Annotated in this window: 59 protein-coding genes (2 of these 59 cut by a window edge); 29 read left to right on the forward strand and 30 right to left on the reverse strand. The window is 64.5% G+C overall.

Annotation, left to right across the window (positions count from 1 at the left end; translation table 11 throughout):
• A protein-coding gene (locus CK230_RS03940) for a glycosyltransferase (protein ID WP_095815908.1) crosses the window boundary here: on the forward strand, window positions 1–281 show its final stretch. The gene continues 751 nt to the left of window position 1, outside the view; only the last 281 of its 1032 coding nucleotides appear in the window; its start codon lies beyond the left edge, outside the window; its stop codon occupies window positions 279–281.
• 20 nt (window positions 282–301) lie between these two features.
• A complete protein-coding gene (locus CK230_RS03945) occupies window positions 302–2050 on the forward strand; it encodes an ABC transporter ATP-binding protein (protein WP_095816404.1) in 1749 nt (582 codons plus the stop codon).
• 556 nt (window positions 2051–2606) lie between these two features.
• On the opposite strand, the gene minE is transcribed toward CK230_RS03945, so the two are convergent.
• The 3 genes from minE to minC form a co-directional block, all read right to left on the reverse strand.
• Window positions 2607–2879, reverse strand: coding sequence for a cell division topological specificity factor MinE (minE, locus tag CK230_RS03955; RefSeq protein WP_042638296.1), 273 nt, complete (start codon window positions 2877–2879; stop codon window positions 2607–2609).
• On the reverse strand, window positions 2876–3691 hold the full coding sequence (gene minD / locus CK230_RS03960) for a septum site-determining protein MinD (protein ID WP_042638294.1): 816 nt from the start codon (window positions 3689–3691) through the stop codon (window positions 2876–2878). The genes minE and minD overlap by 4 nt, the downstream gene beginning before the upstream one ends.
• Window positions 3692–3787: 96 nt before the next feature.
• The gene (gene minC / locus CK230_RS03965; protein WP_095815910.1) at window positions 3788–4678 is read right to left on the reverse strand and encodes a septum site-determining protein MinC; all 891 of its coding nucleotides are present in this window, start codon (window positions 4676–4678) and stop codon (window positions 3788–3790) included.
• A gap of 185 nt (window positions 4679–4863) precedes the next feature.
• Between minC and CK230_RS03970 the strand changes: the two genes are divergently transcribed.
• The gene (locus CK230_RS03970) at window positions 4864–5295 is read left to right on the forward strand and encodes an SgcJ/EcaC family oxidoreductase (protein ID WP_095815911.1); all 432 of its coding nucleotides are present in this window, start codon (window positions 4864–4866) and stop codon (window positions 5293–5295) included.
• 112 nt (window positions 5296–5407) lie between these two features.
• Window positions 5408–5842: a hypothetical protein gene (locus tag CK230_RS03975; protein ID WP_095815912.1), complete on the forward strand. Its 435-nt coding sequence runs from the start codon at window positions 5408–5410 to the stop codon at window positions 5840–5842.
• A 48-nt stretch (window positions 5843–5890) separates the two neighbouring features.
• On the opposite strand, the gene CK230_RS03980 is transcribed toward CK230_RS03975, so the two are convergent.
• Window positions 5891–7816, reverse strand: coding sequence for an FAD-dependent oxidoreductase (locus CK230_RS03980; RefSeq protein ID WP_348629133.1), 1926 nt, complete (start codon window positions 7814–7816; stop codon window positions 5891–5893).
• Here CK230_RS03980 and CK230_RS03985 point away from each other — a divergent pair.
• Window positions 7779–8273, forward strand: a complete 495-nt coding sequence (locus CK230_RS03985; RefSeq protein ID WP_245429815.1) for a group 1 truncated hemoglobin — start codon at window positions 7779–7781, stop codon at window positions 8271–8273. The genes CK230_RS03980 and CK230_RS03985 overlap by 38 nt on opposite strands.
• 219 nt (window positions 8274–8492) lie before the next feature.
• Window positions 8493–9884: an FAD-binding oxidoreductase gene (locus tag CK230_RS03990; RefSeq protein ID WP_095815915.1), complete on the forward strand. Its 1392-nt coding sequence runs from the start codon at window positions 8493–8495 to the stop codon at window positions 9882–9884.
• 53 nt (window positions 9885–9937) lie between these two features.
• Here CK230_RS03990 and CK230_RS03995 read toward each other — a convergent pair whose 3' ends face one another.
• A complete protein-coding gene (locus tag CK230_RS03995; protein ID WP_176480005.1) occupies window positions 9938–10531 on the reverse strand; it encodes a TetR/AcrR family transcriptional regulator in 594 nt (197 codons plus the stop codon).
• A gap of 200 nt (window positions 10532–10731) precedes the next feature.
• On the opposite strand from CK230_RS03995, the gene CK230_RS04000 reads away from it, so the two are divergent.
• The gene (locus tag CK230_RS04000) at window positions 10732–11865 is read left to right on the forward strand and encodes an alpha-hydroxy acid oxidase (protein WP_095816405.1); all 1134 of its coding nucleotides are present in this window, start codon (window positions 10732–10734) and stop codon (window positions 11863–11865) included.
• Between the two features lie 34 nt (window positions 11866–11899).
• Here CK230_RS04000 and CK230_RS04005 read toward each other — a convergent pair whose 3' ends face one another.
• Window positions 11900–12703, reverse strand: coding sequence for a BA14K family protein (locus tag CK230_RS04005; RefSeq protein ID WP_095815917.1), 804 nt, complete (start codon window positions 12701–12703; stop codon window positions 11900–11902).
• Between the two features lie 430 nt (window positions 12704–13133).
• Entirely contained in the window at window positions 13134–14243 is a 1110-nt protein-coding gene (locus CK230_RS04010; protein ID WP_095815918.1) for a KamA family radical SAM protein, read from the reverse strand.
• A 174-nt stretch (window positions 14244–14417) separates the two neighbouring features.
• On the opposite strand from CK230_RS04010, the gene CK230_RS04015 reads away from it, so the two are divergent.
• Window positions 14418–15353: a hypothetical protein gene (locus CK230_RS04015; protein WP_095815919.1), complete on the forward strand. Its 936-nt coding sequence runs from the start codon at window positions 14418–14420 to the stop codon at window positions 15351–15353.
• Between the two features lie 34 nt (window positions 15354–15387).
• On the opposite strand, the gene CK230_RS04020 is transcribed toward CK230_RS04015, so the two are convergent.
• Window positions 15388–16941 carry a serine hydrolase gene (locus CK230_RS04020; protein WP_095815920.1) on the reverse strand — a complete coding sequence of 518 codons (1554 nt, stop codon included), beginning with the start codon at window positions 16939–16941 and terminating at the stop codon, window positions 15388–15390.
• Between the two features lie 67 nt (window positions 16942–17008).
• Window positions 17009–17413 carry a VOC family protein gene (locus CK230_RS04025; protein WP_095815921.1) on the reverse strand — a complete coding sequence of 135 codons (405 nt, stop codon included), beginning with the start codon at window positions 17411–17413 and terminating at the stop codon, window positions 17009–17011.
• A 147-nt stretch (window positions 17414–17560) separates the two neighbouring features.
• Here CK230_RS04025 and CK230_RS04030 point away from each other — a divergent pair, with 147 nt between their 5' ends.
• The 3 genes from CK230_RS04030 to CK230_RS04040 all read left to right on the forward strand — a co-directional run bounded on the left by CK230_RS04030 (window position 17561) and on the right by CK230_RS04040 (window position 20979).
• Window positions 17561–18259, forward strand: a complete 699-nt coding sequence (locus CK230_RS04030) for a YafY family protein (protein ID WP_095815922.1) — start codon at window positions 17561–17563, stop codon at window positions 18257–18259.
• Window positions 18260–18332: 73 nt separating this feature from the next.
• A complete protein-coding gene (locus CK230_RS04035; protein WP_095815923.1) occupies window positions 18333–19991 on the forward strand; it encodes an acyl-CoA synthetase in 1659 nt (552 codons plus the stop codon).
• Window positions 19992–20085: 94 nt separating this feature from the next.
• On the forward strand, window positions 20086–20979 hold the full coding sequence (locus tag CK230_RS04040) for a hypothetical protein (protein ID WP_095815924.1): 894 nt from the start codon (window positions 20086–20088) through the stop codon (window positions 20977–20979).
• 33 nt (window positions 20980–21012) lie between these two features.
• Here CK230_RS04040 and CK230_RS04045 read toward each other — a convergent pair whose 3' ends face one another.
• The 5 genes from CK230_RS04045 to CK230_RS04065 form a co-directional block, all read right to left on the reverse strand.
• The gene (locus CK230_RS04045; RefSeq protein WP_095816406.1) at window positions 21013–22437 is read right to left on the reverse strand and encodes a hypothetical protein; all 1425 of its coding nucleotides are present in this window, start codon (window positions 22435–22437) and stop codon (window positions 21013–21015) included.
• A 417-nt stretch (window positions 22438–22854) separates the two neighbouring features.
• The gene (locus tag CK230_RS04050; protein ID WP_095816407.1) at window positions 22855–23364 is read right to left on the reverse strand and encodes an Hsp20/alpha crystallin family protein; all 510 of its coding nucleotides are present in this window, start codon (window positions 23362–23364) and stop codon (window positions 22855–22857) included.
• Between the two features lie 95 nt (window positions 23365–23459).
• On the reverse strand, window positions 23460–23936 hold the full coding sequence (locus CK230_RS04055) for an Hsp20 family protein (protein ID WP_095815925.1): 477 nt from the start codon (window positions 23934–23936) through the stop codon (window positions 23460–23462).
• 234 nt (window positions 23937–24170) lie between these two features.
• Window positions 24171–24449, reverse strand: coding sequence for an usg protein (locus CK230_RS04060; protein WP_095815926.1), 279 nt, complete (start codon window positions 24447–24449; stop codon window positions 24171–24173).
• Between the two features lie 12 nt (window positions 24450–24461).
• Window positions 24462–24806 (reverse strand): hypothetical protein, encoded by a 345-nt coding sequence (locus tag CK230_RS04065; protein WP_095815927.1) that lies wholly within the window; start codon window positions 24804–24806, stop codon window positions 24462–24464.
• A gap of 327 nt (window positions 24807–25133) precedes the next feature.
• Here CK230_RS04065 and groES point away from each other — a divergent pair, with 327 nt between their 5' ends.
• The 8 genes from groES to CK230_RS04105 all read left to right on the forward strand — a co-directional run bounded on the left by groES (window position 25134) and on the right by CK230_RS04105 (window position 32314).
• Window positions 25134–25448: a co-chaperone GroES gene (gene groES, locus CK230_RS04070; protein ID WP_095815928.1), complete on the forward strand. Its 315-nt coding sequence runs from the start codon at window positions 25134–25136 to the stop codon at window positions 25446–25448.
• A gap of 61 nt (window positions 25449–25509) precedes the next feature.
• Window positions 25510–27138, forward strand: coding sequence for a chaperonin GroEL (groL, locus tag CK230_RS04075; protein WP_095815929.1), 1629 nt, complete (start codon window positions 25510–25512; stop codon window positions 27136–27138).
• A 63-nt stretch (window positions 27139–27201) separates the two neighbouring features.
• Window positions 27202–27423 carry a hypothetical protein gene (locus tag CK230_RS04080; protein ID WP_095815930.1) on the forward strand — a complete coding sequence of 74 codons (222 nt, stop codon included), beginning with the start codon at window positions 27202–27204 and terminating at the stop codon, window positions 27421–27423.
• A gap of 75 nt (window positions 27424–27498) precedes the next feature.
• Window positions 27499–27900 (forward strand): hypothetical protein, encoded by a 402-nt coding sequence (locus CK230_RS33005; protein WP_176480006.1) that lies wholly within the window; start codon window positions 27499–27501, stop codon window positions 27898–27900.
• Window positions 27881–28183: a DUF982 domain-containing protein gene (locus CK230_RS04090; protein WP_095815931.1), complete on the forward strand. Its 303-nt coding sequence runs from the start codon at window positions 27881–27883 to the stop codon at window positions 28181–28183. Before CK230_RS33005 ends, CK230_RS04090 begins: the two co-directional genes overlap by 20 nt.
• A gap of 59 nt (window positions 28184–28242) precedes the next feature.
• On the forward strand, window positions 28243–30135 hold the full coding sequence (htpG, locus tag CK230_RS04095; RefSeq protein WP_095815932.1) for a molecular chaperone HtpG: 1893 nt from the start codon (window positions 28243–28245) through the stop codon (window positions 30133–30135).
• A 294-nt stretch (window positions 30136–30429) separates the two neighbouring features.
• On the forward strand, window positions 30430–31110 hold the full coding sequence (locus CK230_RS04100; protein ID WP_095815933.1) for a gamma-glutamyl-gamma-aminobutyrate hydrolase family protein: 681 nt from the start codon (window positions 30430–30432) through the stop codon (window positions 31108–31110).
• Window positions 31111–31186: 76 nt separating this feature from the next.
• A complete protein-coding gene (locus CK230_RS04105; RefSeq protein ID WP_095815934.1) occupies window positions 31187–32314 on the forward strand; it encodes a serine hydrolase domain-containing protein in 1128 nt (375 codons plus the stop codon).
• A 9-nt stretch (window positions 32315–32323) separates the two neighbouring features.
• Here the strand turns inward: CK230_RS04105 and CK230_RS04110 are convergent, their stop codons facing one another.
• The 6 genes from CK230_RS04110 to CK230_RS04135 all read right to left on the reverse strand — a co-directional run bounded on the left by CK230_RS04110 (window position 32324) and on the right by CK230_RS04135 (window position 38814).
• Window positions 32324–33946: an ABC-F family ATP-binding cassette domain-containing protein gene (locus tag CK230_RS04110; RefSeq protein WP_095815935.1), complete on the reverse strand. Its 1623-nt coding sequence runs from the start codon at window positions 33944–33946 to the stop codon at window positions 32324–32326.
• A 325-nt stretch (window positions 33947–34271) separates the two neighbouring features.
• Complete coding sequence (locus tag CK230_RS04115) at window positions 34272–35015, reverse strand: 2OG-Fe(II) oxygenase (protein ID WP_095815936.1); 744 nt, start codon at window positions 35013–35015, stop codon at window positions 34272–34274.
• A gap of 292 nt (window positions 35016–35307) precedes the next feature.
• A complete protein-coding gene (locus CK230_RS04120) occupies window positions 35308–35835 on the reverse strand; it encodes a hypothetical protein (protein ID WP_095815937.1) in 528 nt (175 codons plus the stop codon).
• Window positions 35836–35840: 5 nt separating this feature from the next.
• Window positions 35841–36263, reverse strand: coding sequence for an OsmC family protein (locus CK230_RS04125; protein WP_095815938.1), 423 nt, complete (start codon window positions 36261–36263; stop codon window positions 35841–35843).
• Window positions 36264–36410: 147 nt separating this feature from the next.
• Entirely contained in the window at window positions 36411–37901 is a 1491-nt protein-coding gene (locus CK230_RS04130; protein ID WP_095815939.1) for an AMP-binding protein, read from the reverse strand.
• Between the two features lie 79 nt (window positions 37902–37980).
• Window positions 37981–38814 (reverse strand): p-hydroxycinnamoyl CoA hydratase/lyase, encoded by an 834-nt coding sequence (locus CK230_RS04135; protein ID WP_095815940.1) that lies wholly within the window; start codon window positions 38812–38814, stop codon window positions 37981–37983.
• Between the two features lie 103 nt (window positions 38815–38917).
• On the opposite strand from CK230_RS04135, the gene CK230_RS04140 reads away from it, so the two are divergent.
• The 3 genes from CK230_RS04140 to CK230_RS04150 all read left to right on the forward strand — a co-directional run bounded on the left by CK230_RS04140 (window position 38918) and on the right by CK230_RS04150 (window position 43548).
• A complete protein-coding gene (locus tag CK230_RS04140; RefSeq protein WP_095815941.1) occupies window positions 38918–39376 on the forward strand; it encodes a MarR family transcriptional regulator in 459 nt (152 codons plus the stop codon).
• 390 nt (window positions 39377–39766) lie between these two features.
• On the forward strand, window positions 39767–41032 hold the full coding sequence (locus tag CK230_RS04145) for a cytochrome-c peroxidase (RefSeq protein ID WP_095815942.1): 1266 nt from the start codon (window positions 39767–39769) through the stop codon (window positions 41030–41032).
• Between the two features lie 176 nt (window positions 41033–41208).
• Window positions 41209–43548 (forward strand): tetratricopeptide repeat protein, encoded by a 2340-nt coding sequence (locus CK230_RS04150; RefSeq protein WP_176480007.1) that lies wholly within the window; start codon window positions 41209–41211, stop codon window positions 43546–43548.
• Here CK230_RS04150 and CK230_RS33510 read toward each other — a convergent pair.
• A complete protein-coding gene (locus tag CK230_RS33510; protein WP_245429816.1) occupies window positions 43500–44285 on the reverse strand; it encodes a hypothetical protein in 786 nt (261 codons plus the stop codon). The two genes, CK230_RS04150 and CK230_RS33510, sit on opposite strands and share 49 nt — an antisense overlap.
• On the opposite strand from CK230_RS33510, the gene CK230_RS04155 reads away from it, so the two are divergent.
• Entirely contained in the window at window positions 44229–46583 is a 2355-nt protein-coding gene (locus tag CK230_RS04155; RefSeq protein WP_245429817.1) for a tetratricopeptide repeat protein, read from the forward strand. The two genes, CK230_RS33510 and CK230_RS04155, sit on opposite strands and share 57 nt — an antisense overlap.
• A gap of 108 nt (window positions 46584–46691) precedes the next feature.
• Window positions 46692–46949, forward strand: coding sequence for a hypothetical protein (locus CK230_RS04160; protein WP_095815945.1), 258 nt, complete (start codon window positions 46692–46694; stop codon window positions 46947–46949).
• A 160-nt stretch (window positions 46950–47109) separates the two neighbouring features.
• On the opposite strand, the gene CK230_RS04165 is transcribed toward CK230_RS04160, so the two are convergent.
• The gene (locus CK230_RS04165; RefSeq protein WP_095815946.1) at window positions 47110–47697 is read right to left on the reverse strand and encodes a dihydrofolate reductase family protein; all 588 of its coding nucleotides are present in this window, start codon (window positions 47695–47697) and stop codon (window positions 47110–47112) included.
• A 95-nt stretch (window positions 47698–47792) separates the two neighbouring features.
• Between CK230_RS04165 and CK230_RS04170 the strand changes: the two genes are divergently transcribed.
• The 3 genes from CK230_RS04170 to CK230_RS04185 are packed head-to-tail and all read left to right on the forward strand — an operon-like array spanning window position 47793 to window position 49117.
• Entirely contained in the window at window positions 47793–48209 is a 417-nt protein-coding gene (locus CK230_RS04170; RefSeq protein ID WP_095815947.1) for a helix-turn-helix domain-containing protein, read from the forward strand.
• Window positions 48210–48256: 47 nt separating this feature from the next.
• Complete coding sequence (locus CK230_RS33010; protein WP_176480008.1) at window positions 48257–48853, forward strand: hypothetical protein; 597 nt, start codon at window positions 48257–48259, stop codon at window positions 48851–48853.
• 3 nt (window positions 48854–48856) lie between these two features.
• Window positions 48857–49117, forward strand: coding sequence for a hypothetical protein (locus CK230_RS04185; protein ID WP_141245986.1), 261 nt, complete (start codon window positions 48857–48859; stop codon window positions 49115–49117).
• A gap of 14 nt (window positions 49118–49131) precedes the next feature.
• Here the strand turns inward: CK230_RS04185 and CK230_RS04190 are convergent, their stop codons facing one another.
• From CK230_RS04190 to CK230_RS04210, 5 genes are all read right to left on the reverse strand, one after another.
• Window positions 49132–49791 carry a hypothetical protein gene (locus tag CK230_RS04190; protein ID WP_141245987.1) on the reverse strand — a complete coding sequence of 220 codons (660 nt, stop codon included), beginning with the start codon at window positions 49789–49791 and terminating at the stop codon, window positions 49132–49134.
• 86 nt (window positions 49792–49877) lie between these two features.
• Window positions 49878–50582, reverse strand: a complete 705-nt coding sequence (locus tag CK230_RS04195) for an SOS response-associated peptidase (protein ID WP_095815952.1) — start codon at window positions 50580–50582, stop codon at window positions 49878–49880.
• 102 nt (window positions 50583–50684) lie between these two features.
• Window positions 50685–50900, reverse strand: a complete 216-nt coding sequence (locus CK230_RS04200; protein WP_095815953.1) for a hypothetical protein — start codon at window positions 50898–50900, stop codon at window positions 50685–50687.
• 412 nt (window positions 50901–51312) lie between these two features.
• Window positions 51313–51459, reverse strand: coding sequence for a hypothetical protein (locus CK230_RS33015; protein ID WP_095815954.1), 147 nt, complete (start codon window positions 51457–51459; stop codon window positions 51313–51315).
• 97 nt (window positions 51460–51556) lie between these two features.
• Window positions 51557–51790 carry a hypothetical protein gene (locus tag CK230_RS04210; protein ID WP_095815955.1) on the reverse strand — a complete coding sequence of 78 codons (234 nt, stop codon included), beginning with the start codon at window positions 51788–51790 and terminating at the stop codon, window positions 51557–51559.
• Between the two features lie 163 nt (window positions 51791–51953).
• On the opposite strand from CK230_RS04210, the gene CK230_RS04215 reads away from it, so the two are divergent.
• Window positions 51954–52391 (forward strand): YqaA family protein, encoded by a 438-nt coding sequence (locus tag CK230_RS04215; protein ID WP_095815956.1) that lies wholly within the window; start codon window positions 51954–51956, stop codon window positions 52389–52391.
• 159 nt (window positions 52392–52550) lie between these two features.
• Here CK230_RS04215 and CK230_RS04220 read toward each other — a convergent pair whose 3' ends face one another.
• The 3 genes from CK230_RS04220 to CK230_RS04230 form a co-directional block, all read right to left on the reverse strand.
• A complete protein-coding gene (locus CK230_RS04220; RefSeq protein ID WP_095815957.1) occupies window positions 52551–52973 on the reverse strand; it encodes a hypothetical protein in 423 nt (140 codons plus the stop codon).
• Between the two features lie 99 nt (window positions 52974–53072).
• Complete coding sequence (locus tag CK230_RS04225) at window positions 53073–53630, reverse strand: cytochrome c (RefSeq protein WP_095815958.1); 558 nt, start codon at window positions 53628–53630, stop codon at window positions 53073–53075.
• Complete coding sequence (locus tag CK230_RS04230; protein ID WP_095815959.1) at window positions 53627–55153, reverse strand: multicopper oxidase family protein; 1527 nt, start codon at window positions 55151–55153, stop codon at window positions 53627–53629. Before CK230_RS04230 ends, CK230_RS04225 begins: the two co-directional genes overlap by 4 nt.
• Before the next feature lie 183 nt (window positions 55154–55336).
• Here CK230_RS04230 and CK230_RS04235 point away from each other — a divergent pair, with 183 nt between their 5' ends.
• Window positions 55337–55543, forward strand: the 5' portion of a protein-coding gene (locus CK230_RS04235; RefSeq protein ID WP_095815960.1) for a DUF4396 domain-containing protein. Its footprint extends 1707 nt past the window's final position; the window shows 207 of its 1914 coding nt (coding positions 1–207); it begins with the start codon at window positions 55337–55339; its stop codon lies beyond the right edge, outside the window.

Genomic DNA, 55543 nt, shown 5'->3' on the forward strand with positions numbered 1-55543 from the left:
GCGACTATCATTTCGGCAACGGCGCGCTCTGCCTGAAGCATTTTCGCCGCGCACCCTGGCTGCTTCGCCATTTCTACTGGGCGGCGCGGGCCGCCATGCGCGAGCTCGCCGGCGGGCCGCGCTTCGACCACGATCTCAAACTGTCGCATTGGCCGATCGTCCTGATGAACCTTGCGGGCGCGGCGAAGTTCATGGCTCTCGTGCTTGTCAGGCGGCCGGGTCGGCAGCCGCAGTCGGGCAGCGAGACCATCGAGGCCAGGGCGGAGGCCGGCGCGCCGTGAGCGGGCGCCCGACCCTGCCGATGCTGCGCCAGGCGCTCGGCCGCCGGCAGCTCGGCCTGTTGCCGATCGTCGTCGCGCTCGGGCTTGCGAGTGCAGCGCTCGAAGGTTTCGGCATCGGACTGATCATCCCCCTGCTCGGCATCATCATGGGGCATGGCGAGGCGACCGGCATGGCCGGCCTGTCGGCCCTCCTGCAGAAGGTCGGTGCCGGGCTCGGCGAGCGCGAGCGGCTGATCGCCCTTGCAGTCGCGATCCTCGGCTCGATCCTCTTGAAGAACCTGCTCGGCTTCGCCAATTCGGTGCTCACCGCCCATATCTACGGCAAGGCCAGCCAGGCGATCCGCGGCGCGCTCGCCGAGCGGCTGCTCAATATCGGCTATCCGTTCTTCCTGAAGGAGAGCCCCGGGCGGCTGCTCAACATCATCTCGAGCGAATCCTGGCGGGCGTCGGATGCCATCCAGGCGATGCTTGGCTCGATCGTCAGCGCCTCGGCGTCGCTCATCCTGCTCGGTTTCCTGCTGCTGCTCTCCTGGCAGATGACGCTGCTGGTGATGCTCGGGCTGGCGCTTGTCCAGGTTGCGCATATGGCGCTGTCGGCGCATCTGAGAAACCCGAGCCGAAGCGTTGCCTCGCGCAACAGTGCGCTCGCCTCGCGGATGCTGCATCTTGTGCATGCCGGCCGGCTGATCCGCATCTTCGGCCAGGAAGCGCGCGAGAAGGCGGCGTTCGGGGCGGCATCGGACGGCGTGCGCCGGGCGGCCTTCCAGCTTTCCAACCGCCAGGGCGCGCTGGGCCCGGTGACCGAAGTGCTGCACGCCATGTTGTTCCTGGCGGTGGTGATCGGCGCATGGCTGGCGGGCCTGAGCTTCCCGCTGGTCGCCGCCTTCCTCATCCTGCTCTACCGGCTGCAGCCGCATGTCAGAGCGCTGCAGATGACATGGAGCCAGTTGCAGGGGCTTTCAGGTTCGCTGGAAGAGGTGACCTGGCTGCTCGACCCCAAGGGCAAGCCGGCACCGCCGCAAGGCAGCCGGCCATTCGCGACTTTGAGCGAAAAAATCGCCTTTGAGGGCGTGAGCTTCAGCTACGCCAATGAGGAGCAGCGCGCGGCGGTGCTGCATGCCGTGAGCTTCGACATAAGAAGCGGTCGCTCGACGGCGCTGATTGGCCGCTCCGGCGCCGGCAAGACGACCATCGTCAACCTGCTCTGCCGCTTCGTCGAGCCGGACGGCGGCCGCATCCTCGTCGACGGCGCGCCGCTCGGCGAGATCGATCCGGTCGCATGGCGGGCGCATATCGCCCTGGCCAGCCAGGAACTGGAGCTGGTGGACGGCACCATCCTCGACAACATCACCTACGGCAAGGACACGGCGAGCATGGAAGAGGCGCGCCGCGCGGCCGCGCTCGCCGAGGCGCATGAATTCATCGAACGCCTGCCGCAGGGCTACCAGACGGTCGTCGGCTATCGCGGCGTCAATTTGTCGGCCGGCCAGAGGCAGCGCATCGCGCTCGCCCGCGCGCTTGTGCGCGATCCGGATATCCTGATCCTCGACGAGGCCACCAACGCGGTGGACGGGCTTTCGGAAGCGGCGATCGTGGAAACGCTGAAGTCGCGCGCCGGCCGCCGCACAACGATCGTCATCAGCCACCACCACTCGACGATCTCGTTCTGCGACGATCTGGTGATTTTGGAGCATGGACGGGTGAGGAAGCAGGCGCCGTTCGCGGAACTGGCGGCGCGCAGCATGGATGAATTGTATCAGCCGGAGTGAGGTCTGGGATCCCCCTCGAGGGGGAGATGTCGCCGAAGGCGACAGAGGGGGTCGCCGCGCATGAAGCGCCGTGGCGAGCGATGAAGTCGGCGATCTACGTGAGACGACCCCTTCTGGCCTGCCGGCCATCTCCCCCTCGAGGGGGGAGATCAGATGTCGCGCAGGCATTCGCCAATTGTCAGCCTTGCAGAAGTGACGCGGCGCCGGAGCTGCCAATCTCCCCCCTCGAGGGGGAGATGTCGCCGAAGGCGACAGAGGGGGTCGCCGCGCGTGGAGCGCCAACGCCCTGGGTGGCGAGCTATGAGGTCGGCGATCTACGTGAGACGACCCCTTCTGGCCTGCCGGCCATCTCCCCCTCGAGGGGGGAGATTCCGCGCTCGGCGGCTTTGCCCAATTGTCTGCGCTACTCGCGTCGGCGCCCTACCTCCCCCTTGTGGGGAGGTCGGACCGAAGGTCCGGGTGGGGGTCGGCGCCGACCCCGAGAGGCTGGCGGGACAGCACCCCCTCCCCGATCCGCTTTGCGGATCGACCCTCCCCACAAGGGGGAGGGTAAAGATCACCCCGCCATGGCCAGCGGGGCGGCGCTTTTGTTGGGGATCTGGATGTCGATCTCCAGCGTCGACATGGTGGCGCCGCGGTCCATCGAGACCTGGAGGTAGTCCTGGTCGATCTGCACATGCTTGGCAATGACCGCCATGATCTCCTCGCGCAGGATGGAAACGAGGTCCGGCTGGCCGCGGCTCTGGCGCTCATAGGCGAGCAGCAGCTGCAGCCGCTCGCGCGCCACCGGCGCGCTGGTGCGCCGCTTGAAGAGGTCGAGGATGCTCATGCCGCCCTCCTTCCGAGAAGCCGGTCGAGGAAGCCCTTGCGTTCGAAGGGGACGACCACCGGCAGGTCTTCGCCTTCCAGGCGTCTTGCCGCTTCGAGGTAAGCCTTTGCGGCACCATTGAGCGGTTCCGAGAGCGTGACGGGCGAGCCGAGGTTGGAGGCGCGCAGCACGTCCTGGCTTTCCGGGATGATGCCGAGCAGCGGCGTGGAGAGTATCTCCAGCACATCGTCGATCGACAGCATCTCGCCGCGCGAGGCGCGGGCCGCGTCGTAGCGGGTAACCAGCACGTGTTTTTGCACCAGCTCGCCCTGCTCGGCCTTCATGGTGCGGGCGTCGAGCAGGCCGATGATACGGTCGGAGTCGCGCACCGACGACACTTCCGGATTGGTGACGATGACCGCCTCGTCGGCGAAGCGCATGGCGAGCTGGGCGCCGCGCTCGATGCCGGCCGGGCTGTCGCAGAAGACATAGTCGAACACCGAGCGCAGCCTGGCGATGACTTCGGCCACGCCCTCTTCGGTCAGCGCGTCCTTGTCCCGGGTCTGCGAAGCGGGCAGCAGATAGAGCGTCTCCAGCCGCTTGTCGCGGATCAGCGCCTGCGACAGCTTCGCCGTGCCCTGGATGACGTTGACGAGGTCGAACACCACGCGGCGCTCGGCGCCCATGATGAGGTCGAGATTGCGCAGGCCGACGTCGAAATCGACCAGCGCCACCTTCTTGCCGGTCTTGGCCACGGCGGCGCCGAGCGCGGCCGTCGAGGTCGTCTTGCCGACGCCCCCCTTGCCCGATGTGACCACGACTACCTTGCCCATAAATTCAGCCTCCGTTGGCGATTCTTATTCATGACCGTGCCGGGCACGGCGGACTCGTTAACAACCTTGGCACGCGAAACCGGTCCGAAGCTTGCCTCAGCCGAGCGGCACCACGCACAGTGCATCATTGTCGAGGAAGGCCTGCACGGCCTTGCCGCGCGAGGTGCCTTCCATCTCCTCGGCCGTGGTGTACCAGCCGTCGACGGCGAGCAGCTCGGCCTCGTTCTTGCGGCAGAAGATGCGCGCCGAAACATTGCCTTCCGAGCCGGCGATCGCGCGGCCGCGCAGCGTGCCGTAGACATGGATCGAGCCGCCGGCGACGATCTCCGAGCCGGACGCGACCGAGCCCAGCACGATGACATCGCCATGCGGATGGAACACCGACTGCCCGGAGCGGATCGGCGCCTTGATCATCAGCGTGCCGGCCGAAGGCTGCGCCGGCTCGGCGCCCGCGCTTGCGGCCTGCGCCGGTTCGATCCTGACCGCTTCGAGCCTTGCCAGCTCGGGGTCCACCGGCTCGTCGGCGGAGGTCGCGATCTGCGGAGCCTCGGCCGGGGCCGCCTCCGCGACCAGCTGGATCTCTCCAGCGGCCTGGGCCTGCTCCCCGGCGGCGGCTTCGAGCTCCTCGGCCCGCGCCTTGCGCGCGGCGCGGCCCAGCAGCCCCTCAGCGGTCGCCTCCTTGGCGCCGGCAAGCAGCGGCGGCAGTTCAGGCCCCAGCTCGGCGCCTTCCAGTTCGATGGCATAGACGCGGATGCCGCGCGAGCCGAGCACGCCGACCAGCGCCCCGATCTCCTCCGGCCCCGGCTGCAGGACGTTCAGGTCCAGCACCACCGGGCGCCCGTTGAAATAGCCCGGCGAGTTGGCGATCCAGCGGTCCAGCCCCTCCAGCCAGTCGGCGATCGGCGCCTCCGGCGTCAGCGTGAAAGCGACGAAGGAACGGGCGCGGAAGCGGATGGATTTGTTCTGCAAAGGGGCGGCGAAGGTCACGACCAGGCGAATCCTTACTCAATGATTAAAGGGTGCCGGGGCAATGGTTAACAAAAGGTTAATTTTGGGGGTTGAGGCCGTTAAGGAAGTGGCGCGGCTAAGTTCTGTGGCAGCGCGGTGACAGGGTCCGCCGATGCCGCTATCGTCTCACCCCCAGCCTGGCGCAAAGCAAGGGAGATCATGTCATGGGACAGGAGATCAGCAAGCCCGAGGACGCCGCGACCGCCTTCGCCGATGCCTGGAACAGGCATGACATGGACGACTTCGCGGCGCTGTTTAGCGAGGACGCGAATTTCGTCAATGTCGTGGGCATGTGGTGGAAAAACCGGGCCGAGATCGAAGCGGCGCACCGCGCGACTCACAAGACCATGTTTCGCGACAGCCGGCTGGAGGGAGTTGCCGCGTCAGTCGTCGAGCTGTCTCCCGGCCTCGCATCGGTGCACTACAGATGGACCCTGACAGGCGCATCCGCCCCGGACGGCTCGCCCGCCGGAACGCGGGAAGGCATCCTGCTTCTGGTGCTGAAGAAGGAACAGTCCGGCTGGCGCATCAAGGTGGCCCAGAACACCGACATCGTCCCAGGCGCGATCGCTCCCCCTGCCCGCGCAAGCAGATAGAACGGCCAAGCCAGTTCGAGTCGCGCATGTGAAGCGGCTAATATACAGGCGATGTCCAGCCGAGCACCATCCCGCCCGGGACTTTCCATTCTTCAGGGACAAGGAGACGGGCATGGGCATCGATCGGGAAGACTGCAAGCGAGCAGGCAGGGCAACCACAATCCTGGCAGCGCTGACGCTGCTGGGAGGATGCATGACGCACCGGCCGACCGGCATAGACGCCTACCAGACGAGCGGCATCGACCAATGGCTGGCGACGGCCGATGCCGACAAGGTCGTCAACGCGATGGCCACGAAGGGCCTGATGCCCGCGACCATCGACTGCCGCTTCGCCGACACGACGCCCGGACAGGTGGCTTATCTGTCGAAATTCACCTGGATGCGGGCGCCCGCCAACACACGCTACCACTGGGAAGTGGGCGACCCAGCCTATCTCGCGAGCAAGGAACTGAAGGCCAACCGGGTGGGGTTGCGGCGGGTGGATGCGAAACTGGTGCGGGACAGCGCTACAGGGCAGAAGGTTGGGTGCTCGGTGTGGGTGGGTTGAGGGGTCCTACGAAACAAATCGAAATCGGTTGAGTGCTCTCCGGCCGAGCTAGGCCAAGGGGCGGATCGCTGGGCCGTTGAGGACAGCTCCGTCCGGCGAGAACTGCGAGCCGTGGCAGGGGCAATCCCAGCATTGCTCGGTCGAATTCCAGTGCACGATGCAGCCGAGATGGGTGCAACTGGCCGAATGCCGGTGGAGCCTGCCGTCGCGGTCGCGGCACACGGCGAACTTGCTCAAGCCGTCCTGAAGGATGCCGCCTTCACCAGGCTTGAGATCGTCGGCCGATTTGATCTCGCCGGGCAGCAAATAGCCGGCAAGGTTCTTCACTGTCGTGAGGTTCTCATTGACGTATTGTGCAAAGGCTGCGGGCGGCGTCCGGTCCGGGGCGTACACGGCTTCCCAGGGGTTCGATCCTTCCACGATCAAATCGCGGATCAGCAGTCCGGCCAGTGCGCCGTGCGTCATGCCCTGGCCGGAGTCGCCGGTGGCGATGAAGACGTTGCCGTTGCCGGGGCTGCGGCCTATGAAGCCGCAATAGTCGATCGTATCGAGAACCTGACCCGACCATCTCGCTCTTTCTCTTCCGAGATCGGGCACCAATGCCCTGATCCAGGCTTCGAGCGCAGTAAACCGAGCCTCGCCGTCATCGGCTTCGCCCGATTTGTGATCGCGTCCGCCGGCAATGATACGGTCGGTCCCGCCGGGGCCGGGATTGAGTCGGACATAATAATAGGGATCGTCCATGTCCCAATAGAGCGCGTCCGGAAGAATTCCCCTTTCGATGTCGAAAGCCATCGCATAGGTGCGGTAAGGCGCCATCTTGCTATGGATCTTTACCCAGGTGTTGATCGGCGAATTAGTGGCAAACACCGCGTTGGATGCAATGATGGTGGAGCCGCCATCGCATTTCAGGCGAACCTGCTTCCCCTCCTCGATTTCGACGACGGCGCTGTCGGCGAATACCTTGCCGCCTCGCTTCTGGAAATCGGCCAGCAGCGCGCGAAGATATTTCAGCGGATGGAAAGTGGCCTGGTTCGGATATCGCAGTATGGGCGCCGATTCGTGGCCCTTGAGCGGTACACCCTTACCGTGCTCAACCTCGACGCCGATCTTTGCTGCGGCGGCATATTCCTTGTTGCATTCTCTGGCGGCCTCTCTCTCATCCATCCAAGCGGCGGGGAAAAGGAAGCCGTCCAGACGCCGAAAGTCGCAGTCGATCTCCAGCCTGCCGACATGCTGTTCGATACAGTCGACAGCGGCTTGCTGGCTTTCCTGAAATCCGCGCGCGAGGGCCTCGCCACGCATCTTGACCAGAGCGCTCAAACCGTCATCGCAGATCGGCGCCAGATGGGCGGTCGTGCGGGATGTCATGCCGCCGAGCAAGGGGCCGCGATCCACAAGCACCACCTTGCGTCCTGCCAAGGCCAGCTCATAGGCGATGGAAACACCGGCGATGCCGGCTCCGATGACGGCCACATCGCAATGCTCGTCCTGCTCGAGGCGGGGAGCGCTGGGGAAGCTGGTGTCGAGCATCCAAAAAGATCTGGTCGCTTCGCCGCTGACGTTCATCGCATTCTCACCGAGACGACATAAGCTCGCCGGATCGACCGATTTTGGCCGCTGCGAGCGGGGGCCGTGCGTTTCAAACTCCGCTCGACGCGGAATGTTCCTGAACCTGGACGACGCTCGCGCTAGCGCGGTCGTCCAACTGGCGTAGCCACGAAACAGGCCGCTCGAACGGAATATTTGGGGCTGGGGACTCGTTCGTTTCTCAGACGATGCCAAGGTAAGGCAAAGTGGACATATCCGACGATCAAAATCATTGAAGCCGCCAGACAGGCCGCGGCTTGCTCTGGCGTAACCTCGAAGGGAACCGGAGATGACAACGGCTGTTTCGACCTCTTTCACAAGACGATGTGTCGTCGCAGGGCTGGCGGTGGCCGCCGCATCGACGGCTGCATTGCCCGCCGACATGGCGCGCGCGCAGACCAAGCAAACCACGCCTGACAAAAGCCTGTACGAGCGGTTGGGGGGCGTGTTCGCCATCGCTGCGGTGGTGGATTACTTCAGCGACGCCGTCGTGAAGAATCCCATCGTCGGCAAGAAGTCCAAGAACCCGCAGCTACGGAAATGGCACACCCAGAACCTTGAACGGCTCCCCGGCCTCAAATTCATGCGCACGCTGTGGGTCTGCGACGTTTCCGGCGGCCCCTACAAGTTCGTGGCCACAAGGCCCGGCGCGACACCGCTCGGCCTCGAGGAGGCGCATCGCGACTTGCGGATCTCTCCGGCGGAATTCGACGAGGTCGCGGCGGAACTGGGGCGGACCTTGGACCACTTCAAGGTGCCGAAGGCCGAAAAGTCGGAGGTCCTGGAGGCCTTCGCCGCGCACAAGGACGAGGTTACCGCCGGCTTCGCCAAAAAGGGCTGACGCCAGACCGTCGGGCGGCTCTTTTTTGCCGATCTTGTGCCCCAGCCCGGCGACGGGCTTGGATGGCGCTGTCTTCGCGCGTTTGACATCGAGCGCGCCCGCAGCAGCGGGCTTCGCGTCCTGATATCCGCGAGTCCAGAACGGCCTCTTCGGTAAGCTCCGTGACTCGGAGGCTCCGGTTCCTCTATAGAACATCGCTTCCCTCCCCGGAGCCTTCGCATGTCCGCCTCCCTCATCTCCGGTTTGCATGCCGCCCTCCCCACCGCCACCATCTGGGACGCCGCCGAACTCGCGCAGCGCGATCCGGGCTTCGATGCCCTCAATTTCGGCGCTTCGGCGCTGGTGCGGCCGCGTGATGTCGAGGGCGTCGCGACGCTGGTGAAGTTCTGCGCGGAGCGTGGCGTCAGCCTTGTCGCCCAGGGCGGGCGCACGGGGTTGGCGGGCGGGGCGGCGACCTCCGCCGGGCAGATCATCTGCGATCTTGGCGGGCTTACCCAAATCGAGGAGATCGATCCGTTCGCGCGGGTGGCGATCGTGCAGGCGGGGGTGACGCTGGGGGCGCTGCGGGAGGCTGCGGCGGCGCATGGGCTCGATCCGGGCATCGACCTTGCGGCGCGCGGCAGCGCCACCATCGGCGGCATGGTTTCCACCAATGCCGGCGGCATCATGGCCTTTCGCAACGGCACGATGCGCCACCGCGTGCTCGGCCTCGAGGCCGTGCTGCCGGATGGGCGGGTGTTTTCCGATCTCACTCGGGTGCTCAAGACCAGCGCCGGCTATGACCTGAAGCATCTTTTCATCGGCGCGGAGGGCACGCTGGGCATCGTCACCCGCGTGGCGGTGCGGCTCGACCCGGTCGCAGGCGCCAGCGCCACGGCGCTGGTCGGCGTGCCGGATGCGGCAAGTGCCCAGCGCATCGTGCGGCATTTTTTGGGCTCGACCAGCGCGCGGCTCAGCGCCGCCGAGATCCTGTGGCGCAATTTTGCCTCGCTGATGCAGCGGGGGCTGGGCTATGCGCCCGGGCAGTTGCCGCTCGATGCGCCCTGCCTTCTGGTGCTGGGGCTCGGCGCCGACTCGATCGAGGCGGCCAGAGGCGTGCTGGAGGACGGGTTGGCGGCTATCTGGGAAGAGGCCGGCATTCTCGACGGGCTGTTCGCGAGTTCCGAGGCGCAAGCCGCCCAGATGTGGCGGCTGCGCGAGGAGACGGTTGAGATCGAGCGCGCGCACGCCATGGCGCCCTCCTTCGACGTGTCCGTGCCGGGCGGCGCGCTGGACGCCTATGTGGCGCGCATCGAGGCCGGGCTGAAGCGGATCGACGCCGCCTACGCGCCCTATGTCTACGGCCATCTCGCCGACGGCAATCTGCACATCTCCATCAATTGCGACGGACCGCTTCCGCATGAGCGGCACGCGGCGATCGAGGACGTGCTTTATGAGGGCCTGCGCGAAGCCGGCGGCTCGTTCTCGGCCGAGCATGGCGTGGGGCTGGAGAAGCGCGAGGCCTATGAGCGGCATGCGGATCCGGTGAAGCGGGATTTGGCGAAGGCGATCAAGGCGCTGATCGATCCCCACAACATTCTCAATCCGGGGAAGATTATTTCCAGAGAGTGAGGGCTACGCCTGAGAGGCAGGCAGGACAGAGGGGAGCGCGACGGGTCGCGGCGTCAGCCAAGCTTGGGTTCGATGGACAGGCCGCCTCCCATCAACCTTTTCGCCGCCTCCGCCGCCGCCGTGCAGTAGCTCGCGTCGCCGTGGATCAGCAGCATCACCATGGCGCCTTCGATCAGCAAAGCGAGCTCGCGCGCACGCGCCTTCGGCGACGGGATGTCCGCCCTGGCGAGCAACGTTTCCAGATGCGCTTCCATCAGCGCCTTGTGCTGGCTGGCGATCGAGCGCGCCGGGTGGCCGGAGAGGTCGGCGAGCTCGATCGCCAGCCGCGTGAAGCCGGAGCCGGCCCAGCGTGGCTTGGACGACCATCTGACCAGGCCCTCGAACAGCTTGTCGATCAGCGCGTCCGGGCCACCCGACAGGTCGATGCCGTAGTTCTGGAAGTCGGCGAAGGTGCGCTCGTGCTGCGAGGCAAGCACGGCGGTCAAGAGCGCGTCCTTGCTGTCGAAGTGATAGTAGAGCGTGCGCTTGGTGACGCCGGCGGCGTCGGCGATCTCGTCCATGCCGACGCGGAAAAAACCCCGGCGGCGAAACAGCTTGTATGCCGCCTGCAGGATCACGGGCCTGGTTGCATCGGATGATCTGGGCATGGGCGGCGCTGCCATCGCGGTGAAAGTATACTCGCTAGTGAATTTACATCGGCAGGCTTGCGGCCTTCAATGATCAGCGCAAGCTAATATTCGGTAGGAGGACGGCGATGGAAAGAGTAGTCCCCACGGTGCTTGATGTTCCGACAGGAATCGTGGCGCTGCCCAGCGAATCCAGGGCGGCGTCGACGGCGCCGAAGCTGATGACGGAAATGACCTGCATCGAGGACCTGCGCGAGGCGGCGCGGCGGCGCGTGCCGCGCGTTTTCAACGACTATCTCGAGGCCGGCTCCTATGCCGAGCAGACCTTGCGCGCCAACCGCGCTGATCTCGAGCGCATCACGCTGAAGCAGCGCGTGCTGGTCAATGTCGAGCAGCGCGACACGGCGACCACGATCCTCGGCGAGAAGGTCTCGGTGCCGGTGGCGCTGGCGCCGATCGGTCTTGGCGGCATGCAATGGGCCGATGGCGAGATCCTCGCCTGCCGCGCCGCCAAGACCGCAGGCGTTCCCTACACGATGAGCACGATGTCGATCTGCTCGATCGAGGACGTGGCTGAGGCCGTCGATTATCCGTTCTGGTTCCAGCTCTATGTGATGAAGGATCGCGGTTTCGCACGCTCGCTGGTCGAGCGGGCGATCGCCGGCCGCTGCGGCGCGCTGGTGCTCACCGTCGACCTGCAGGTGCTAGGCCAGCGCCATGCCGATGTCAGGAACGGGCTTTCGGTGCCGCCGGCGTTGAAACTTCGCACGATCCTCGACATAGCCGGCCATCCGGCCTGGGCGGCCCGCATGCTCACCGCCAAACGCTGGACCTTCGGCAACCTCACCGGCCATCTCAAGGGCGAGGACGATGTCCGGGCGGTGGCGGACTGGGTAGCGCATCAGTTCGACGCGACGCTGAATTGGAGCGACGTCGAGTGGATCCGGAGCATCTGGCCGGGCAAGCTGATCGTCAAAGGCATCCTCAACACCGACGACGCGCGAAGCGCCTGCGCGGCCGGTGCCGACGCCATTGTGGTTTCCAACCATGGCGGCCGGCAGCTTGACGGCGCGCCCTCGACGATCTCGATGCTGCCCAGGATCGCGGAAGCCGTCGGATCGGAGGCGGAGGTGCTGTTCGATGGCGGCGTGCGCTCGGGCCAGGATGTGATGCGAGCGCTGGCCCTGGGTGCCCGTGCCTGCCTTGTCGGGCGCGCCTATGTCTACGGCCTCGGCGCCGGAGGCGAAGCCGGTGTGGCCACGGCCATAGATATCCTGCGCAAGGAGCTGTCGGTCACCATGGCGCTGACAGGGACGCGCAGCGTCAATGAGATCAATGGCAGGGTGCTGAACTAGGGAGCGTCAATCGCAGATTGAAGGCTCGCCGCTCCTACTCGCACTGGCGGCGCGGGCCGCCGTCGTAGGGCTGATAGCTGTTGTCGCGCGGAACGTAGGAGCGGTAGCGGCTGAAGCAGTAGTCGACATGGTCGGCCGAGACCTGTCGGCTGGAGGCCTGGGCGGCCTCGGGCGAGATCTCTTCCGGCGGGGCGCCATAGGCGGTGGCGTAGCCGTCGCCGGACGGGGCGTAGCCCTCCATCTCGGCCTGATCGTCGCTCGTCTGATCGTCGCTGATCCGGGTGCCGGTCGAGGCGGTGCGGTCGCCGCCGTAATAGGGCGAGATGCAGGGGCGCAGCTCGCCGCTGTAGGAACGGTAGCTGTTTTCTGCCGGGCGATAGCTGCGATAGCGCGACGCGCACCATTGCAGATGGGCGACGGGCAATTGCCGCTCAGCCTGCTCATCGGCCGGCGCCGGCTGCTGGGTTGCATTGGCGTCCGGCGCGGGCTGGGTGGGAGCGGAAACGTCCGGCAATGGCTGCAGCCGCGGCTGTGCCGGCGCCACCGGCGCCGCGAGCGCCGTGGCCTGGGCGGCGCCACCCGCCTTGACGGGTTCGCCCGGGGCCGGCTCGCCGCCCGCCTTGGCGGGCGCGGCCTGCTGGGCGGGAATGCGCTCAAGGTTCTGCTTCTCTCGATCAACCGGCTGGGCGTCCTTCGTCCACAGCTCGGAAACGCCGATCGTGGGCGTTGCCTGGCGTACCGGCTTGGCCGCCAACATCCAGGTGGCGAAAGCAAGCCCGCTGGCGAACACGGCCAGGGTCAGCACGAACCCACCGGCAATTCCCAACAAAGCCTTCACGCTGCGCTCCTTCAGTCCCCGCTCATAGAATGCGGAGCGCGGAATCCGGTTCCCACAGGAAGAGGGCAATGTTGCGACCGGGGCTCTGCCGAACGGGAAGGCCCCGCGTGCTCCGGGGAGAGGCAGGCGGGGCCCAAGGATCGCCAGGAGGGGACCTAGCTGGGGACTTTGTCAGTTGCAGGCTTTGATGGATCCAAAAGGATCGATGATCCAAAAGGATCGACCACAGCGTCGCGCCATTTCCGGCCCGCTGCATCGTGCAAACGAAGGAATAAAAGCACGCAATCCTTCATTTGCAGGGTGCGGTTTTGACGACCCCGGCCCACGCTCGTCTCAGCCGGCGGGTGGCCACCCGCCCGCCGGTTAGGCCCGGCAGCCGGCAAATTTGCCCCCAACAGGGCCGCCGGGCCGCCTTGAGCGGCGGAAAACCTCAGACACCCGCCAGCACCTCGCGATATTCCCGTACCTTGCCGTCCTGGCCTCTGATCAGCCAGGTGCCGCCCTCGCATCCCTCGATGTGGCTCGCCGCCAGCGGCACCTTGCCGCCGCCGTCCGGCAGGTCGATGACATAGCTCGGGTTGCAGATGCCGGAGAGGCGCCGGCGCAGTTCCGCCACCAGCGCCTGGCCCTCGGCGATCGTTGTGCGGCGGTGCGCCATGCCGCGCGCGAGGTCGCCGTGATGCAGGTAATAGGGTTTTACCCCGAGACGGTACATCAGCTCGCGGCAGAGTTCTTCCAGCACCTCGACATGATCGTTGACGCCTTTCAGCAGAACGCTCTGGTTGAGGAGCACGAAACCCGCCTGCCGCATCGCGCGGCAAGCTTCCTCCGTGGCCTGCGTGATTTCCCGCGCGTGGTTGAAATGGGTGACCACGCTCACCATCAGCCGGCCCTGCAGCGCCTCGACCAGGCCGGGCGTGATGCGCGACGGCAGCGCCACCGGCACGCGGGTGTGAATGCGCAGCAGCCTGAGATGCGGGATCGCCTCCAGGCGGGCGCGGATCTCGGCCAGTGCCTTGTCGGGCAGCGACAGCGGATCACCGCCGGTCAGGATCACCTCGCGGATCTCCGGGTGGCCGGCGATATAGGCCAGCGCCGGCTCCAGCGCCTCGCGCGTGTAGCCGCGGCCGATCGAGGCCAGCGACTCTTTCCGGAAGCAGAAACGGCAATAGACGGCGCATTGATAGGTCGGGAACAGAAGCACGCGGTCGGCATGGCGGTGCGTCAGCCTCGGAACGGGGCTGAAGGCGTGGTCGCCGATCGGATCGTCGAGCTCGCCCTCGGCGGCGACCAACTCGTCCGGCGACGGGATCACCTGGGCGCGGATCGGGTCGTTGGGGTCGTTCCAGTCGATCAGGTCGAGATAGGGTTTTGGCACGCGCACCTTGTGGGCGGCCGCAGCCTCCTGCGCGGCGGCGCGCTCGGCGGGCGAAAGCGGCAGGGATGCAAGGTCGCGGACATGGCGCACGCCGGCGCGGACATCGTCCTGCCAGCCGGCATCGGGAGCGGCAGCTTGCTTGAGGTTGGCGTCTGAGGTCATCAGGGTCTCGGGGCGGTTTTCGGCGGGATATCGGCCGAACAGGCGTCGCGGTCAATCGCCGCGGTTGCCGCAGACAGCCAACGCCGCGATTTCAATGCTCCCCCGCCGCTTCGGATAGTTGTTTCAGCGGAATGGTATTAATCTGCATCATCCGTGGCTTCGGGGGCGATACCAATGGATTTCAACGCAGGGCATGGCTACCTCCTCATCGGCGGGCTCATCCTTGTCGGCGCCGGCTTGCTGATCATTTCGCTGATCGTCAACCTGCGCGTGGCGCACAGCGTGCGCGACGACATGCGCCACCGCGAGAAACTGCTGGAGTACTACCGCAATATCTTCTCGCAGCTCGGCGTGATCCTGATCGGCATCGGCGTGTCGCTGTTCATCTTCTTCTTCCAGCAAAACTATCAGGACCAGCGCAGGCGCGAGACCGAGCTGCAGCAGGTGCTCGCCAAACTCGCCGCGCGCGTCGCCCGCGGCGCGCCGGTCGTCGAAACGCTCGGCGAATTCGACGAGGTCCTGGATGCGGGCGGGGCCTATGTCGACCCCGAACACGGCGGAAACAACGCCGCGATCAGCGCTGAGGGAGCCGAGCTCGGCAGGCAGGTCGAAAAGATCCTGCTGGTCGAACGTGATGTCGATGTTCGAGATTTTGACATTCTGAACCTGTCGCGCGATCTCGAAGCCACCTTTGTCGTCAACGAGCTCGATCCGACGCTCTGGTTCGACATCGTGCGCGACGAGAACGACATCAAATATGCCACGACGCAACTCGGCCTCGACTACAAGGACCTGCATGACGCGATCGGAGACGAGCCGGTCGAAGCGGCGATCGCCAAGTCTGACAAGGGACAGAAGATCAAGCGTGAGGTGCTCGACATCCTCTATGACGCCGATCTCCTGCGCCAGCGCAGCAGGCGGTTTCTCGGCCGCGCGTGCTGGCTCTTCAGCAAGGGGCGAGGCTTCGTCGCCCTGCCGCCGGCCGACGCGATCGAGGCCGACGCCAAGTCGCAGCAGGAATGGATCGACCGCTCGAAACCGGTGCTGACGCAATCGAAGTCGGGCAGCAGCGACTGCTTCAAGCTGCTACGCTACGGCCAGCCATCCTGACCCCTGCGCGTTGCCGGCCTTTCCGGCGGCGGTTTCAATCGCCCACGCGCCGCAGCGTGCCGAGGTGATTGTCGTCGAGGAACTCGATGGTGACAGTCGACGCCTTGCCATCCGGACCGACGACGAAGCTGACGCCCGTCGGCCTCTCCGGCGTCTCGGCATCAGGATTGGTCAGGAACAGGTCGCCGTCATAGTGCCTCAGCGGATAGGACCTTACTCCGGCAGGCCCGAGCTTGAGCACGACGCCCCCGCCCTCGCCCGATACGGTCGCGTCGCCGATGAAGTCGTTGGCATAGCGGCCGGCATAGGCGCTGGCGGGCGCTGCCGGCCTCGCCGACGACTGCGGCGCGGCATATCTGGCCTTGGCCGCTTCGACCACCGGACCGAACATGCCGGCATAGATCGCGTCCCATGCCTTGATCCAGTCCTTCTCGACCGAACCGTCGAAGACCAGATCGGCAAAGCTGTCGGATAGCCCTTCCGGCACGCCGGTCGGGAAGGCATTGGCAAGGATGACGATGCCGAGCTTGTCCTTTGGGAAGATCGTCACCAGGGTGCGCGCGCCGACGCTAAAAGCGCCGGCGTGGCCCCAGCTCAGGCCGTGCCGGCCGAACTCGACATTCCAGCCGAGGCCGTAGAAGGATTCGCTGCCGGACACCGGGTTCCTGCCGCGCGTCATCAAGGGCACATGCGTCTGGTCGAGCGCATCGGCGGCGATCAGGGTCTTGCCGGCATAGACGCCGTCGCCCAGCAGCAGGCGCACCCATTGCGCAAGATCGCGGGCGGTGGAGCTGACGCCGCCGGCCGGAGCCTGCGCATCCGGATCGCGCTTGATCTTGGCGGCCCAGGCGCCGTCGACCCTGACGTGAAGCGCGGCGCGATCGTCGTGCCGGATGAAGTCCGCGTGACGGGAGCTGGTCGAGGCCATGCCGAGCGGACGGTAGAGCTTCTCCTCGGCGATCTGTTCCCAAGCCTTTCCGGTCGGCATCGCGGCGGCGACGGCGCCCTCGGTCAGACCGAAATTGCTGTAGGAATAGCCGGCGCGAAAGCTCGACGACGGCGGCACGAAGCGCAGGCGATGCAGGATCGTGGCGCGGTCGTAGCCGAGGTCCTCCAGGTCGTCGCCGGCAGTGCCTGGAAGGCCACTGCGATGCGAGAACAGGTCACGTATCGTGAGCTGGCTCGTCGGATAGGGGTCGGCCAGTTGGAAGGCCGGGTCGAGGTCGGCGATCCTCGAATCCCAGGACACCACGTGGTCGCTGACCAGGGCCGCGACGACGGTGGCGGAGACCGGCTTGGACAGCGAGGCGATCTGGAACACCGTATCGGCATCGGCAGGTTCCGGCTTGCCGGCCTCGCGATGTCCGAAACCCTTGAGGAAGATCACTTGGTCGTCATGCACGACGGCAATGGCCAGACCTGGGACCGAACCGGCCTCGACAGCGCCTTGCGCCAGCGCTTCGAGCTTCGACAGGGCGGTGGCCATCCGCTCCGGCGAGATCGGGTCCGCCCACACGGCAGGCGGCCAAAGGGCCATCAGGACGAATGCCCAGATCCTCAGATGACAGAGATTCCGATCAAGCCGCATGCTTGCGCCCCCCTCTCCGCATTCATCTTGCGATGTTACAGGCTGGCGCCAGCGGGGCCAATCCCTGTCACCTGTCGAACTTCGCAATCGCCTCCGCCGTCACCGGCGTGAAGAAATTCACCAAATTGCCGTCGGGGTCGCGAAACAGCAGCGAGCGGTTGCCCCAGGGCATCGTCGTTGGCGCCTGCACCAGTGCGCCGTCGAGGATCTCGCCCAACCGCCGGTACTCGGCATCGACATCGGCGACGCGGAATTCGATGATGGCAGTGCGATTTGCCGCCGGGCTTGCCACGTGGTCGCCGCCGAAGAGCTGAAGCGTGCGCGTGCTGCCGATCGCCAGCGTGCCGGCTTCCGTGACGAGCTCGGCGAAATCCTCCGTGTAGAGCGTGAGCTTGATGCCCGTCGCCGCCTCGTAGAAGGCGACGAGCCGCTTGACGTCGGCGGTGATGATGCGGGTCGAAACGAAATTCATTGATCTTCTCCGTGGATCGGCCGCAAGGAGTTTCTTGGTCGGCTGGCCGACAAAGAGGTCTTCGCGGCTGGACGCGCCCGTTCAGGCGCCCTGCCCCGGCTTGTGGACCAGGCCTGCTGCCAGCATAGTGGCAACAGGAGATTTGCCTTGCGCCGCGCCGACAGACTGTTCCAGATCATCCAGATCCTGCGGCGCTCGAGCCGGCCGATCACAGCCGGCCGGATCGCCGAGGAACTCGAAACCTCGCGCCGCTCGGTCTATCGCGACATTGCCGACCTGATCGGACAGCGCGTGCCGATCCGGGGCGAGGCCGGCCTCGGCTATGTGCTCGACCGCGATTACGACATGCCGCCGCTGATGCTGACGCCGGACGAGCTGGAGGCGGCGGTGCTCGGCGCGCAATGGGTGGCCGACAAGGGCGATCCGGTGCTGGCGGGCGCGGCGCGCGACCTGATCGTCAAGATCGCCACTGTGGTGCCCGAGCGGCTGCGTCCCTTCGTCAGCAATCCGACCGTCGGCGCGCCGCTCAGCCGCGCGAGCCTGCCGGACGGGCTGGATGTCGCGAAGGCGCGGGCGTCGATCCGCAAGGGCCACAAGATCCGGATCCGCTACCGCAACGGACATGGCAACGAGAGCGAGCGCGTCATCTGGCCGACCATGATCGGCTATGCCGAAACGGTGCGGCTCATCGCCGCCTGGTGCGAGCTGCGCCAGGATTTCCGCCATTTCCGCACCGACCGGATCAGCGAGGCGGAGTTTCTCGACGAGCGCATCGGTTGCCGGCCTGCTGAACTGCGCAGCCGCTGGAAACGCCATATGCAGGCACAGGGGCTACGTTTGCCTTGAGCCGGGGCTCAACTTTCGCCGCAATCGACCCGCGTCCTCTTTTCGGGCAATCTCCCTCCAAGGGAGGACCGCCATGACCAAGACGCCAGCGCTGCCGCGCTATGAGGATGCCGTTGCGCGCTTCCGTATCGAGGACGAGATCGCGCGCCTTCATGGCGACCCGGCCATCGGCATCAACGCCTATGTCGAATGCTGCGGCCGCTATACCGGCGAGAACCGGCTGGCGCTGCGCGCGATCTCGGCCGGCGGCGAATTGCGCGAATATTCCTTCGACGACCTCGCCGACCTGTCGGGCCGCGTCGGCACCCTGCTCAAAAGTCTCGGCGTCGATCCCGGCGATGTCGTGGCCGGCATGCTGCCGCGCATCCCCGAGCTGGTGGCGCTGATCCTCGGCACATGGCGGATCGGCGCCGTCTACCAGCCTTTGTTCACGGCTTTCGGGCCGAAGGCGGTCGAGCATCGCCTGAGCTACAGCAAGGCGAAGCTGGTGGTGACCAACCCCGCCAACCGCGGCAAGCTCGACGAGGTGGAAAACCATCCGTGCATTGCCACCATTCTCGCCCCCGGCGAGACGCTGCCCGAAGGCGACGTCGATTTCCGCGCGGCGCTCGCCGCCGCCTCCCCCGACTGCGCGCCGGTGATACGCAAGGGCTCGGATCTGTTCATGATGATGTCGACCTCCGGCACCACCGGGCACCCGAAAGGCGTGCCGGTGCCGCTCAGCGCGCTCACCGCCTTCGGCGCCTATATGCGCGACGCGATCGGGCTTCGCTCCGACGACGTCTTCTGGAATATCGCCGACCCCGGCTGGGCTTACGGGCTCTACTACGCCATCACAGGGCCGCTTCAGCTCGGCATCGCCACCACCTTCTACGAAGGCGCCTTCAACGCCAGATCGACATACGACATCATCGAGCGGCTGGGCGTCACCAGCCTTGCCGGCTCGCCGACGGCCTATCGCCTGCTGATGGCGGAAGGGCCCGAGGCCGCGGCTCGCGTCAAAGGAAAACTGCGCGTGGTGAGCAGCGCCGGCGAGCCGCTCAACCCGGAAGTGATCCGCTGGTTCGACGCGCATCTCGCCGCGCCGATCCACGATCATTACGGGCAGACCGAGAACGGCATGATGGTCAACAACCATCACGGGCTCAAGCATCTTGTACGCGCGGGTTCGGCCGGCTTCGCCATGCCGGGCTACCGCATGGTGGTGCTGGATGACGAAGGCAACGAGCTCGGCCCCAACCAGCCCGGCGTGCTCGCCGTTGATATCGCCAACTCGCCGCTGCGCTGGTTCGACGGCTACCACCAGGCGGAAACGCCGGCGATCGCCGGCGGCTATTATCGCACCGGCGATACTGTGGAGTACGAGCCGGACGGCTCGGTCTCCTTCATCGGCCGGGCCGACGACGTCATCACCTCGTCCGGCTACCGCATCGGGCCTTTCGATGTCGAAAGCGCGCTGATCGAGCACCCTGCGGTCAACGAGGCGGCGGTGGTCGGCGTGCCAGATCCGCAGCGCACCGAGATCGTCAAGGCCTTCGTGGTGCTGGCGCCCGCTTACCAAGGCAGCGAGGCGCTCGCCGAGGAGCTCGCCCAACATGTGAAGAAGCGGCTGTCGGCGCATTCCTATCCGCGCGAGGTCGAGTTCGTGAGCGAGCTGCCGAAGACGCCGAGCGGCAAGATCCAAAGGTTCCTGTTGCGCAAGGCGGAGGTCGAGAAGCGCAAGGCGGAATAAAGATTTGCGCCTGCCTTGATTTCCGCCACGCAAAAGCCGCCAAGTCGGGCGATGGCTCGCATGGGCTCTTGATCGCTAATTTGGGGTTTGCAGCATGCGGCTGGTCTTGACACTTCTCCTGGCGCTGGCAGGCAGCACGGCGCTCGCCGCCTCGCCGGAAGACGATTATATCGCGGCGCGCGACAAGGCGATCGCCGACATCACCGCGCAGGAGAGCGCCAACACGGCCATCGAAACCATCGACGCCCAGAACGAGAAGGCGCTGGCCGACCTGCAGCAGCGTCTCGCCGCCATTCTCGGTCCGCTTTCGGTCAAGGGTTTCCCGGCGACCGGCACCAACAACATCGAAAGCCTCAACGCCTCCGATATCGGCTACGGCATGCTCGACGGGCTGCGGTATGCCCAGAGCGACGACGGCCCGAGCATCGTCGTCTCGACGCGGGGAATGACCGAGCGCTGGCTCAAGTCCAAATCGACTGAGGCAGAAGCGGATTTCAAGCTGCCCACCGATATCGCCGCGGCGTTGAAGCTCGATAGCTTCTATACCCAGGCCATCGGCAGCGACGCCGCCTTCTCCGGCACGCTCGACTTTCCGCTGAAGAAGCCCGACGGCGCCGACATGGTGGTGGCTCGGCTCGGCGGCTGGACGCAGGATGTCGGGCCGATCTACGAGCAGCATGTCGTGGTGGGGGTCGTCAAAGGCGACCGCGTGATGATCGCCGAGGCGCCCGCCTCGCCCGCCGTGCCGAAGATCGCCGCCTGCGATTCAATCTGGGCAGCCGCCGACGCGGCCGCGCAGAAAGCCCAGCAGGCGGACGAGGGCTCCGACCAGGACAACCCGCAGGCCTCCGACCCTGCCAATGCCGCCTGGGAAAAGGGCGATGCCGACTACCGCGCCTGCATGGCGGAGCGTCTGCCCGGCGATCCGGCCTTCCCGGCGCTGCTCAAGCAGGCGCAGGACCTTGCCGACGGCATGGCGGGCAAGTAGCCCGCCAAAGCAGTTCCAGGCGCGGCGGTTTTCTCAGCCAGCGTTCAGTCGCAAGTTCCGCCGCGGAACACGCCGCGCGGCGGGGCGCGCCGTTTCGGCGATGATCCCATTGGCCTGAGGCGCGGCATCCTTGCGTGACCTTGCGTCGGTCACCCGATGCAGCCGCTCGTAAGGCAGCAATTCCCGGATGCGGGCGTTGAGCGCTTCGACCTCGGCGCGCAAATCCTCGCATTCCTGCTTCTGGATATCGAGCTGGATCTGCTCGGACGCCTGCTGCAGGGAGAGCTGGGAGAGATTGGTGTTGACCACCGACAGGCTCTTCTTGTCGGCTTCGCTCTCCTCCTTGAGGACGGCCAGTCTTTCCTGGGCGATCTGGCGTTCGGTCACGGCATCGTTGAGCTCAGCCTTCAGCCTGACGATCTCGGCCGAGCTTTCGCCATTGGTTGTCGTGGCCTGATCCAGGCGCGACTGCAATTCCTGGATTTCCGAGCGCAGCCCGCGCATCTCGGCCTGGGCGCGGGCCAATTCGGCCGCGTTGTCGCTTTCGGCAATACGGGCCGCCTCCGCGGTTTCGGCAAGCCTGGCCTGCGTTGCCTCCAGCGTCTTCTGCAGCCGGCTTTCTTCCTTTTCGTGGTTGCCGATCTGCGCCATCAGCTCGGCAATGTGGGCGGTTTCGCTGGCATGAGTCGCCGCGAACTCATCGAACTTGTGCCGGGCCTCAGCCTCGCGTTTTTGCGCCTGCTCCAGGTCGACCGTGAGGCCGACTTGCTTCTCGCGCAGCAGCTTGTTCTCGGCGCCGCGCCTGTCGACTTCGACAGTCTTGGCGGTCAGAGCCTTGACGATCTCGCCGAACTCCGTTTCGCGCCTGGCGCTCTCATTGCTCATCTCCACCAGCTCCAGTCGCACGGCCGCAAGCGCCGAGCGCAGCTGCTCACGGTCCTGGACGAGGCTCGCCTCGCGCTGTTGCCAAGCTTCGGCCGCGCCGTCGCGCTCGCGCAGCTTGCGGGCGGCGTCGAGCAATTGTTCGGAAAGCATCTTGTGTTCGGTGGTGAGAGCGAGATTTGCCAGTTCCAGCTCGTTGGAGCGCAACACGTCGCGATGGAAGACGTTGAGGACTTCGCGCGTCATATGATGCGCGGTGGCGATCTCCGCCAGCTTCGCCTCGATCTCCTGGAGATGGCCCTGCCCGTCCCGGAAAAGCCCTGCGACCGCCTCCAGCGCCGCGAGCCGCGTCTGGGTATGGGGCGTCAACCGCGATGAAGCTGGCTCGGGCTGCTCTTCTGGCGGCGCATTCTCGTCGCTTGCTACTAGTTCCTGGCCTGCAACGGCATCGTCTCCCGACGGCGGCTGTTCATCATCTTTCAGAACGTCCTCGAATGCTTCCGCCAGATCCGATTGAAGGTCCTGAAATTCCTTATCGACGTCCTCGGCCCGCTTGATCAGAGACTTGAAATTCATCACGGCACATCCCTTACTCGCGCCCCGCGCGTACTTAACGAATTGCTAACCTATCCCTTTACCTTCCGTTCGGGAAGCCTGTGCAAAGGAAACCAAAATTAAGGTTATCGCCGCTCACAATCTTATGCGGATACGCTGCCAGGTGATCGCCCCACGGCTCTTAACTTATGTTAATTTCCTCTCCGCGCTCGCGCTGAAAGCCCGCGCCGCAACAGGGAAAGACTGCGTGCTGCTTGTCATCATTCACATGACCGATGCGAAGACTTTTGCACTAAAAAATCTAGCTTCCGTCGCATGAATTTCCTCTATCCTCGGCCGCCCTCGAGCGGCTGCGAAGAGTTGCGCTGCGCCGGCATCTGTTCAAGGTGGGTTCGAGGATTGCGACGCGGGAGGCGCATCGCCTCCCGCGTCGATGCATCAACTCTTGATGTCGATGCGCTTGACTTGCGACTGCGCCTTCTCGCTCTTCGGTAAGGTGACGGTCAGCACGCCATTCCTGAAGCGCGCCTCCACCTCGTCTTCCTTGACCTCGTAGCCGAGCGGGATGCGGCGTTCGAAGCGGCCATAGTAACGCTCCGAGAATTGCCTATCCTTGTCATCCGTCTCGGAGCGCTTCTCGCCTCGCAGCGTCAGCACGCCGTCGTCGAACAGGACTTCGATGTCTTTCTGTTCAAGGCCGGGCACCTCGGCCGTCACCTTGATCTCCTTCTCGCCGTTGGAGATCTCGACGCTCGGCCAACTGGCGCCCAGGGCGGAGGCACCGCCAACAGACGGCCACCGGCTGTCGAAGCCGCGGAAAACATCGTCGAACAGACGATTCACCTCACGATGAAGCGACAGGAACGGATCGCGTTCGCCGTCGTGGAACACGCTTGGAACCTGGTTGCCGTTGCTCCGGCCCCAGGGAATCAGATCACGGACACTCATGGTTTCCTCCTTTCTGCTCATTGGTCTGGAATGGCTTCCTGTTGCGCCGGGCCATGTGCCCGGCGCGTTGCGCGGATGCGCCGACAGGGAGGCCCTTAGGCCGCGTGCTTCTCGGCTTCGATCTTCTTCGTCGCGTTTTTGGGCGTCGCCTTGTCGGCTCCGATCTCGATCCGACGCGGTTTCATCTCTTCCGGAATTTCACGCTTCAGATCGATCGTCAGCAGGCCATTGACCAGGCTGGCGCCGACGACCTTGACGTGGTCGGCAAGCTCGAAACGGCGCTGGAACGCGCGGCCGGCGATGCCTCGATGCAGGTACTCACCCTTATCTTCGCCGGCTTTCTGGCCCGAGACCATGAGCATGTTCTGCTCCTGGGTAATGTCCAGTTCGTCCTGCGCGAAGCCTGCCACCGCCATGCTGATGCGGTAGTCGTCTTCCGAGGTCTTGGCGATGTCGTAGGGTGGCCAATTGTCGACGGTCTCGATCCGGCTCGCCGTTTCGAGCGCGTTCAACATTCGATCGAAGCCGATGCTCGACCGGAACAGAGGACTGAAGTCAAAGGTGGTTCTCATAGCTATATCCTCCATTGAGCAACATAGATACGAGGAGCGCCAAGGAAGCGGCGCTCCTTGACCTTGCCGGTCTCTCAAGACCCGGCAAAATCCATCTGGGAATTCAACGCCGGCACGTCAAGACCCCCGGATCGAATCGCCTTCAGATCATGAAAAGTCACACTTTTCGTGTGAATCCAGGCGGACAGATGATGAAGGCGGCCGCATAACACGACCGCCTTGCGGAGCTGATCCTCACTGGATCGCGATGATCCCGTCGACGGCCCGCCATTCGGATGGCCTGATGAGCCGATGGTGGGCGACCCGGACGGAATGCAAGGCGCCGGCCAGCTCGCGTTGCCAAAAGCCCAGAAAGCCCTTCAGCGCGGGGAAACCCGGGGCCAGATCATAGTCCTGCCAGACATAGAGCTGGAGCAGGCTGGGATGGTCGGGCAGATGATAATGGATCTCGGCAGTGGTCAGGCCATAGCCATTCATCTGCAAGCGGAATTCCGTGCTGACCGCGTTCACCATCGTCTGCCGCCCTTACGCGCTCAGCCGCTCGACCAACTGCCGGTGGTCGTCATCCGCAGGGTCGCTGGGTGGGCCAAGCGCATCGAGCCGGCGCAGCGCATCCATGATGTCGTCGAAGGAGACCGGCCGGTCGGCGCCCGGCGGCTGGCGCAGCGCCGGCATCGATTCAACGGCGCAGGCGTCGGACGCCCAGGACGAGAGGATCGCCCGCTTTTCCCATATGTTGAGCGAGCCGTCCTCCAGCACATCCCGCGGGTGCTGAAAATGGCTGGCCGGCGACAGCAGCCGGTCGAGCGAAAGGTCTGATATGTCGGGAGCAAGGGAAGGAATGATCGGCGATAGCGTCTGTCGGTCCATTTCTGTCCTCCGTCTCCAAAACTCCTTGGTTCGGGTTCCAAATTTCTCAGTGGTCCCGGCGCTGCCGGGCGCCGATAATTTTGTTCAGCTGAATCGCGAATTCAAGCCTTTCCTTTGTCGCGCGATTGGATTTATCGCATGTTTTCAGCACGCTAGCACTCGGCGGTCGAGAGTGCCAAAAAATTTTCGACACCCCCTTGAAAGTACAAGAAGGCAAAATTAGCTCGACATGCGCGCGACGCCGAAAGGGTCGCGAGCCCCGCTCCGGTCCTGCCGGTCCGGAGCGGAGGGACCTCTCGCAATCTGTTTGTCCTGAAGGAGAACGATATGACGTTCCGTCCATTGCATGACCGCGTGCTCGTCCGCCGCATCGAGGCCGAAGAGAAGACGGCCGGCGGCATCATCATCCCTGACACCGCCAAGGAAAAGCCGCAGGAAGGCGAAGTCATCGCCGTCGGCCCGGGCGCCCGCGACGAGAGCGGCAAGCTCGTGCCCCTCGACGTGAAGGTGGGCGACCGCATCTTGTTCGGCAAGTGGTCGGGCACCGAGATCAAGCTTAACGGCGAGGATCTGCTCATCATGAAGGAAAGCGACGTGATGGGCGTGATCGACCAGGCCGCGACGCTGAAGAACGCCGCCTGACCGAGGGGCTTCGATCGAACCGCAACCCAGTCAATGAAAACTGCCTAAAAGGAGTGATCCGATGGCTGCCAAGGAAGTCAAATTCCATTCCGACGCCCGCGAGCGCATGCTGCGCGGCGTCAACATCCTCGCCGATGCGGTGAAAGTCACCCTCGGCCCGAAGGGCCGGAACGTCGTCATCGACAAGTCGTTCGGCGCGCCGCGCATCACCAAGGACGGCGTCACCGTCGCCAAGGAGATCGAGCTTGAGGATAAGTTCGAGAACATGGGCGCCCAGATGGTCCGCGAGGTCGCTTCGAAAACCAGCGACATCGCCGGCGACGGCACCACGACGGCCACCGTGCTTGCCCAGGCGATCGTTCGCGAAGGCGCCAAGGCCGTCGCCTCGGGCATGAACCCGATGGACCTGAAGCGCGGCATCGACAAGGCGGTGGATGCGGTCGTCGCCGAACTCAAGACCAATGCCCGCAAGATCACCAGAAACGACGAGGTCGCACAGGTCGGCACCATCTCGGCCAATGGCGATGCCGAGATCGGCCGCTTCCTGGCCGAGGCCATGGAAAAGGTCGGCAACGAAGGCGTTATCACCGTCGAGGAAGCCAAGACCGCCGAGACCGAGTTGGAAGTCGTCGAAGGCATGCAGTTCGACCGCGGCTATCTCTCACCCTACTTCATCACCAACCAGGACAAGATGCGCGTCGAGCTCGACGAGCCCTATGTGCTGATTCATGAGAAGAAGCTCGGCAACCTGCAAGCGCTGCTTCCCGTGCTCGAGGCCGTGGTCCAGTCGGGCAAGCCGCTGCTGATCATCGCCGAGGATGTCGAGGGCGAGGCTCTGGCCACGCTGGTGGTCAACAAGCTGCGCGGCGGGCTGAAAGTCGCCGCCGTCAAGGCTCCGGGCTTCGGCGACCGCCGCAAGGCCATGCTGGAGGACATCGCCATCCTCACCGGCGGCACCGCCATCAGCGAGGATCTCGGCATCAAGCTGGAGAATGTCACGCTGGAGATGCTCGGCCGCGCCAAGAAGGTCGCGATCGAGAAGGAGAACACCACCATCGTCGACGGCGCCGGCAAGAAGGAGGAGATCCAGGGCCGCGTCGCGCAGATCAAGGCGCAGATCGAGGAGACCACCTCCGACTATGATCGCGAGAAGCTGCAGGAGCGGCTGGCCAAGCTCGCCGGCGGCGTCGCAGTGATCCGCGTCGGCGGCGCGACGGAAGTCGAGGTCAAGGAGAAAAAGGATCGCGTCGACGATGCGCTGCACGCCACCCGCGCCGCGGTCGAGGAAGGCATCCTGCCCGGCGGCGGCGTTGCCCTGCTCAGGGCGGCCAAAGCGCTCGACGCGGTCGCGGTCGACAATCCCGACCAGCGATACGGCGTCGATATCGTGCGGCGCGCGATCGAGGCTCCGGCGCGCCAGATCGCCGAGAATAGCGGGGCGGAAGGCTCGATCATCGTCGGCAAGCTGCGCGAGAAGACCGACTTCGCCTTTGGCTGGAATGCCCAGACCGGCGAGTATGGCGACCTCTACAAGCAGGGTGTGATCGACCCCGCCAAGGTCGTGCGCACCGCGCTGCAGGACGCCGCTTCGGTCGCCGGCCTGCTGGTCACCACCGAGGCGATGGTGGCCGAAAAGCCGAAGAAGGAAGCCGCCCCGGCCGTGCCGGCCGGCGCCGGCATGGACTTCTGAGATAGATGGGAGCCCGCTCCCGATTACGGGAGCGGGCGTTTCACCAGAACTTGGGAGGCCCTTATGAACATGATGAGCGCAGATGGCTCGATTGCCGCGCCGACGCATCCGGCAAGCGAATTCCTCGCCTATGAAGCCGAATGCCGGAACGCGCTGAAGCCGCTGCTGGCAGGTCTGCTCGACGCGGCCGAAGCCGCCGGATGGAACCGGCGGACCGTCGCCTCGACGCTGATGTTCCTTGCCGCGCAGCAGGTATCGGCTACCGAAACATCGGCGCGAAGCTGAGCGAAGTCGGCCCCGCCACGGCGGGTCCGTCCGACTCTGTCGCGATGGGATTGGGCGAAGGGAATTGCAATTGCCATGATTGCAGGACGCTTGCGGGAATGCCTGAGAAGCTTGCGATGGGAAGCCAGCGACCTGGCGCAGGAGCTTGGCTGTTCCAGGACCGATGCGACGCGCTGGATCGAGGGGCGCGCGCCGGTGCCGCTGGCGGTCGCCGCCTGGATCGAGGCCCTGGTCAAGGCGCATAAGGCGCTGCCGCCGCCGCGCCTGAACCAGCAGATTTCAGCGACGCACACCACGCCTGCGGGCCTGGTCAATGTGCAGGCCTTCACCGGCACAGGCCAGCCGCGGCCGCACGGCGTAGTCCTGCAACCGCCCTATCCGCGCCGGCATGCGCTGGCCGGGGCGACCGGCCTTCGCCCGGGCAACGTGGGCATCCACCGGAAAGAGGGTCCAGACCATGAACCACGACCGCTTTGAAGAGCCTGTCATGGTGCTTGTCGGCATGGGCTTGCCGGCGCGGCTTGAGACCGTGGCGGAAGCCTATGCCCTGCTGCAGGATTGGCCGGTCGCGGGCAGGAGCAGCGCGCATGCGATCGCGCTCAACGCCTGCAAGGCCGGCATTGCCGGCGAGATCGACGCAGAAACGGTGCGGGCAACCCTTGTTGCCTTCGCCCGCCGCCACGATATTCTGGCGCCGGACATGGCTTCGCTGGCGCCCGCAGTGCTGGCAGGGCGCGCGTCCACAAGCAACAATGGCTGAAGATTTGAAGCCCGGCGCGTTTTGGCGCGGCGGACAAACGACCAACCCAGGAATTTTGAATGACGACTGACACCAAGACGGCGGAAACCAGAACATTCGAGGCGGACGTCTCGCGGCTGCTGCACATGATGGTGCATTCGGTCTATTCGGACCGGGATGTCTTCCTGCGCGAGCTGATCTCCAACGCGGCGGATGCCTGCGAGAAGCTGCGCTTCGAGGCGGTGAGCCGTCCCGAGCTTCTGGGCGACGATCCGAAGCCGCGCATCACCATTGCCGCCGATCCGGACAATAAGCAGCTTTCCGTCGAGGATAACGGCATCGGCATGAGCCGCGACGAGATGGCGGAAGCGCTGGGCACGATCGCGCGCTCCGGCACGCGCGCCTTCATGGAGCGCGTCGAGGCCGGCAAGGCGGCGGAGGATACGCAACTCATCGGGCAGTTCGGCGTCGGCTTCTACTCGGCTTTCATGGTCGCCGACCGGGTGGACGTCATAAGCCGCCAGGCCGGCAGCGAGGAGGCTTTCCGCTGGTCGTCCGACGGCAAGGGCACCTATGAAATCGCGCCGGTGCCGCTCGAGGCGGCGCCCAAGCGCGGCACGCGCGTGGTGCTGCACCTGATGGAGGACGCCTCCTCCTACACCGCGCCCTACAGGCTCGAAGGGCTGGCGAAGTCGCAGTCGGGCCATGTGCCGGTGCCGATCACGCTTGTCGAGAAGCCCGGCGCCGAGGCGCGCGACATCGCAGACGGCACGGCGCTCTGGGTGCGGCAGAAGAGCGAGATCAAACCGGAGGAATATACCGATTTCTATCGCAGCGTCGCCGGCCAGTATGACGAGCCGGCCTCGACCATTCATTTCCGCGCCGAAGGCCGGCAGGAATACAGCGTGCTTGCCTTCGTGCCCGGATCGCGGCCGTTCGACCTGTTCGACCAGGACCGCAAGGGCCGCATGAAGCTCTATGTGCGGCGCGTCTTCATCACCGACGATGCCGATCTGCTGCCGCGCTACCTGCGCTTCGTGCGCGGCGTGGTCGACTCCGCCGACCTGCCGCTCAACGTCTCGCGCGAGATGATCCAGGAAAGCCCCCTGCTCGCCGCGATCCGCAAGGGCGTGACCAACCGTGTCTTGGGCGACCTTGCCAAGACCGCCGAAAACAATGCCGAAGCCTACACAAAGATCTGGGAGAATTTCGGCGTCGTCCTCAAGGAAGGCCTCTATGAGGATTACGAGCGGCGCGAGCAGTTGCTGAAGCTTGCCCGCTTCCGTTCGACTGCTTCGGGCGAAGGCTGGCGCAGCCTTGCCGACTATGTGGCGGAGATGAAGGAGGGCCAGAAGGCGATCTTCTTCATGGCCGGCGACGACCGCGCCCGGCTGGAGGCCTCGCCGCAGCTCGAAGGGTTTCGCGCGCGCGGCATCGAGGTGCTTTTGCTCACCGATCCGGTCGACAGTTTCTGGGTGACGATGGCGCCGGAATTCGACGGCAAGCCGTTCAAGTCGGTGACGCAGGGCGCGGCAGAGCTTGCCGATATCCCGCTGCCCGACGATGCGGCGAAACCGGATGCCGAGACGTCATCCGACATCGCGACGTTCCTTGCCTTCGTGAAGACTACACTTGGGGACGAGGTGTCGGACGTGAAGGCCTCCGACCGGCTGACCGAAAGCGCCGTCTGCCTCGTCGCGCCCGAGCATGGCCCGGACCGCCAGTTCGAGCGCCTGCTCAATGCTGCCGGCCGGCTCGACAAGGCCGCCAAGCCGATCCTCGAGATCAACCCGCGCCACGAGCGCGTGGCGGCGCTGGCAAAGCTCGGCGATGGTGACAGGGCGTTCAAGGAGGACGCCGCGCATCTGCTCTACGACGAAGCCCGCGTGCTCGACGGCGACAAGCCGGCCGACGCCAAGGCGTTCTCGGCGCGTCTTGCGCGGCTGATCGATCGGGGGTTGGCGAAGGGGTGAATGAGGGCGCCCATACCGATATGCGCCGCCCATACCTCGTCATCCTAGGGCGAAGCAAGGAGCGCAGCGACGCGCGCAGACCCTAGGATCCATGCCATGACGCTAAGGCGCTGCAACAGTTACAGAATTCTGCACTGTTGAGCTCTACGGCATGTGTCACGGCATGGATCCTCGGGTCAAGCCCGAGGATGACAAATGGAGGGGCGGCGCCGCCAAACACGATCGGAGGCTGGCACATTGCCAATGACCCGCTAAGCTCTATCGTAGTCTCGCGGATGAGCGGCAGGAGCTCCGATGAAGCGCATCGTTCTGGTCAGGCATTCGGAAGAGCCGGGCGACGATCATGTCCAGACGACGCTTGAGGCGAATGGCCATGCGGTCACGACCGCCATGCCGTTCAAGGGCGAGCGGATCGATCTCGAAAATGTCGACGGGGCGGTGATCTATGGCGGGCCGTTCAATGTCTTCGACACCGACAATCATCCGTTCCTCGATCACGAAGCCGCGCTGATCGAGCATTGCCTGGACAACGACCTGCCGCTGCTGGGCATCTGCCAGGGCGCGCAGCAGATCGCCTGGTATCTCGGCGCCGATGTCCGCCCGATGGAAAGCGGCATCAGGGAGTTCGGCTATTTCGAGATCACGCCGACGGCGGAGGCCGGCGACTTCCTCGATCGGCCGCTCTTCCTGCCGCAGAACCATTTCCACACCTTCGACCTGCCGTACGGTGCGGTGCACCTCGCCTCGAGCGAGATTTTTCCCAACCAGGCGTTCCGCATCGGCGAGAAGACCTACGCCTTGCAGTTCCACGCCGAGCAAGGCCCGGCAGGCTTCAGGCGCTGGCAGGAGCGGCAAGGCGCGCCCTATGGAACGCTCGGCGCGCAGGACCGGGACGAGCAGGACCGGCTGATGGAAGCCCACCACGCGGCGCAGCTTGCCTGGTTCAGCGGCTTCGTGACCAAGCTGTTCGGCTGAGGCGCCTGGTGGCAACCGCGTTAAGCCGTGACGGTCTGGACGGCTTCATCCTTCGGCACAAAGTGAGGCTTCGCGCATGAACATAGACGGTCACTGCGATCCGCGTTTTGCCGGCGTGCGCGACGCGTTTGCCTGGTGTTTCGCCCAAGACCTCGAACATGGAGGTGGCGTCTCGGTCGTGACCGGCGGCAAGACGGTCGTCGAGCTTTGGGGCGGCCACGCCGATGCCGCACGCACGCTGCCGTGGCGGCGTGACACGCTGATCAATGTCTGGTCTTGCACCAAGGGCGTCGTGGCGCTGGCGATCGCCATGCTGGTCGAGCGCGGCAAGCTGGACTATGCCGCACCGGTCGCGCACTACTGGCCGGAATTCGCGGCCGGCGGCAAAGAGCGCATCACCCTCGATCAGGTGATGTCGCACCGGTCCGGGCTGAACGGCCTTGCCGTGCCGATGGACGAGGCAGGCCTGCTCGCCTGGGCACCCTATACGGACGCGCTTGCCGCCATGGCGCCGCTGTGGGAGCCCGGCAGCCGCTGCGTCTACCACGCGCTCAGCTACGGCCACCTTGCTGGCGAGGTGCTGCGGCGCGTCGACGGGCGCAGCGTCGGCCGCTTCGTCGCGGAAGAGATCGCGGGACCGCTCGGGGCGGATTTCCATGTCGGCCTGGCGGAGCCCGAGGATGCCCGGGCAGCCGAGATGATCGAAGGCCCGAAGACGTCAGACTGGGTCGAGTTCGTGCGCGCCTCTCCGTTTCCCCACGCATGCGACAACCCGGCGCCCCGCGCCCTGGCGCCCAACGACCGAGCCTGGCGCGCCGCCGAGGTGCCGGGCGGCAACGGCCAGTCCACCGCCCATGCGCTGGCCCGCATTTACGGCATGATGGCGGCAGGTGGGACTTTTGAAGGCAAGCGCCTGATCGGCCGTGCGGCGATCGAAGAGGCCGCATGGCCGCGCTTTCGCGGCATGGACGACAGCTTCGCGCTGCCGACTGCCTTCGCCGCCGGCTATCAGATCGAGGATCCTGTCTATGGAGGCCGCGCGTCGCCGCAAACCTTCGGCCACACCGGCTGGGGCGGCGCCATCGGCTTTGCCGATCCCGGCGCCGGCGTCGGGTTCGGCTACGTCACCAACCGCATGCTGGGGTTCGACGATGTGGACCCGCGCCGCAAGGCGCTCATCGACGCGGTCTACGGCGCGCTCTGAATAAGATCGCTACCCTCTCAGCCCCGGCGCTTCCTGGCCGGTGCGCGCGACATATTCGGTGTAGCCGCCGCCATAGGTGTGGATGCCATCGGGCGTGAGCTCCAGCACGCGGTTCGACAGCGCCGCCAGGAAATGGCGGTCATGCGAGACGAAGAGCATCGTCCCTTCGTACTGCGACAGCGCCTCGATCAGCATCTGCTTAGTGGTGATGTCGAGGTGGTTGGTCGGCTCGTCGAGCACCAGGAGGTTGGGCGGGTCGAACAGCATCAGCGCCATCACCAGCCGCGCCTTCTCGCCGCCTGACAGCACGCGGCACTTCTTCTCGATCTCGTCGCCGGAAAAGCCGAAGCAGCCAGCAAGCGCTCGCAGCGGCGCCTGGCCGGCCTGCGGGAAGTTATCCTCCAGCGTCTGGAAGACGGTGCGCTCGCCGTCGAGCAATTCCATGGCGTGCTGGGCGAAATAGCCCATCTTGACGCTGGGACCCCGCGCGACGGAGCCTTCGTCCGGCTCGAAGGCGCCTGCGACCAGTTTCAGCAGCGTCGACTTGCCGGCGCCGTTGACGCCCATGACGCACCAGCGCTCGCGGCGGCGGATCTGGAAGTCGAGGCCTGAATAGATATTGCGGCTGCCATAGGATTTGTGGATGCCCTTCAACGTCGCCACGTCCTCGCCGCAGCGCGGCGCCGGCTGGAACTCGAAGGCCACGGTCTGGCGGCGCTTCGGCGGCTCGACGCGGTCGATCTTGTCGAGCTTCTTCACCCGGCTCTGCACCTGCGCGGCATGCGAAGCGCGCGCCTTGAAGCGCCCGATGAAGGCGATCTCCTTGGCCAGCATCGCCTGCTGGCGCTCGAACTGCGCCTGCAGCTGCTTGTCGGCGAGAGCCCGCTGCTCTTGGTAGAATTCGTAGTTGCCGGAATAGGAGGTGAGCGCGCCGGCGTCGATCTCGATGATCTTGTTGACGATGCGGTTCATGAACTCGCGGTCGTGCGAGGTCATCAACAGCGCGCCGTCATAATCCTTGAGGAATTTTTCCAGCCAGATCAGGCTTTCGAGGTCGAGATGGTTCGACGGCTCGTCGAGCAGCATCACATCGGGCCGCATCAGCAGGATGCGGGCAAGCGCGACGCGCATCTTCCAGCCGCCGGAAAGTTTTGAAACGTCGCCGTCCATCATCTCCTGGGAAAAGCCGAGGCCGTCCAGCACCTCGCGGGCGCGGCCATCGAGCGCATAGCCATCGAGTTCCTCGAAGCGGTGCTGCAACTCGCCGTAGCGCTCGATGATGGCGTCCATCTCGTCGGCGCGCTCGGGATCGCCCATGGCGTGCTCCAGCTCGCGCATCTCCGCGGCCACGGCGCTCACCGGTCCGGCGCCTTCCATGACTTCCGCGACGGCGCTCAATCCCCCCATGTCGCCGACATCCTGGCTGAAATAGCCGATGGTGACGCCGCGATCGACCGAGACTTGGCCCTCGTCCGGCTGCTCCTCACCGATGATCATGCGGAACAAGGTCGTCTTGCCGGCGCCGTTCGGGCCGACCAGCCCGACCTTCTCGCCCTTCTGCAAGGCGGCCGAAGCTTCGATGAAGACGATCTGTCGGCCGTTCTGCTTGCCGATATTTTCGAGACGGATCATGGGACGGTCCGGGAAACTGCGCTGATGTGGCGGGATTTGCCCGGGCGTGTACGCGAATGAGGGTGCCGAGGGAAGAGGCAGAAGCGCCGCAGGATGAAGGTTCCTCGCCCCCACGAAGTGGGGGAGAGGTGGCTCGGCGCAGCCGAGACGGAGAGGGGGAGCGCCCTACGAAGACCCCCTCTCCGTCCGCTTCGCGGACACCTCTCCCCCGCCTTTGGCGGGGGCGAGGAACCCAAGCCTTCGGAAGTCGGCGGGACAGCGCCCCCCTCTGCCCTGCCGGGCATCTCCCCCACAAGGGGGGAGATTGAGCGCTCCGTCGCCGCGCCTACTTCGCGTCGTGGAAGATGATCCCCACCGTATGCCGCCGCCCCGACCGCAACCGGCTGACGCCATGCCGCAAATTCACCCGATAGTACCCCTTGGTGCCCTGCACCGGCCGGTTATGCACCGCAAATACCACTGCGTCGCCGCGCTTGAGCGGCACCACCTCGGCGCGGCTTTGCATGCGCGGGCGCTGTTCGGTGAGCACGAACTCGCCGCCGGTAAAATCCTCGCCGGGCTCGGACAACAGGATCGCCACCTGCAGCGGAAAGGCGAGCGCACCATAAAGGTCCTGGTGCAGGCAGTTGAAGTCGCCGGGGCCGTATTGCAGCAGAAGCGGCGTCGGCCTCGTCTGGCCTTCGTCGTGGCAGCGTTTCAGGAAAGCGGCGTGGTCAGCAGGATAGCGAAGCGCCACGCCCATCTTCTCGTTCCAGTCGTTGGCGACCGTGGCCAGTTGCGGATAGAGCGCAGTGCGCAGACCCTCGATCAGGTCCGGCAGCGGGTAGTTGAAGTAGCGGTATTCGCCTTTGCCGAAGCCGTGGCGGGCCATCACCACATGGCTGCGGAAATGCTCCACATGCGGATAGAGGCCGGCGATGTCGGCGCATTCTTCCGCCGACAGCAGGCTGGGCATGACGGCGCAGCCATGGGCGTTGAGGTCGGAGACGATGCCGCGCCAATCCTGCGCGGCGACGCGGGATTCGGCCGAGCGACTGGCACGTTTGGTGTTCAGGGAGTGGATGGTCATGAATTGGCTCCTTCGCTTGCCATCAAAGTGGGGCGAAGGCCGATGCGGGGCCACCCGATTCCTGCGGAGGTGGGTGCCTACGATGGAACTGCTGATCTCCCCCCTTGCGGGGGAGATGGCCGGCAGGCCAGAGGGGGGTGTGAAGGAACGCAACCCTCTCTGGCTTGTCCTTTCCAAGCGAAGCAGCTTCCGGAAGCTGTCGCTATTTGCGCGGATAAGCAGGCGGGACAGCACCCCCCTCTGCCCTGCCGGGCATCTCCCCCGCAAGGGGGGAGATTGGCTCTCTGTCGTCTCAGCCTTTTCTGCTATACCTCTCCAGCTCCGGATCGAGATCGACCTTCACCGCACCGGTGAACACGCAGGTCGCGACCATGATGCCGGCGAAGGCTGTGAGGTTGACCAGCAGCGTTTCGTCATAGCGCGATTTGAGCGCGGCCCAGGTCTCGTCCGGAACGGCGTTGGCATCGGCCGCGACCGCTTTGCCGAATCCGATCAAAAGCGCCTCATCCGCGGTGAGCTCGATCGCCTCGGGATCGAGGCCATTGTCGATGAGCGCCCTGCGGAAGAAGGTCACGGGGACCTCGGCATGCTTCGTCTCGGCAATCTCCTTGGAGAACAGCCAGATAGCTCGGTCGTCGAGTGTGGGCTTGAGAAGGTCGCGCAGCGTGAACCATTCGGCGTAGATGCGGTGGGCGGCCGGCGAATGCAGCAGGATGCGTTTCATGTTGGTCATGCGGCCGCGCAGCCTAAGCTCGCGGTCGTGCTCGGCGCGGATCTCGTCGGAGGCGGTGGCGTAGTCGATCGCGGAGAGATGCGCCATCGGCCTCACCCGAGCGTCGCGTGCAACATCGGCGCGCCGCGCAGCGTGTTGGAGACGGTGCAGATGTCCTCGGCGTCAGCCAGGATCCGCTCTTTCGTCGCGGCGTCGAGATCGCCGGTGATCTCGAGCTTGATGTTGAATGCCTCGACCCGCGAGGGCTCGTCCTTCGCCTTCTCGCCGCCGACATCCGCCCTCACCTCGCCCAGCCGGTCGGCGACGCCGAGGCGGGTTGCGGCGATGCGGGCGCTGAGCACCATGCAGGCGGCCAGCGAGGCGTAGAGCAGATCGAGCGGATTGAAGCCCGGCGCGCTCACCTGGGTGACGACGTCGATCGTGCCGCCGGTCGGCGTGGTGACGACCGGCAGGCCGCCCGGCGGCATGACGGCAAGCGCGCCAGTGTTGCGGGTTCTGATCTTCAGCTCGCTCATTGCAAAATCCTTCCGGCCGGCATGGCTGACAGATCTGTCATAGCGGGCATGAATTCAACAGGGCAATCGCTGAATGCAAAGGAGGCAACGCGGGCGGGCGCAAGCCTCTTGGAACCGGTCGCCGCGCTTATTCCCCCCTTGCGCTGCTTATGCCAGCCCCCGCAGCACCTGCTTCTGAACCTTGCCCGACGCCGTGCGCGGCAGCGCTGCCACCGCCCGGAATTCCTTGGGCACCTTATAGCGGGCGATGTGCGCGGCGCAGTGGCTGACCAGCGCCTCGGAGTCGAGCGCGCGGCCGGGCCGCAGCACGACGAAGGCGCGGCCGACCTCGCCCCAGCGCGCGTCGGCGATGCCGATCACCGCCGCCTCGGTGATGTCGGGATGGGCAAGCAGCGCCGTCTCGACCTCGGCCGGGAAGACGTTCTCGCCGCCGGAGATGAACATGTCCTTGCGGCGGTCGACCAGGGTCACGAAACCGTCGTCGTCGCGCCGCGCCATGTCGCCGGTGCGGAACCAGCCGTCCGCGCTGAAGGCGCTCGCCGTCTCGTCCGGCCGGTTCCAATAGCCCGGCGTGACGTTGGGGCCGGCGAGCCAGATCTCGCCCGTGTCGCCCGGCGCGACATCGTTGCCGGCGTCATCGACGATGCGCAGCGAAACCGACGGCGCCGGCAGGCCGGCGGACCCCGCCTTGACGGCAATGCGATCCGCCTGCTGCGGCACGCAGAGCACAGTGCCGGCTTCCGTCATGCCGTAGCCGTCGGCCATGAGCACGCCCTGCTGGAGCCACCAAAGCACATCCGCGGCGGGGTTCGGCGCGCCGCCGGTGAAAAGGGCCTTGAGCGACGTCCAGCGCGCGGGCGCGAAGCTTGCATGCTCGCGCAGCATCTTCGCCATCTGCGGCACGCAGAAATAATGGGTGACGCCGAGCGCCGGATCGGCCAGCCGGCGATTGGTGGCGCCGGCGTCGAAGCCGGAGGAGATCAGGACCGTGCCGCCCTTCAGCAGGACGGGGCGAAGATTGGTGATCAGGCCGATGACATGAAACATCGGCGCGTCGCAAAGGACGATGCTGTCATGGCCGACGCGGCCGACGACACCGAAATTGACGGCGGTGGCGAAAGCGTTGGCCTCTGTCACGATGACGCCCTTGGGCCGGCCCGACGTGCCTGAGGTGTAGAGGATGATCGAAGGCCGGTCGGCTTCCGGCAAGGGACGGCGCGGCGCCGGCGCCGCCGCTTCCACCGCCGCCGCGAAGCGTACGACCGCGACAGGCATGCAACCGGACGGCGCTGCGATGTCCAGGTCGGCGTCGTGCACCAGAAGCAAGGGACCGCAATCGGCAAGGATAGCCTGGCACTCGGGCACGGCGAGCCGCCAGTTGACCGGCACGAAAATAGCGCCAAGACGCATCGCGGCCTGTTGCAGGATGACGAGGTCGGCGCTGTTGCGGGCGAGCGCGGCGATCCGCTGCCCCTGCCCGATGCGATTGTTTTCGAGCACAGCGACCGCGCGCTGGATGGCGTCGTCGAGCGCCGCGTAGGTCCAGTTGCGCCCGGATGCGAGGTCGACGCAAGCGAGGCGATCTGGCTGCGCCCGGGCATGCAGGGCGACAGGGTCGGGTGTCGTCCAGGCCGGCATTTGCGTTCTCCTCCCGTGTCACGCGCCGTATCAGTTGCCGGCCGGCATCTGTGCCGTCACGGCGTCAGGTCATTCCGGATCATCTCGCCTTGTCGTAGGCGCCGAGGCCGGGCTTGTAGCTCTTTTCGTCGATGAACTGGCGGATGCCTTCCTTGCGGCCTTCATTGTCGAAGGAATTCGCCGCCTCCTGCGCGCGCACCAGATAGTCCTCGGCATTGTCGTAGGTCATCTCGGCGACGCGGCGAATAGCATCCTTGGTCGCCTTGAGCGCGACCGGGTTCTTCTTCAACAGGACCCCGGCCACTTCGGCGACGCGCGCCTTGAGCCCGCTGAGCGGCACGCTCTCATTGACCAGCTTCCAGGCCGCCGCCTTGCGGCCGTCGATCAGTTCGCCGGTCAGCGCGTGATACATGGCATCGCGCATGGATAGGAGATCGACCACCACCTTGGTGGCGCCGCCGCCGGGCAGGATGCCCCAGTTGATCTCGGAGAGCGCGAACTGCGCCTCGTCGGCGGCAAAGGCGAGGTCGCAGGCAAACAGCGGGCCGTAGCCGCCGCCGAAGCACCAGCCATTGACCATGGCGATGGTCGGCACTCGGTACCAGCGCAGCCGCCGCCACCAGCCATAGGCTTCGGATTGCGCCTTGCGCACCGCGCCCAGGCCTTTCGCCTCGGTCTCGCGAAAATATTCCTTGAGGTCCATGCCGGCCGACCAGGCGGCGCCCTCACCTGACAACACCAGAACGCCAACATCGTGCCGGAATTCGAGCTCGTCGAGAACCTGCATCATGCGCCGGTTGAGCGTCGGGCTCATCGAGTTGCGCTTGGCCGGCCGGTTGAAGCGCACCCAGGCGATGCCGTCCTCGACATCGAAGGCAACCGCGTCTTCGGTTTCACTGGTCTTCCCGGTCATGCCGATCTCCTCCTCCGATTGCTATGCTGCATAGCTTTATCTTTGCTATGTCGCATAGTCTTTTTGCCTTGACAAGGGCATGGCTTGCGGCGATCGATCGGGCATGGATGAGACCAGGGTTCGCGATGTCCCCGACGAGGACGCGCTCGACGCACAGATCGGCTACAATTTGCGGCGCGCATCGGCGCTGGCGCTCAACGATTTTTCCGTGGAGATGGCGGAAGCGTCACTGCGGCCGGTGACCTATGCCATGCTGGCGCTGATCGACGAACGGCCGGGCATCCGCGCCGCCGAGCTCTGCCGGCTGCTCGGCATGAAGAGCGCCAACATGGCGCCGCTGCTCGCCGAGTTGGAGGAGCGCGGCCTGATCGAGCGCGACGATCATGCGGAGGACAAGCGCGTGCGGAAACTCAGCCTGACCGGGGCGGCCAAGGCGGCAATGCCCGCCTGGCGGCTCAAGGTGCGCCGGCACGAAAACCGATTCCTGCAGCGTCTCAGCAGGAAGGAACGGGCGACGCTGCTGCGGCTGCTGCGCCTGATCTGGACAGACGAGGCGGAGTGAGCGCGCCGCGCTCCCACTCAAGCAAAACAATCCGATGACGGCGCATTCTGCCGGGTCGAGTCAAGCTACTGCGCAGAGGGAACATCGGAGAGGCTGGCGGGACAGTTCCCCTCTGCCCGGCAGGACAGAGGGGGTGTGAGGGACGGGCTTGCTTCACGCCCTCACCGCGTCAGATCCAGCGCCGTTGTCAGGTCGCCCATCGGCGGCTGGTCGTGGTTGCGCAGCGCCTTGTCGCGGGCGACGATGCCTTGCAGCACCGGCAGGTCGCAGCGGTTGGTGATGAAGCGCAGGATCGAGGTGGTGTCGTACTGCGTGAGCGGGAAAGCCGGTCATCAATCCGTTGCACCCGGTCCTTACGTCGCGAAGGAAACTTGGCGAAAGAAATCAAGGATGTCGCGGAAGACGATGGGATTGAGGAATCACGCGATCGCCCTTGTGGCGGCTTCGACCGTCGGCTTCACCGCGCCTGCCGGCACGGCTGAGCCGTCGGGAGTCCATCCTGGTCCCATGTCGCGCCAGGAAGCTTATGCGCGGGCCGAAGTGCTGACGGCGCTTGGGCGGAAGATGTTCTTCGACCCTTCGCTGTCGGCATCGGGCAAGCAGGCCTGCTCGTCCTGCCACGATCCCAACCACGCCTTCGGACCGACCTCGGCCTCGCCGGTCGAGATGGGCGGAGCCAAGCTCGACCAGCCCGGCGTCCGCGCGGTGCCGTCGCTGCGCTATTTGCAGGCGGCGCCTGCCTTCACCGAGCATTTCCACGACTCCGAGGACGAAGGCGACGAAAGCGTCGACAACGGCCCGACCGGCGGCCTGACCTGGGATGGCCGCGCCGACCACGGCAAGGACCAGGCGAGGATCCCGCTGCTCTCGCCCTTCGAGATGGGCAACAAGGACGAGGCCCAGGTGGCCGCCAGCCTGCGCAAGGCGCCCTATGCAGAGGCCTTCAAGGCTGCCTTCGGCGCCGATGTCTTCGACAATCCGCAGGACGCTTTCGACGCCGCGGTGGAAGCGCTCGGCACATTCGAGCAGAGCAGCGCCGATTTCTATCCCTATTCCAGCCGCTACGACGCCTTCCTTGCCGGCGAGGCGCAGCTTTCGGCGCAGGAAATGCGTGGACGCATGCTGTTCGAGGACGAGGCGAAGGGCAATTGCGCGAGCTGCCATCTCAGCGAGCCCGCCAATGACGGCGAGCCGCCGCAATTCACCGACTACGGACTGATCGCGATCGCCGTGCCGCGCAATCCGGCCATCCCCGCCAATGCCGATCCGGATTACTTCGACCTTGGGCTGTGCGGTCCGCTGCGCACCGACTTCAAGGGCCGCACCGAATATTGCGGCCTGTTCAAGACGCCGACGCTGCGCAACGTGGCCTTGCGCAAAAGCTTCTTCCACAATGGCTATTTCCACACGTTGCGCGAGGCGGTCGCCTTCTACGCCAGCCGCGACACGGATCCCGGGCGCTGGTATCCGAAGAGGGCCGGCGGCACAGTGAACAAATTCGACGACCTGCCAAAGACCTACTGGCCGAACCTCAACACCGACCCGCCCTTCAACGGCAGAAAGCCCGGCGACAAGCCGGCGCTGACCGACGCCGAGATCGACGACATCGTCGCCTTCCTCGGAACGCTCACCGACGCCGACCAGGCGGGACAGTGAGGCTCAGCCAGCGCTGTCCGATAATCGATCCTCGGAGGCAACCAGCGATTGCCCGCTGAAACGGCTCGGCTAGAATGGACCGACGCCGCTGGCAGCGGCGCTGCGGGTTTCGGTCGGCGGGGTGGGTGGAATTGATCCGGATTTGGCTCAGGCCTTCATGGCGGGCAATGGCCTGCTTGCTGCTGCCGCTTATGCTTGCTTCACCGGCAGCGGCCGCCGTTCAGGAGTATGACGACCATCCGGCCTGCGGCGGCCAGACGGTCGATCCGGCGCGTCGCATCGTTGCCTGCACGCAGATCATCGAGGATCGATCCGAGACGAAGAACAACCGCGCCGCGGCCTTTGTGATCCGCGGCAGCGCCTTCCTCAATCAGGGCGACAAGGATCGCGCAATTGCCGACTATGGCGAGGCGATCAAAATCAATCCGAGCGACGGGGACGCGCACTTCAACCGTGGCATCGCGTGGACCCGCAAAGGCGACGACGATCGCGCCATCGCCGACTACGGCGAGGCCATCAAGATCAACCCGAAAGACTTCGAGGCGTATTTCAATCGCGGCCTCGCCTGGAATCGCAAAGGCGACAGCGATCGCGCCATCGCCGATTTTAGCCGAACCATCACGATCAACCCAAAGGACGCCGACGCCTATTACAATCGCGGCCTCGTCTTCTTCGGCAAGGCCGATTACGACCGCGCCATCGCCGACTTCGACCAGGTCGTGGCCCGTACGCCGGGAGACGTCAACGTCTACTATAATCGGGCCTCGGCCTTGGTGAAAAAGAACCAACTCGACCGCGCAATCGCCGACTACAGCGAAGTGATCAAGCTCGACCCGATGGGCGCCAATGCCTACTACGACCGCGCCCTTATCCTGGCCCGCAAGGGTGAACACGACAAGGCCATAGAAGACTATAGCCAAGCGATCCGCCTCAACCCGGAGGATTCCGACGCATATTACCATCGCGGTCTAGCCTCGGCCGGCAAGGGCGACGACGATCGTGCCATCGCTGATTTCGACAAAGCTGTCGAGGCTGGTTTCAAGGAGGCGGTTATCTACGTCGACAGAGGTTCGGCCTGGAGACGGAAAGGACAGTACCAGCGCTCCGTGGCCGATTACGACCGGGCTGCCGCCATCAATCCGAGCAATCCGCTCGTTTACGTCCTGCGCGCCATAACCTGGGTGCAGGCGGGCAACTATGAGCGCGCTGCGGCCGATTGCAACCGGGCGATCAGCATCGATCCCAAAGGTTCGGATGCCTATGGCGTCCGCGCCTCGATCTGGTCGCGAAAGATGGACTATGACCGCGCAATAGCCGATTACAATCAGGCGGTCGGTCTCGACCCAGCGAACGCGAGCAATTACTACGACAGAGGCCTGGTATGGAAAAAGATGGGCGACTACGACCGGGCCATCGCCGATTATGACCGTGCGATCAGCCTGAATCCGAAGAACGCCACATATTACGACGACCGTGGCCTCGCCTGGCGGCACAAGGGCGATCTCGACCGCGCAATGGCCGATGCCGACAAGGCGATCGGCCTCGACCCGAAAGATGCCGGCGCTTACAACGACCGTGGGCTTGTCTGGGCGGCCAAGGGCGATGACGATCGCGCGATGGCTGACTATGGCAAGGCCATTGCACTCGATCCGAAGCAAGCCACCGCGTTCTATAATCGGGGCAATGCCTGGGTGCGCAGAGACAATTACGACCAGGCCATCGCCGACTACAACCGGACGCTTTCCATCGACGGCAACGATGCCAGCGCCCTTGTCAACCGCGGCGACTCCTGGTCGCACAAAGGCGAAAACAAGCGCGCGCTGGCCGATTTCGATCTGGCTCTCGCGCTCAATCCAGCCAATCCCAGATACTTCCATGGTCGTGGCAATGTCTGGATCTCAATGGGCGAATACGAACGCGCGATCGCCGACTTCGCTCGCGCGTTCGAGCTCGATCCCCAAAATGCCCAAACCTATGACGGCCGCGGCTTCATCTGGTTGACCAAGGGCGATTATGCCCGCGCCGTGGCCGACTATGACAAGGCAATCACACTCGACCCGAAGATTGCCTACGTCTATCTCGGCCGCGGCATGATCAGCTTCCATTCCGGCGCGGCGGAGAGGGCCGCCGCCGATTTCCGACGGGCCGCAATGCTCAAGCCCAGCGATGCCTATCTTGCCATGTGGCTCTATCTCGCAGAGCGGCTCGGGGGCGGGCCTGGTCACCTGCGCGAGGCGACGGCCAAACTCGACATGAAGAAATGGCCGGCGCCGGCGGTGCGCATGCTGCTTGGCGAAACAAGCCTGGCGGAAGCCATGGCGGCGTCCGCGGACTCGAACCCGTTCAAGCAAAGCGGCAACCGCTGCGAGGCGACCCTCTTCGCCGCCGAGCTCGCCCATGTTGAAGGACGAGGCGACGAAGCGCTGCGGCTTTATCGCGGCGCAGCCAGGGACTGCCCCAATGCCTATTACGAGCGTGCCGCGGCCAAGGCCGCATTGCACGAGTTGGCGCAATGAACGCGAAGATAAACATGCCGTCCCCGCTGCCGGGCTCGGGGTTGAATGGGCTCCGCTTCGGCCGACCGATCCTCGCCGCCAGTATATTTCTGCTCGCCTGCATGCTCCCTGCCCTCGCTGCCAGGAGCGACTGTGTCAGCGACGACGAGGTCGATCAGACGGTTCGCATCCAGGCCTGCACACGCATCATCGACGACGCGACGGAGCCACGCCGCAACCATGTCATCGCCTATTTCAAGCGCGGCAATGTATGGGCGGAACGACATGACTATGACCGCGCTATCGCCGATTTCAGCGCCATGATCGACCTCGATCCGATCCAGGCCGATGGCTACTACAACCGTGGAATCAGTTGGATACTCAAGGGCGATCAGGACAAAGCGATCGCCGATCTCAGCCAGGCGATCAGCCTCGATCCCAAGAATGGCGAATATTACTACAATCGCGGTGTCGCATATTCCTACAAGGGCGAGGACGACAATGCCGTTGGGGACTACGGCAAGGCGATCGAGCTCAACCCGAAGGATGCCAGAGCCTTCCACAATCGCGGACTGATCCGGTCCAGCAAAGGCGACAATGACGGCGCCATCGCCGATTTCGACGATGGGCTGAAGTTGAAGCCGAACGATATTGATTCGCTGAACAGCCGGGCCGATGCCTGGGGCAGCAAGAACGACAGGGTGCGCGCGCTTCTCGACTATGAGAAGGTCATCAGCCTGGCCCCGAAGAACCTGCACGCCCTTTACCGGCGCGGCAACGCCCGGATGGACAAGCGCGACTATGACGGCGCCATTGCGGACTATGACGTGGTCGTCACGCTCGACCCGAAAGATGCCAGCGTACGCTACAATCGGGGTCTTGCCTGGTACAGCAAGGGGGATCAGGACCGCGCACTGAGCGATTTCGATGCGGCCGTCGGCCTCGAGCCGAAGTTCGGACAAGCCTATTACAGCAGAGGGGCGGTGTTGTCTGGCCGGCCGGGCAAGGTGGACAAAGGCCGCGCACTCGCCGATTACAACACGGCCATCGCACTCGAGCCGAAATTCTCGACCGCTTATTACGCACGCGGTTCTGTCAAAGCCGATCTCGGCGACCCTGACGGTGCCATAGCCGACTACGACCAAGCTATCGCGCTAGACCCGACATTTGTCGACGCCTACAACAATCGTGGCTTGGCGCGGGCGGCAAAAGGGGATTTCGACCACGCGTTCCTTGACTATGAAAAAGCGATAAGTCTCGACCCAAATCACCCTCAACCTTATGCCAATCGCGGGCTGGCGCGTGCAAGCACGGGTGACTTCGATCACGCGCTTGCTGACTACGATAAGGCGATCGCGCTCGACCCGAATTTTCTCAACGCTTATTTCAATAGGGGTATCGCGTGGTTCGCGAAAGGCGACAACGCCAACGCCATCGCCGACTACACCCGGGCGATCAGCCTCGATCCAACAAAGCCGGATATCTATGTCGAGCGCGGCCGAGTTTTTAAAATCAAGGGAGAAATCGATCGGGCCATCGCCGACTTCAAGCAGGCGATTCATCTCGATCCGGCTCGGGCCGTGGCCTACGCATATTTGGGCGAAATCTATTCCGAAGCTGGCGATCTCGACCAGGGCCTGGCCAATTTCGACAAGACAATCAGCCTTGCGCCCAAACAGGCCGACGCCTTTAACGGCCGGGGCTACGTCTGGCTCAACAAAGGCGACTATGACCGGGCGCTGACCGATTTCAACACATCGGTCGATCTCGATCCCAAGCGCGCCGAGACCTTCAACAACCGGGGACTGGCCTGGATGCGCAAGGGCGATCCCGATCGCGCCCTTGCGGATTTTGGACAGGCCATCAGTCTCGATCCGAAATATACGTTGGCCTACTACAATCGCGGCATGACCTGGGCCGCCAGGCAGGACAATGAACGCGCGATCGCCGACTACGATCAGGCGATCAACGCCGACCCGAACAATATCGATGCCTACAACAACCGGGGGCTGATATGGGCGGCGAAGAATGATCCTGACCGCGCCATCGCGGACTATGACAAAGCGCTCAGCCTCGACCCGAAACACGTGATCACCTATGCCAACCGTGCAATCGCGCGCGGCATGAGAAACGACCTCGACGGCGCCATTGCTGATTTCGACATTGCGGTCAGCCTCGGCCCGAACGATGCTTCCAACTATTTCAACCGGGGCCTGGCCTGGGCGAACAAGGGTGATGCCGACAAAGCCGTCGCCGACTACGACAAGGCAATAGACCTCGATCCGAAAATGATGCGCGCCTATTACAGACGCGCCGCGATACGGCTCGATAAAGGTGACAATGACCGCGCCATCGCCGACTACGACAAGGCGATTGCGCTCGATCCAAAATTCGCGATGGCCTATAATGATCGCGGCTTCGCCTGGAGCAACAAGGGCGACTACGACCTTGCCATGGCCGACTACGACCGTGCGATCGACCTCGACGCCAAAACCGTGAAGGCGTATCAGAATCGAGGCGTCGCCTGGACCGCAAAAGGCAAATATGACCGCGCCCGCGCCGATTACGATGAAGCGATCAGGCTCGATCCAAAGGACGGCCGCACCTATGCCGCCCGGGGCATGCTGTATCTCCATACCGATGGGGAGCAGGCGAAGGCGCCGGCTGATCTAGCACAGGCAGCCGCGCTGGAGCCAAAGCAAACCTATATCGCCATCTGGCGCGAGCTGGCTGAGCGGCGTGCCGGGATTCCCGGCCATCTGCGAGAAGCCGTGGGTGAGCTCGACATGACAAAATGGCCGGCCCCGGTGGTTCGCATGCTGCTCGGTGACAAGACACCGGCCGAGACCCTTGCCGCGGCCCAAGATCCCCACCCAGCTACCAGACAGGGACAGGTCTGCGAGGTCAACTTCTATACGGCGGAGGTCGAGCGGACCCAGGGGCAATCTGATGATGCTCTTCGGCTCTACCGGCTTGCTGTGAAGGATTGCCCCAAGGATTTCATCGAATACCGTGCCGCCCTCATGGCCTTGCAGATGCTTCATGCCTCGCCCTGAGGACAAGGGAAGTTTTTTCGCCTGACGGCGAGCGGCCAATGTGAGCCAGGTCATAGGAACGACAATCAGCATCTGCTATATTAGAATCTCATCAGAGCGGGGGCTCGAATGAGGTTCGTCGCGGTGCAGGAGCCGCCCCATCACAGTTGGGCGGTGGTTGATACGATCAACGACGCGCCGGTGGAATTTGCCGGCCGGGTGCTAATCGGACTTACATCGCGCGAAGCGCGCTGGTTCGCCGCCGTGGCGAATGATCCTATGCCTTGGCCGCAAGGCGGCCGGCGGGTTGCGTGGCTGCGGGTCATCGGTCAGAGCGCCGATGGCAGGTTGCTGGCTTTGGAAAAACACGGCCGCACAGCCAGTTAAAGCATGTCTCCCGAAAGTGGTAACCGGTTTCGGGATAAAGACATGCGCAAAATCAAAAACCTAAAGCGCATAGAGCGAATCTGAAAGATCGCGACGCGCTTTAGGAAGGCACGTTGCCGAATTGATTCAAGGTAGGTCGTTCTGCGCTGTCCTCGGCCTCTCACGGCGCCGGTGCGTAGCGGCTCACCACCATGCCGCATACATAGGACTTCGAGCCGAGGAGCGTCAGCCTGCTAAACCCGCCTCTGTCGAAGATGCGACGGCCTCTCCCCAGCACCGCCGGATTGATGAAGAGCTGGAACTGGTCGACCAGGCCGGCGGCGATCAACGCCGAGGCGAAGCCGGCGCCGCCGAACACGGCGATGTCGCCGCCCTCGCCCTGCTTCAGCGCATCGACCTCGCGCGGCAGATCGCCGCTTACGACCAGTGTCCGTTCCCAGCGCGAAGCCGCTAGCCTGTTGCTCGCCACCACCTTCTCAGCCTCGACGATGCGCCGCGCGAAAGCATAGGAGCGATCCTTCGGATATTTCTTCGCCGCATTGCCCCAATGGGCAAGGTAGCCCTCCTCCGCCATCTTGCGGCTCAACAGGATGGTGTCGACGGTCATGAAGACGGCATTGAAATCCTGTTTGAGCTCCTCGTCCCAGGCGCTGTCGTCGCCCCATTCCCACAGCTGCCAACGACGATCCTCATCGGAGCCGACAAAGCCGTCCACCGACATTTGCATCTGAAGGATCAGCTTCCTCATGTGGTTCTCGTCGCCAATGATTTACTTTTGGAACCATTTGACGCAACCAGGCAGTGGTGTCAATAGTAAATTGATTTACAAATGGAAGCATACTGATGGCAATCAAGGGACGGTCCGGCTGCCCGATCAGCCTCTCGCTCGAACTCTTGGGCGACCGCTGGACGCTGCTCATCATCCGCGACCTGGCTTTCGCCGGGAAACGGCATTTTCGCGAATTCCTGCTGTCCGACGAAGGCATCTCGTCGCGCACGCTGGCCGAGCGGCTGCAGACGCTGCAGGACGAAGGTATCCTCACCCGCAGCGACGACCCCAGCCACGGCCTGAAGGCAATCTACCGGCTGACCGAAGCCGGCATCGACCTGTTGCCGGTGCTGGCGACCCTGGGCGCCTGGGGCAGCAAACACCGCAATGCCGACGACAAGCTTGCCCGAATCGCCGATGACCTCGCCGCCGGCGGCGAGCCGGCGCTCGAGCGGATGAAGGAGACGCTCAGGGCGCAACATCTGGGATAGCGAAGGCGAAATACGCACTCCGCCGGCCACCTGTGCGGCCGGAGTCTTTGTCCAAACGCTTCGTGTCAGTCGGCCGCCTTGCGTGCCGTCTTGAGTGCGTCAAGGCGCTCCTGCAGGTGGCTGTTCAGCACGATCATCTCTTTCAGAGCCTTCACCGCATCGCCCTTGTGTTGGGCTATAAAGCTCTCGGCGACCGCCTGAAGCGCGGCTTCCTGGCGGCTGTCCAACCTAATGATGTGATCCACGACGGCTGCTCCCTGCGGCTTGTATTAGAAAGTGAACAAAAAGGGAACAAATATGTCAAGCGTGAATTGACTCGACGAGGAATGGCTTCCTATTTTGTCAGCAGGTGGGGCGGTTGCTCGATATCAGGGAGAGCCGCGTTGGGCAGACGGAAAAGCCGCTATGACAGATTGTTCCATTCGGACGCGGAGGCAATCATTCGCGATGCGCTGAAGCTGCGCGAGACGGTGCTCGCGACGCAGCTAAACCTCAAAGTGAATGGTGAAATGTACTGGCGGCTCAATGGTTTGGTCGACCGCCTGCATGAGGTGATGGGCGCGGTGGCGGGCCGGGAGCCGGATTTCCGGTCCGCCATGCTCGGGCTTTTGCCGCTGCCCGAGGATTATCGCGACCGGACATGAGGGATGGCCGGACCCATGGACAGCGTCGGCCGCGCGGCCAAGGCCAATATGCTGCTCGTCGTCGAATGCCGCCATTGCTACCACGCCGGCCGCTTCAAGGCGAACGACGTGGCCAAGGTGGTGGGCTGGAACAAGCCGCTGGGAGCCGTCCGCTTCCGCTGCAAACGCTGCGGACGCAAGGACACGGTGGTGAAGACCCAGTTCATCGACCAGGACCATCCGCCGAAGGGCTATATCTGGGTGCTGCAGAAGGCGCGAGGATGAGCGACTGCTGTTTTTCAGGCGCGCCGCGCTATTCGTTCGAGTCGCAAGCTATTTTTCGCGATTAGGGAAAACAGCGCCGACGCAGCGCCAACCATCCAGTAACCGTAAGACAGAATCAGACATTTCTTCAACGTATACGAAAACGGATCGTCGAATACGCTAGGCGCTCGAAGAGAACGTGTTTCTGACAAATTGAAGCAAGAATACAACAATAAAGCGACAGCTAAAAGAACACAGAACAAAGCGATCTGAATCAACCTCTGCTCGAGCCCTGGTTGGCCGGTTTCCTTGAATGTTGGGATGTAGCCGCCTCGATCACGCACGTCGCGATAGAAACGCCAAGCCAGCCAAAGAAGCCAAACCAAACTCGTCGCGCTGCAGGCCGCCATGTAGGCGGGTAAGCCCGGCAAAAACGTTTCGTTGACTATGCCTTTCGCAATGAGTTGCTGAACGTGGGCAACTTCATTTGCCGCCGGCGGCCAAAAGAAGGACAGCAGTCTGTAGTCCCGATCGTATGAGTGATCTCTTTGAATGAATTGCGGTGCTAGGAGGACGGAAAGCACGCTCAACCCAGCAGGATAAATCGACGATCTTACAAAAACGCTGAACCCGTAGACTGTGAGATAGCGTAGCTTTTTGTCTTCATCCTCCTTGGGCATTTTCGAAATACGCATGTGCCCAAAAACCCTGGTGTACTCCTCCAACGGGACCGTAGCTGGGTCTGCCCTCAGAATTTGCCTCCGGGTCAGCATGCGTCCCCCTAGAACAACGATCCCTGCGCCGGCGGTTCGGCCGGAAACTTGATCTGCGTCGCCGGCTTTTCCACGATCACCAGCGCGTCGTCGGGCGCCGGCCGCTGCAGCTTCCTTGCCTCCGGCCATGGCGCGGTCAGCCACAGTTCGGTCTGTTCCTGCGTGGTCAGGATCACCGGCATCGCCTTCTCGTGGATCGGCGCGATTAGCGCGTTGGGCCTCGTGGTCAGAAAGCCGTAAAGCTCGTGATCGCCCGCGCCCTCCTTCACCTTGCGCACGCCATGCCAAGGTGTCCAAAGGCCGGCGAAGAAGAACAGCGGCCGCTCTTCGCCGAGCGCGAACCAGAAGTTCTTCTGCACGCCGGTTTCCGGGTCCTTGTCGCCCGGGGTCGGTGACGGTTCGGCGAAGCTTGTCACCGGAACGACGCAGCGGTTCTCGACCCCAAGATAGGGAAGCCAGTGGGCATATTGAGGATTGCGGATGTTGGTGGTGCCGGAATCGGCGTTGCCGCGCACCCGCTCGGCTGGCGTCGGCATGCCCCAGCGCAGCCTGGCGAGTTCGCGGCTGCCGTCGGCGGCGTTTCGCACGACCGGCGCCGGCTGATTGGGATAGATGTCGACCGACGGCTCCAGATTGCCGACTATGTCACGCAACGCCCGCGTCCACTGGCGGATCGCTTCCTGGCTGGTGGTGATGTTGTAGAGATTGCACATCGGCAGCGTTCCCCGTCCGCCGATAGTTCTCGCATTTTCACACAAAGCGCAAACCGCACGAAGGCAAGCAGCGCCTTTCGTTGGCTATGAACGTCGACGATCTCAGCCAACCGGTCCGCTCTGCTGCGGCCCGGCCGGCTCCTCGGCCGGTGGTTCCCCGGGAAGTCCCAGCCGCAGCCGCTCCTCCTCGGCAAAGCTCTCCGCCTGTTCGTGAATATCGAACACTTGCTGAGTCAGCCTGCCACCCTCGACGACGCGCACGATCCATTGGCCATTGACGGCTTTTACACGGACACTGTCTGGCTCGCTTGTTACCATATACGGCCCCTGCCCTCCGGCCCAAGTATTTGGTGTCTAGACCCAATATGATCTAGAGCGCGCGAAGTAGCCGAAAAGCGGTGCTGGCCGCTCTTTAGTTGCAAAGGTACTCGCCGATACTCAACAGATTTTTGGAATCTGGGAAACAAAAACGATTTATGGCGCCTACGCGCCTCATCCCGGGCGGACATAACTCGCGGAGGGGTGGGCGGCCCGGCAGCCTTGGGGGGTGATACTGGGTTCGGCGGCCGGGCCTGACCGGAGTTTGCGAGGCCGCCGGCTACAGGAAAGGATGCGCTCGCGCCCATGCAAGGGCAAGAACGACCTAGGCCCTAGGACCAAAGCTTCAAGCGCAGGGCCAAAACGGACCAATCACAATCAGACTGGAAAACCACTTGCAGCAGGCCGCGCGTCAAAGGCCGAGATAATGCCGGCCGACGAGAAAGCCGAGCGCGGCGACGACCAGCGGAAACAGCGCCGGCGCCGCCTTGCTGAACAGCGAGGCGCTTATCTCCTTGGCTGGAGCGCTGGGTTTGGCATTGCCGAGGTTTTTGGTCATGGCTCGCTACCCGTTGGGGCTGATTGCCGGCGGAGCCATTAAATTAGAAGTCGCTTATTAAGTTTCCGGCAAGCCCAACGCTACAATTCGCGGCAATTTATTCCGATTGCTGGGTGCGCTCGGCAAGCGCGAAAGCCTGGAGGTTGCGCGATTTGCCGGGGTCCTGGTCGGCATTGGCGATGATGGCGTGGAAGGCGGCGCGGGCGATGTCCTTCTTCTTGGCGTCGGGATGCTCCTTGCGCACCGCCTTGACCAGATCCTTCGGCGTCATGCTTGGAGTGACGAGGCGCATCAGCGTGTCGCCTATGGCCTGCAATTCGCTGGCATCCATAACGATGACCCTGTTTTGACGAGGTAAGCCTAGCATATAGGGCAGCGAGCGCGTCACTTTTGTGATACGCGCCCGTCAAAATCGGAGCTGGGCGACGGTCGCCATGACCCAAGCCGTGGATGATCGGGATCCGAAATGGCCAAAGTCGAACTGACGGGCGGCAATGCTTGGTGACCTTGCCGCCTTCGGCGGACTTTTCCTGACCGCTTTCGCCGCCGCGACCATCCTGCCGCTGCAATCGGAAGCAGTGCTGGTCGGCCTGCTCCTGGCCGGGACCCATTCGCCGGCCGCGCTGGTTCTGGTCGCGACAATCGGCAACATGCTTGGTTCGGTGGTCAACTGGCTGCTGGGCCGCGGCATCGATCGCTTCCGCGACCGCAAATGGTTTCCGGCAAAGCCTGCCGCGCTCGACCGCGCGGCGGCACGCTATCACCGTTACGGCCGATGGAGCCTGCTGCTGAGCTGGGCTCCGGTTGTAGGCGATCCGCTGACGGTGGTGGCCGGCCTGCTGCGCGAGCCCCTATGGAGCTTCATCGCCATCGTCACCGTTGCCAAGGCCGGCCGGTACCTGGCGGTGGCGGCCGCAACCCTTGGCCTCTAGCCTAGAGATCCTCATGGCGAAGGCATCCAGCCTGAATTCTCGCGATAGCAAAGCCGCACGGCCAGGGCGGCCGCGACATGCCCCTATGGGCCGGCCTTGGTAAATCGCCAAGGCCTTCCGTCGAGCGGTTGAGCGGTTCTATGATGAGTCGCTCTATCTTTACGCGGGCACAAGGACGGCGATGCGATGCACGCCGACTTCCTTGCTGGTATTCGTCGCCTCGTCGGTCTTGCCTTTGGAGCAGGTGTACATGTCACCGACCTTGAGCTTGAATTCCTTGTCCGCCTTCTTGATGGTGAATGCGCCGGAAGTAATAGTGCACACCATGTCGTTATCCATCACGGTCTGAGGGGCGTGCGCTCCGGGCTGAAACACCACGTCGACAATCGAGATGCTCTTGTAGGCGGGAATGTCGGAGTTGCCGGTGCCGACCTCGACCACTCTGACGCCCGGCGCGATCTCCTTGCCTTCGTTCGCACCGTACTTCTTTGTTTTCGCAAATGTTGCCGTTGCGAACAGGGGAGCAACCGTTGCGGCCGTCACGCCGAGCGCGATTGCAGACCTGCGATTCATGGTGTTCATCGCATCCTCCCAAAACCTGTCATGCACGGATGAGCATGGCTTCAGTATATTAGCACAAACTGATTTGACTGTGCGGAAAAGCGCGTGTCGGTGAGGCCTTTACTGCTGCTTTTGCCGGAACTTCGAATGGCAGCTCGTGCAATCCTGCAGGATCAAGTGCAGGAGGTGTTCGGCCGGCATTTGGGCTGGGTCGGCCTCGGCGCCCGGCCGCTTGCCGAGCAGGCTGCCGCCATCCATCGGCAGGCCGGTCATGCGCATGTCGGCGGTGATCCCGGGCGGCGCGTTCCCGGCCTTGATCGCGAGCGCATCGGCGAGCCGGCCGATATGGCGGGCGAGCGCCTCGAACTGCGGCCGGGCCTGGTCGATCTCCGGTTTGGCGGCCGACGGCGCGCCAAGCGTGCCCTGCGGGAATTCGCCAATCAGGGCGTCGGTGCGGCCGCTCAGCGTGTCCGCCGCCGCCTTGAAGGCCGCCGGCTCATAGGCGCGCTTGCCGTCGAACATTTCGGCGATCGCCCTGGCGGCGGTCGCCATCTCCTTCATCGAGGCCTGGCGCGCCGCCACGATGGGATCGCCCGGCCCCGCCACCAGCGACGAGGCAAGGATCAGGGGACCGGCGAGCGCCAGCAACGCCGCCCCCAGAATGACACGAGACCTCACGCCTGCACGTCGACGATGCCCATCATGCCGAGCTGCTCATGCTCCAGGATGTGGCAGTGATACATGCGCGCGCCCGGCCGTTCCTGACGCGTGAGAAGCCGCACCGTCTCGCCACGCGCCACGTTGACTGTATCCTTCCACGCCAGATAGGGCGGCTTGGCGACCTTGCCGTCGCGTTCGCGCTCGACCACCTGGAACTGCGTGCCGTGGATATGGAACGGATGGTCCATGTCCGCCTGGTTGACGATTTCCCAAAGCTCGGTATCGCCGGCCCGGGCGATGATGTCGACGCGCCCCATGTCGAACGTCTTGCCGTTGATCAGGAAGTCCATCCCCATGCTCGCGGCATTCATCGTCATGGCCTCGGTAAGGACGAGGCGGCGGCTGACGCCGGGGGTCCCAAGCGGCGCGATCGGCCGCAGCCGCTCGGGCAGCGGCGGCATCGCCTCGGCCGGCGTTTCGGAAACACCGACCGTCAGCAGCGTCAACCCGGCGTCCGTGGGCCGGCCCGGCCCCATCCAGCCGCGGTCGTAGGGAAGTGTGGTGAGCGTGGCGGAACCCGGCCGGTCGAAGGCGACGACCAGTTCGACGCGCTCGGCCGGGCTGAGCAGGATCTCGTCGGCTGCAACCGGTGCCTCGAGGAGGCCGCCATCGCTGCCGATGACGGTCATCGAGGCGTTGGCGAAGGCGAGCCTGAGGAAGCGCGCATTGGTGGCGTTGTAGAGCCGCAGGCGCCGCTTCGCGCCCACCGCCACGGCCAGCTTCGGGTTCTTCTGGCCGTTGACCAGCACATGGTCGCCGACGCGGCCGTTCATCATGTCGATCATGGTGTTGTCGGGCATGGACCCGTCGGCGGCCAGGCGCAGGTCGGTGAACATCAGCGCGGTATCGCCATAGGCCGCCGGAACCGGATCGGTTTTCGCCTTGATGACGAAGGCGCCGGCAAGGCCGCGATAGACCTGCTCGGCCGTCCGGCCATGCGGATGCGGGTGATACCAGTAAGTGCCGGCCGAACCCTCGGGCAGATCGAAAGCATAGACGCGGTCGGCGCCCGCTGCGACAGGGTCCATCGGGTTGCCGTCCTGGTCGGCGGGCACCGGCATGCCGTGCCAGTGAATGGTGCTTGGCTCGCCCTCAATCCGGTTGAAAAAGGTGATCTCGACGCGGTCGCCCTCATAGGCCTCGATCAATGGCCCTGGACTCGTGCCGTTATAGGCGAGGATCGGCGTGTCCTGGTCGGCCGTGAAGCGCGCCGTGGCGGGCGCGGCCGTCAGCCGCGCCCTGAACAGACCGGGCCGGCCAGCCTCGTTGGCCAGCAGCGGCAACTCGCGCAAGGGCTGGCCCTCGGGCAGCGACACGGGCCCTTGCCCCATCGCGCCCATGTCATGGCCGGAATGGTCGCCCATATCCATGCCGGGCATGGAGTCCATGTTCGACCTGTCGTCCATCTTCATCTGCGCCAGCGCGCGCGGGCCAGCCAGAACCGTCGCCAGGCCTGCCGCCAGAAAACCGCGTCGATGCATATTTCGCTCCTGGATCTCGATTGGGAGGTCCCGCCGAAGGCCCCGCGCTAACGCTAAGGGTTCCAGCGGCTGGAAGGTCAAGCGGGCTCGGAGCGGAAAAATTCGCCTGACGGATCGCAATCGGCGCAGGGGCGTTCATCCGCAGTACAACCAGCCGTTTCATCGAACAGCGCGAGAAACCGCATGCTTATCCAACCGATCGATTATTTCCTCGTCGCCTGGTTCGTGCTCGCGGCCGGGTCGACGCTCTATGTCGGTTTCGACCAATACCGCAACAATCCCGAGCCGGTGGTGATGAAATGGGGGTTCATCCTGGTGACGCTCTATATGGGCCCGCTCGGGCTGTTGCTCTACGTGCTCGCCGACAAGGAGCCGCGCCCCGGCGAGCAC

It is taken from the genome of Mesorhizobium sp. WSM3859 (assembly GCF_002295065.1).
Lineage (GTDB): Bacteria > Pseudomonadota > Alphaproteobacteria > Rhizobiales > Rhizobiaceae > Mesorhizobium.

What these genes read in the sequence shown, in the direction of transcription:
- CK230_RS03945 (WP_095816404.1), top strand. Translation starts at nt 302, where the DNA reads ATGCTGCGCCAGGCGCTCGGCCGCCGGCAGCTCGGCCTGTTGCCGATC.
- minE (WP_042638296.1), bottom strand. Translation starts at nt 2,879, where the DNA reads ATGAGCATCCTCGACCTCTTCAAGCGGCGCACCAGCGCGCCGGTGGCG.
- minD (WP_042638294.1), bottom strand. Translation starts at nt 3,691, where the DNA reads ATGGGCAAGGTAGTCGTGGTCACATCGGGCAAGGGGGGCGTCGGCAAG.
- CK230_RS03970 (WP_095815911.1), top strand. Translation starts at nt 4,864, where the DNA reads ATGGGACAGGAGATCAGCAAGCCCGAGGACGCCGCGACCGCCTTCGCC.
- CK230_RS03975 (WP_095815912.1), top strand. Translation starts at nt 5,408, where the DNA reads ATGGGCATCGATCGGGAAGACTGCAAGCGAGCAGGCAGGGCAACCACA.
- CK230_RS03980 (WP_348629133.1), bottom strand. Translation starts at nt 7,816, where the DNA reads ATGTCGGCGGGCAATGCAGCCGTCGATGCGGCGGCCACCGCCAGCCCT.
- CK230_RS03990 (WP_095815915.1), top strand. Translation starts at nt 8,493, where the DNA reads ATGTCCGCCTCCCTCATCTCCGGTTTGCATGCCGCCCTCCCCACCGCC.
- CK230_RS03995 (WP_176480005.1), bottom strand. Translation starts at nt 10,531, where the DNA reads ATGCCCAGATCATCCGATGCAACCAGGCCCGTGATCCTGCAGGCGGCA.
- CK230_RS04000 (WP_095816405.1), top strand. Translation starts at nt 10,732, where the DNA reads ATGACGGAAATGACCTGCATCGAGGACCTGCGCGAGGCGGCGCGGCGG.
- CK230_RS04010 (WP_095815918.1), bottom strand. Translation starts at nt 14,243, where the DNA reads ATGACCTCAGACGCCAACCTCAAGCAAGCTGCCGCTCCCGATGCCGGC.
- CK230_RS04015 (WP_095815919.1), top strand. Translation starts at nt 14,418, where the DNA reads ATGGATTTCAACGCAGGGCATGGCTACCTCCTCATCGGCGGGCTCATC.
- CK230_RS04020 (WP_095815920.1), bottom strand. Translation starts at nt 16,941, where the DNA reads ATGCGGCTTGATCGGAATCTCTGTCATCTGAGGATCTGGGCATTCGTC.
- CK230_RS04025 (WP_095815921.1), bottom strand. Translation starts at nt 17,413, where the DNA reads ATGAATTTCGTTTCGACCCGCATCATCACCGCCGACGTCAAGCGGCTC.
- CK230_RS04035 (WP_095815923.1), top strand. Translation starts at nt 18,333, where the DNA reads ATGACCAAGACGCCAGCGCTGCCGCGCTATGAGGATGCCGTTGCGCGC.
- CK230_RS04040 (WP_095815924.1), top strand. Translation starts at nt 20,086, where the DNA reads ATGCGGCTGGTCTTGACACTTCTCCTGGCGCTGGCAGGCAGCACGGCG.
- CK230_RS04045 (WP_095816406.1), bottom strand. Translation starts at nt 22,437, where the DNA reads ATGAATTTCAAGTCTCTGATCAAGCGGGCCGAGGACGTCGATAAGGAA.
- CK230_RS04050 (WP_095816407.1), bottom strand. Translation starts at nt 23,364, where the DNA reads ATGAGTGTCCGTGATCTGATTCCCTGGGGCCGGAGCAACGGCAACCAG.
- CK230_RS04055 (WP_095815925.1), bottom strand. Translation starts at nt 23,936, where the DNA reads ATGAGAACCACCTTTGACTTCAGTCCTCTGTTCCGGTCGAGCATCGGC.
- CK230_RS04060 (WP_095815926.1), bottom strand. Translation starts at nt 24,449, where the DNA reads ATGGTGAACGCGGTCAGCACGGAATTCCGCTTGCAGATGAATGGCTAT.
- CK230_RS04065 (WP_095815927.1), bottom strand. Translation starts at nt 24,806, where the DNA reads ATGGACCGACAGACGCTATCGCCGATCATTCCTTCCCTTGCTCCCGAC.
- groES (WP_095815928.1), top strand. Translation starts at nt 25,134, where the DNA reads ATGACGTTCCGTCCATTGCATGACCGCGTGCTCGTCCGCCGCATCGAG.
- groL (WP_095815929.1), top strand. Translation starts at nt 25,510, where the DNA reads ATGGCTGCCAAGGAAGTCAAATTCCATTCCGACGCCCGCGAGCGCATG.
- CK230_RS04080 (WP_095815930.1), top strand. Translation starts at nt 27,202, where the DNA reads ATGAACATGATGAGCGCAGATGGCTCGATTGCCGCGCCGACGCATCCG.
- CK230_RS33005 (WP_176480006.1), top strand. Translation starts at nt 27,499, where the DNA reads ATGATTGCAGGACGCTTGCGGGAATGCCTGAGAAGCTTGCGATGGGAA.
- CK230_RS04090 (WP_095815931.1), top strand. Translation starts at nt 27,881, where the DNA reads ATGAACCACGACCGCTTTGAAGAGCCTGTCATGGTGCTTGTCGGCATG.
- htpG (WP_095815932.1), top strand. Translation starts at nt 28,243, where the DNA reads ATGACGACTGACACCAAGACGGCGGAAACCAGAACATTCGAGGCGGAC.
- CK230_RS04100 (WP_095815933.1), top strand. Translation starts at nt 30,430, where the DNA reads ATGAAGCGCATCGTTCTGGTCAGGCATTCGGAAGAGCCGGGCGACGAT.
- CK230_RS04105 (WP_095815934.1), top strand. Translation starts at nt 31,187, where the DNA reads ATGAACATAGACGGTCACTGCGATCCGCGTTTTGCCGGCGTGCGCGAC.
- CK230_RS04110 (WP_095815935.1), bottom strand. Translation starts at nt 33,946, where the DNA reads ATGATCCGTCTCGAAAATATCGGCAAGCAGAACGGCCGACAGATCGTC.
- CK230_RS04115 (WP_095815936.1), bottom strand. Translation starts at nt 35,015, where the DNA reads ATGACCATCCACTCCCTGAACACCAAACGTGCCAGTCGCTCGGCCGAA.
- CK230_RS04120 (WP_095815937.1), bottom strand. Translation starts at nt 35,835, where the DNA reads ATGGCGCATCTCTCCGCGATCGACTACGCCACCGCCTCCGACGAGATC.
- CK230_RS04125 (WP_095815938.1), bottom strand. Translation starts at nt 36,263, where the DNA reads ATGAGCGAGCTGAAGATCAGAACCCGCAACACTGGCGCGCTTGCCGTC.
- CK230_RS04130 (WP_095815939.1), bottom strand. Translation starts at nt 37,901, where the DNA reads ATGCCGGCCTGGACGACACCCGACCCTGTCGCCCTGCATGCCCGGGCG.
- CK230_RS04135 (WP_095815940.1), bottom strand. Translation starts at nt 38,814, where the DNA reads ATGACCGGGAAGACCAGTGAAACCGAAGACGCGGTTGCCTTCGATGTC.
- CK230_RS04140 (WP_095815941.1), top strand. Translation starts at nt 38,918, where the DNA reads ATGGATGAGACCAGGGTTCGCGATGTCCCCGACGAGGACGCGCTCGAC.
- CK230_RS04145 (WP_095815942.1), top strand. Translation starts at nt 39,767, where the DNA reads ATGTCGCGGAAGACGATGGGATTGAGGAATCACGCGATCGCCCTTGTG.
- CK230_RS04160 (WP_095815945.1), top strand. Translation starts at nt 46,692, where the DNA reads ATGAGGTTCGTCGCGGTGCAGGAGCCGCCCCATCACAGTTGGGCGGTG.
- CK230_RS04165 (WP_095815946.1), bottom strand. Translation starts at nt 47,697, where the DNA reads ATGAGGAAGCTGATCCTTCAGATGCAAATGTCGGTGGACGGCTTTGTC.
- CK230_RS04170 (WP_095815947.1), top strand. Translation starts at nt 47,793, where the DNA reads ATGGCAATCAAGGGACGGTCCGGCTGCCCGATCAGCCTCTCGCTCGAA.
- CK230_RS04185 (WP_141245986.1), top strand. Translation starts at nt 48,857, where the DNA reads ATGGCCGGACCCATGGACAGCGTCGGCCGCGCGGCCAAGGCCAATATG.
- CK230_RS04190 (WP_141245987.1), bottom strand. Translation starts at nt 49,791, where the DNA reads ATGCGTATTTCGAAAATGCCCAAGGAGGATGAAGACAAAAAGCTACGC.
- CK230_RS04195 (WP_095815952.1), bottom strand. Translation starts at nt 50,582, where the DNA reads ATGTGCAATCTCTACAACATCACCACCAGCCAGGAAGCGATCCGCCAG.
- CK230_RS04200 (WP_095815953.1), bottom strand. Translation starts at nt 50,900, where the DNA reads ATGGTAACAAGCGAGCCAGACAGTGTCCGTGTAAAAGCCGTCAATGGC.
- CK230_RS33015 (WP_095815954.1), bottom strand. Translation starts at nt 51,459, where the DNA reads ATGACCAAAAACCTCGGCAATGCCAAACCCAGCGCTCCAGCCAAGGAG.
- CK230_RS04210 (WP_095815955.1), bottom strand. Translation starts at nt 51,790, where the DNA reads ATGGATGCCAGCGAATTGCAGGCCATAGGCGACACGCTGATGCGCCTC.
- CK230_RS04215 (WP_095815956.1), top strand. Translation starts at nt 51,954, where the DNA reads ATGCTTGGTGACCTTGCCGCCTTCGGCGGACTTTTCCTGACCGCTTTC.
- CK230_RS04220 (WP_095815957.1), bottom strand. Translation starts at nt 52,973, where the DNA reads ATGAACACCATGAATCGCAGGTCTGCAATCGCGCTCGGCGTGACGGCC.
- CK230_RS04230 (WP_095815959.1), bottom strand. Translation starts at nt 55,153, where the DNA reads ATGCATCGACGCGGTTTTCTGGCGGCAGGCCTGGCGACGGTTCTGGCT.